The sequence below is a fragment of the Catenulispora rubra genome (assembly GCF_015356825.1).
Lineage (GTDB): Bacteria > Actinomycetota > Actinomycetes > Streptomycetales > Catenulisporaceae > Catenulispora > Catenulispora rubra.
The window spans coordinates 1-56,677 of the sequence record NZ_JAACYW010000044.1 but is presented as its reverse complement, the minus strand read 5'-3'; the positions used below and the strand labels follow the sequence as shown (position 1 = coordinate 56,677).

Here is a 56,677-nt window from a genome sequence, read left to right as displayed (position 1 = left end):
GCCTCCACCGCCGCATCTGGTGGCGCTGAAGATCCGGAACGCCACCGATCTCAAGAATCCACTGCGGGTGCTGGGCATAGGCGGTGCTCAGATCGGCGTGGTGCCTTGGGGAACTACTGCGATCATCACGGTGGATTCGCGATACGTCTTCGTTCGCGCGGTAGTCGAGGAGCGCGGCCGGGAATGGGGGAGCGACACCCGCCAAATATTCGACTCAACGCACACCGCGCCCACAGACTACGTGGTATACCGCCGCGGTGGCGCCCACTATCCCAACCTTTTGCTCCTGCCGGAGGGGACGCCGGAACCAGCCGAAGCGCGGGCAGAGAAGCATGCCGAGGACCAGGAAGCAATAAGGAAACAGCAGGCCAAGATACCTGCTGTGGTCTTCGTTGTGCTAGCAGTTCTCGGAATCGCCATCGCTGTTACCGCGGGAATCGGCGGCTATCAGGATGTCAGGGATGCGAATACGGGCGACTGTGTCAGCGTGTCCAAAGCCGATTCGAGTAGCTGGCATAAGGTGGAGTGCTGGTGGCAGGCCAACTGGAACGGCCAGGCAGCCGTTTACAAGGTCGTCAGGGTCTACACTGCTGTTGACTACAGCACGTACGTTTGCGGCAGTCTCGCCCACGCTTTCATCACCGCGAAGAACTCATCGGCGGTTTACCTGCTGTGCCTGAACGAGATCAATGCGGGCTGACCTTAGCGGGGGCTTCCGTTTTCCGGCAACGACAAGCAACCCCACCTGAGCCGCGACGACGCCCACCAGCTGTTGCTCGGCGCCCTGGACACCTACCGCCGCGAACACCGCACCGTGCCGGCGCGCGTCGTGCTGCACAAGAGCTCGGCCTTCACCCCCGAGGAGATCGAAGGGTTCGAAGGCGGCGCCGAGGACCGGCTGATCGACTCCCTCGAGACGGCGTGGATCACCACCAGCGACCGGGCCCGGCTCTTCCGGGGCGGGAAACTGGCGCCGCCGCTGCGCGGCACGATGCTCGCGCTGTCCGATCGCGAGCTGATCTTGTACACCACCGGAAGCGTCGAGTTCTACTCCACCTACCCCGGCCACTACGTGCCCCAGCCGATAGGGATCCGCCCGACTCACCCGGTGCGCAGCCCCCCCGCAAGGCCTGCGCCGAGACCCTGGCGTTGACGAAGATCAACTGGAACCAGGCCCGGCCCGACGGCCAACTCCCGGTCACCCAACGCACCGCGCGCAAGGTCAAGTCCATCCTGCGCTTCTGCCCGCCAGAACAGGCCGTCGCCACCCGCTACGCCCACTACATGTAGCAGTTGGATGCGCCGGCGGTGGCAGACCCACGTTGGCCACAACTAGGGATTCCCGGTGTGCAGGAACGTCATCCCCGGTTGGCCACGCTGGCTACAGTGGCGCTGTAGCCATTCAAGGTGATTCCTGACATCGGGGATTTAAGAGAGAGCGGATCTCGTAGCACCGTGCCGAAGATGACCCCCGAGCAGAAGATCGACCGGGCCGCCATGAATGCGGTGGAGAAGGTCTTCATCGACAACGGACACTGCCCTGAACAGGTCCGCTGGGACTTCGGTGAGGACCTGTTGATCCAGACGGACCGCGCCACACAGGCGGACTCCCTGTGGATCAGATTGCAGGTCAAAGGTACTGCCAACGATCGACGCCGTTCTGCCCGTGTCACGGCGTGGCACATCAACAAGTGGGCACACAGTGCGGACCCAGTGCTGATCGTCTTGTGGAACGTGAACCAGGACAGAGGCTGGTACAGCCTCGTCGAGCCCTACAGCGCCAACTGGTCGGGCAGCAATATTATCCGCTTCCGCCGGGAGGATGTGTTTGACGCGGAGTCTGCTGAGCGTCTGGTCTGGGAGTTTCGATTTCACCACGAGATCAGGAATCTGCTGTTCAACGCCACCGTCCTGGAGACGTCTCGCCAGCAATGCATCCACCTGTTGCTCATGGGATTCCAATGTCTGTGGACCGCGATCTACGAGGAACATCACGTGTGCCGGCCAGTGATGGGTGAGCCCGACGAGGCGCTGGATGCCGCAGCGGGAGTAGCGGTCCAAGCAGTCAGGGACGGTGTGGACGCGGTAGAAATGCCTGACGACCGGCTCGTCAAACTCACCCGCGAAGCTCTCGGGGCGCTGGCCAGAGCTGCCAAACAGCATCGCGTCGCGGTATCCCACAACATCCTGGACGCTGTGGAAGCGGTGGAGACCTTGATCCGCAGAGCTGAGACCACACCTGGACAGCCGATCAAGGGTTAGGCCAACTCCGATGCCCGAACCGACGGCGGTCGCTCGGGTAGAGAGGGAAGGCCCAGGATCTGCATCAACGGATCGCCCCAGGTCGCCCAGCGCCTCAACGAGTCCCGGTCAACGACGTGGAGGCCCTGATCGACAGCGAAGGTCGCAGCCTCCTTGGTGAGACCCTGATTGGTCACCAGGACGGCGATGTCTCCACCGTGGACAAGCTTGCCGTTTCCGTTGAGCAGCTGAAGGTCGGGGCTTCCGACCTTGTTGTCGGGGTTGGACGAGTGTTTGCATTGAGCCACAAGGCGCCGGCCATCCAATGACATGCCGATCACGTCTATGCCGCGGTCACCCGAGCCGCCGCTGCGGCGTTCGATCACGAATCCTTCGTCTTCGAGCAGCGTCGCGATGAACGGCTCGAACCGCCGCCCGCCGAACGCGTCGATCGTTCGCAGCGAGACTGTGAGGGCCGATGTGAGGAAGGCTGCGCGGCGTCTGCCCATGGCGAGCAGGTCGTCGAAGCGCTGCTGGTTCGACTTCTCCTCCATGAATTCCTTGCCGGCGCGTTCGATCTCCCAGTACGCCGAACCGAGACTTGAGATATCCGGCAAAGGGTCGTCGGCCGTCGAGGGGTCCACGTATCGCGACGCAAGATAGATCCCGGCAAAAGGCGCCATCTTCTCGCGGAGCGTCCATGCCGCAGTCCCGGCCGCCTGCATACGGTCGTAGATGTCGTCTAGGGTGCGCAGGCGTTGTCCGGCGAGGGCTTCGACCTCGCCCCGGATGGTTGCCAGCTCCGGCTCCGGCTCCGCGGACTTCAGCTGGTTTCGGATCGCCCGCTGTCGAACCCGGCACTTCTTCGCCAGCGCTTCGGCCCCGAAGTAGGCGTCGTTGATGATCTCGACCTCGTCGAGATAGTTCAGGCGAGCCTGATTCTCGGCGGTAGTGAGGTGCCTGGCGCCCTGCATTTCGCCTTGCAGCCGGTTCAGCGTGCGGTGTCCGAGGTCGCGTGGGCGTATGACGGTGCCGGGATCGGAGTCAGTGCTCATGATCGCCGATGCTAGGTGATCATGCTGACGCCCCAGCTGCCGCGGTGCGGAGCCCCGTCCGCACCGCGGTCTGAGTGGCGTTGTCGGCTTCGCTGATATCGGCCGCGGGTGCTCCCGCGACCGCTGCACCACTAGATGTAGTGGTGCAGCGGGCTAGGGCTTTGCGGTTGTGGCGGGCTTTGTGTAGTACGTGAAGATCTCGCCGCCCGTGAGGTGCCCGGCTGCAAGCTGCTCGGCGACAGCCGACTCGTCACCCCAGCGGCCATCGTCTTGAGCGAGGGCGACGGCCATCGCTGTGACAGCCTCCTTCAGTCGGGTCAGTTTGTCCTCCGTCAGCACCCGCATGTCCGACACCGGGGTTCCGGTGCGCTCGCACACTTCGCGAGTCTGGACGAGCACAGGGACCGGGTCCTTGGTGTCCGCGTAGTTGTCCCGGTACCACCGCAGGCTCTGGTCCAGTTGCCCGAGGTCCTTCTTGGCGATCATCGCGGTCGTCTTCACGCCGGTCTTGAGTTCGATCACCGCGTGCCGGTCGCCGGACAACACCCATAGGTTGTCCGGGCCGATGCCGTAGAGATGATCGGGCCGCTGTCCGCCGAAGCCGAGATGGACTCCGAGCTGCTCGAACGCCGCCTCAGCCTCCCCGGTGCGATCGGGGTCCCACTCGATGTTGGCCAGCATCGCCTTGACGCCCAAAACCAGCTGCGCGCCTCCGTCGTATGCGCCATCGAGGAACTCCGCGGCGCGACGGGCCTGGACCTGGGTGGCGCGTACCAACTTGACGGGCACGCCGGCGCTGGGGCGTAGGACACCGGGATTGCTGTGGTTGGCAGTAGCGAGCACCCGCTGGGCTTCAGCGCGGTCGACGAAGTCGAGATACACCGCCTGCTGCTCCTTCAGCCAGCCACGCTCGGCCGACTCCGAGATTGGAACCGCGTTGGCCGCGGTCCCAATGATGTCGGCGGCCCTGGCGTACTGGCCACGAGCGGCCTCGTCGAAGGCCGTGCGGGCGGCAATCGCCGACGGGCGTACCGTCCCGGCCTTGTCGTACTGCACGTCGGCCAACGCGCGCCGGCTGTGCGTGACCCACTCCGGATCATGCCCGATGCACAACGACAGCGCCTTGCGCAATGCCTCAATGCCCTCGCCCGTGATCTGTTGCGCCACTTCAGCGGACAAGGCCAGCTGGGCGCGGGTAGCCGGCGAGAACAGCTCGCGTTGCCGCGGCTGGTTGATGGCCTGGGTCAGGTCCGCTCCCAATAGCAGGACCGCGCAGTAGTCATTGAGGTCCCGGACGCCACGCCCCATGCCCTGCTCGACGCGCTGAATGCTGCGCGCTAACAGAGAAGGGGTGGGCAGGCCGGCCGCACGTTCGCGGCGCTCGGAGGCGTCGAACACTCGCGGCAAGCCGTCGATGATCAACAACCTGCACGCGTCGCCGGGTAGGTCGACGCCGTCGTACTTGTTCACCAATACGACAAGGCCGACGTGGTCGCGCTTGAGTTTGGCGACGCCGTCCGTCAGGTCGCCGACGTGCCAAATCTCGTCTGCGAACGGCCTCCAGACCTCAGCCTGCCGATCGCCCGGTACCAGGACCACCACGTTGTGCTTCTCCGGCGTCTCGCCGGACCCGCCGAACAGGCGCCCGTCGGCGACCTCGCGGGCCAGTTGACGGATCGCACGCTCGTCGAGGTTCGGGTTGATCTCCAGCGGTGCAAGGATTATCCGATCGCCAAGGTCGGAGGCGAGCTCTGGCGTCACAGGGCGTCTTACTGAGTCCGCGTCCGCGTCCAGGTCGGTGACCAGCACACTGTCGTCGGCCAGCGTGGCCGTGAGATAGATTCGGCGGCGGGCTCTGGCGAACGACGGGATCCGGGCGATCGGAGGGCACGGCGGCCTGATCTCAACGGCCGTACTGGTCACCGTGGCGGCGCAGATCGGTAGCACGTCCTTGACCAGCGGCCAGGTGAACATCAGCTCGCCGTCGCGGAGCGGATGCAGGATTTCCATCACGCGGTCCTGCCGATCGGCCCAAGCCCAGAACGGGATCCGTTGGACGGCCTGCCGTACGCCGGTCTGAATGTCCTGCCAGTCCGACCGCGACTGCGCGATCAGCTCCTCCTCGAACAAGTCGAGCAGCGCCGCATACGCTTGGTGCCGCTGGGACGGGTCCTTAGGGTCCTTCGAGATGGTGAGTCGGAACTGGTCCTCGGTGATGGCCAGGGCTGCGTGCGCGTCGTCGACGATGATTGTCCCGATCTCCAGGACGTCACGGCCGTCGCCGGTCACACCGAAGACGCTCCTGCCGTTGACGATCTTCTGGAAAGTCGTCACGAGGACAGCCCGGCCGGAAGCGAACTCTGCGGTGCGGGGATCGCTGGTTACAGAGATGCCGAGCTTCGCCGCCTCAGCTTGAACCTGGGCCACCAGGTAGGTGTCGGGCACCACGTACGCGGCCGGTCCGTACCCCTCGTTGAGGCTGCTTTGCGCGATCAGTAATCCGGCCGCGGTCTTGCCGCCCCCAGTGTTCTGCTTGATCACAATGTCACGCTGATCCCGGCGCACGTACCAGCGTTCGAGCACCTCGCCTTGCTCCAGGCGCAGGTATGGCCAGGGGCGGGAGGGCAGAGCCGAGTAGATCTCGCGAGGCACGATCAGCCGCTCGGTCCGCCCGGCCCCGATCCGAGACAGATCGAGTGGCATGAAGAACCTCCTATCCCGAGGTTAGCGACAGCTGCGCAGGAGGTTGCAGCATTTCCGAACGTCAACGACGGCTGTCGCAGTCGCTCCCCGGCCCATGTGGCTGGCGCCGAGGTCTTGCTCTTGGTGGCTGGCCATCACCGCAGCCATCCCACCTGCGGTCGACCCGCCATCAGCGCCAGCAGCACAAGCTGGTCATAAAGCGCTCGCCGGCGAAGGAGTGGCTGTATGTCAAGATCGGTCTGCGCAGCATGTCAGGGGCGGTTTTCGAGGTCGTTCCCTGGTCCATCCCTGGTCCACGCGACAATTCAGACATGGAAATCAGGACTTTGACTTGGACGTGGCGAACCGGGGTTTTCAAGATCCCCGGTCCAATCCTGGACCACGCTCCTGACGATCCGCCAGTGAAAGCAAGATCAAAAAAGAAGCCCCCAGCTCAGGATGCCTGAGCGGGGCGCTTCAACGGGTGCGCCGCCAGGGACTTGAACCCCGAACCCGCGGATTAAGAGGAGGTCCTCCGAAGTCCGCTGGTAGGGGTATCGGCAGTCTGGTGGTGGGCGGATCGGGGTGGTCCAGGGTGGTCCAGGGTGGATGGAACCCTTGGGCAGCGGATTTGTGAGCCACTGCCCAGGGGGCGGTTCGGACCTGTGGACGCCCTGGCTGCGCTGGTCAAGTCGCGGCTGCGACTCATGCAGTTCCGGTGCGATGGCGTCCTCGACGGTTTCATCGCCGAGACCGGCCTCGTCGTGGACAAGCCGTCGTAGTCGCGTTCGTGTTCGGTACTGTGCGCTCATGAGCCCCGAACAGATGGTTCGAGCTGCGATCGAAGTCGCCGGGGAGGGGCTGGCCGTCGGCGAGCTGCCGATCGGCGCGGTGGTGGTGATGGGCGACCAGATCGTCGGCCGTGCCCATACTCAGGAGCGCGGGCTGCGGCGCCGGCTGGTGCATGCCGACTTGCTGGCGATGATCCAGGCCGATGAGCAGCTCGGGCCGGCACGCAGGCCACACCCGCTGCAGTTGGCTGTGAACCTGGAGCCGTGCGTCATGTGCTTCGGCGCGGCGATGACGTTGGGAGTCACCGAGGTCTACTACGCGCTGGAATCCGAGGCTGACGGCGCCTCGGCGATCGCGAGGCACTGGCAGCCGGCCAGCTTCGACCTGTCCGGCTACGCCGCGCCGTCGATGACCGGCGGGATCCTGCGGCACGACAGCCGCGACCTGTTCCGCAAGTACTGCCAGACGGCACCGGAGGGCGGCTTCCGGAACTGGGCGCAAACCATCGCCGACCTGCAAGACTGGCCAAGACCTTCTCCGCGCGCGGCATGACCCGACTCGCAAAGAACGTCAGCCCTTCATCCTCATTAGTGGCTTCTCGCTCGGGTTGTATTCAAGCCTGGAGGGCTTTACTTTTCGATGAACTACGTCGGATGTTTAGTTGCGGGACCCTGTGCTTTTCCGGCTCCCCGCGCAGTTTCGTCCAATGCGGATCTTGACTGAATGCTCCCCGCGGGATTGACGTTCGCCATCAGCCCACGATGATACCTGCACCGCGCCTTTGACCTGCCCGCTTGCCAATGCCCGTCTATCTGATTCACGCCCCTTTCAGAGGGTGGGAGAGGGTTGTGGTCGGCGCGAGTCGAGGAGCCGCCAGGATCGGCCGCAACATCGCGCTGAGGGCGCTGGCCGACGAGATGCCGGCCGCCGTCATCAGCGGGCTGCTCGGCCTCAACCTCCAGCTGGCGACTACCTGAACCCAGACGCCGGCAACAGCTGCCCTGGCTACGCTGCAGGACTGGGACGCCGGAACCGCGCATGCCGCAGGCTCAGCGATGCCTCAGGAGCGGCCAATTGAACGGCTGGACTGAAAACCAGGGGCTCAGCGTCTGTGGCAAGAGCATATTGCGCGGTTGCCGGCCAGGGCGTTCAGGGTCGCTCGTACTCGCCGGTGACCAGGAACACCAGGCGGTGGGCGACCGAGACGGCATGGTCGGCGAACCGCTCGTAGTAGCGGCTGAGCAGCGTCAAGTCGATCGCCGCCTCGACGGGGTACGGGTTGTCCTTCGACAGCAGTGCGGAGAACACCGCGCGGTGCAGCTGGTCGACCGTGTCATCCTGCTCATCGAGCGTGCGAGCGGCCTCGACGTCCCTGTCCTCGATGATGCGTGCGACCCGTCCAGCGAGCTCGGCCCCGATCTCACCCATCTGCTCGAAGGTCGCCCGCAGCTCCTCAGGAACCGCGCACTCTGGGTAGCGCATCCGGGCGACCTTGGCGATGTGCCGGGCCAGATCCCCCATCCGCTCCAGATCCGCGCTCATCCGCAGCGAGGTGACCAGGGTGCGCAGGTCGCCGGCCACCGGCTGCTGGCGCGCCATCAGGTCCAGGGTGCGCACGTCCAGCTCGCGGTTCAACGCGTCGACTTCGTCATCAGCGGAGATCACCGCCTCGGCCGTCGAAAGATCCGATTCCAGCAGCGCACGAGTGGCACGCGAAAGCGCCTGGCCGACCAACCCGGCCATCTCCACCAACGTGTGACCGACCGAATCGAGCTGCTCATGATAGACGTCACGCATCTCAGCCCTCTTCTACGCACCGCACTGAATTCGTTTACGCTACCAGCATCAACGCTGGAACCCGTCCAAACCGAGCGTGAACCCACGCGGAAACACCGGCGCACCGTGACCGTGCCCTACCTGGTCGCCCTGGTGCGTGCCGGAGCCTGTTTTGAGTGCGTGGTCGCCAACGAGCGCGATGGACGGCCGGCATGAACGCCCCCGCCCGGATCTGGTGCCTGCGCCACGCCGAGTCGCAGAACGTCACCGCAGGAGTCTCCGGGGCGGTCCCGGCCGCATCGCTGACGGATCGGGGTCACGCCCAGGCCGAGGCCATGGCCGGCACCTTGGCCGCCGAGCCGATCGTCGCGATCTGCACCAGTACCGCGCTGCGTACCCGGCAGACGGCCGGACCGCTGGCTGCCGCACGCGGCTTGCCGATCCAAGCGCTGCCGGACTTGGCCGAGGTAGGCATCGGCAGCTCCGAGGGCAGCGCCGATCCCGCCATCGGCCGCCGTACCGCCGACGTGCTCCGCGCCTGGATCGTTGACGGCGAGCTGTCCCAGCAGGTCAGCGACGGCGAAACCGGGCACCAGGTCCTGGCCCGTATGACAACGGCCTTCTGCCGCATCGCTGCTGTGCACCCTGGCGAGAGCATCGCCGTGATCGGGCACGTCGCCAGTCTGACGCTCGCCCTCGACCGGCTCTGCGCGCTCGACGGGCTGACCTGGGGAACACCTCTGCCACACGCAGAGCCCTTCCTCATCGAACATGACCGCCACCGCTGGCGCTGCCTCGCGTGGCCCGGGAGGGAGCCAATGATCTACAGGACTTGACCGTGGCTCGCCGCTAAGTCCTGTGTCAGAAGTAGATCAAGGAGCCGTGCTTCGAGGCTGCTGAGGGCTCTCGACCGTTTCCGGACGCCAGCCCCCGTAGGAGTCGACCAGGGCTTTGGCCACGCCCGCGGCGTCTGCTTCGGCGACGTCGGCCGGGTACTCGGGCAACAGGTCGTCCCAGATCACCATCCAGGAGCCGTACAGCTGCGCCTGTCCCTCGGGACGGGCGAAGAACCACACGTGCAGGTGCGCGCCGCCGTCCCCGATCCGGTAGACGTGGGCACGCGCCACGTGGGGCAGCGCTTGGACGTGCCGGGCGATGTGCGCGGTCAGCACGCCGAGTTCGGCTGCCAGGTCGTCGGGCAGGTCGGCCAGGTCGTGATGGTCCCGCGGATGCAGCATGAGGACCAGCGGGACCCCGACGCCCGCGATCCGGGTCAGCCTCCAGCGGTCGTCGAGCCAGATTCCTTCGTCTCGGCGCTTGCATGAACCGCAGTCCGCCGGGTCCTCGCCGTGCCGGGGCGGTTCGGGCAGAACCGGCGGGCGCAGCGGCGCGACGCGCAACCCCTCCTGCTCGAAAGGGCTGATATCCCACCCCGTCATCCGCGCCAAAGGGAGCCTGCCATCGTCATCCGCGGCGGCGAGGGCATGGTCGTAAAACTCGTCCGGTCGCAAAGCCATGCCCGAAGAGTAACCACACCGCAGCGTCCCTCAGCCCCGCCCCCATGGGCTGAGGCTTTCGGCGTGTAAGCCCGGTTGGGCCATGCCCTGAGGCGCGAGGCAGCCATCGCAGTGGTTTCTTCCGCTGTCTTGGTCCTCGGCCTCGCCGCGATGCTGTGCGGCGGGCGCGACCGCACTGCGGTGCCCCACGAGCGAGACAATGCGTGGTTACCGTTTGTGGCCCTGACCGCCCGCGCTGATGCCCGGTGCGCTTGAACTCCTAAAAGGCGGGTGCGGAGCCGTCACCGGCAGGTGGCGGAGCAGCCGAGGGTGCCGAAGGCGTGGTGGATGTCGTCGCGGATTTCCCAGCGGATGCGCAGCAAGAGCGTGGAATGCTAGCTACCATGACTGAACAACGCGAGATCGCCGTCGCACGCTGGACAGGGTCACAGCGCATCCGCTGAGAGTGGGCTCGCCGAGCTGCTGGCCGCCTACCATCTTCAGACCGAGGCGGAGAAGGGCACGGCCGTCGCCGACGTGGCCGACCTGCCGCAGCGGTATCGGGCAGAGGTCCTGGACCCGCGGGCCGCGTTCGCGTCCGATGGGGTGTTGGTGGCGATGAGCGGGGAAGGCACTGCACGCGGTCGACACCGCCCCACCCGGACCGACGCTACTTCGCCATGTGGGCGGACCTGGTCCGCGCACTGGGACGCCCCCTGCCGTGGTGGCCGCCGGCGCTGCGCCGCCCGGCGGACATGGCCGGGTGGGCCCCGGGCCAAGCCGCGGCGACTTACGAAGCGGTGACCCACTCCGACGTACCCGCCCTCATCAGGCTGGCCGATGCCGAGCCAGCCGGATCCGCGGCGCGCATCGCAGCGATCAGCCTCGCCGTCGAGCTCCGGGACACTTTGATCAGCCTCGCTCTGAGCGACATCGAGGACATGGAGACCGACGACACCCACTGGGCCAACACCGTCACGCCTGCCAGGCCCGCGACCCTGGGACACAGTCAGTATCCGTCTGCGCCTGCCGAGGTGGTGCGGGAAGGGTGGCTGAACATCGCCGGGCGGGCCGATCAGCTGGCCTGGGACTGTATGAAGACGGCGATGGACTTCTACGGCGATGAGTACTTCCTGTTCGGGCGAGAGTTCTTCATCGCCAGCCCTCCGGCCGGGGCCAGTGCCGAATGGGTCGGCCGCCTGGTTCCATGCCAGCGGACGGCGGCGCATGCGTTCGTCAGCACCGACAAGGCCGGGGCGTTCTTTGAAGACCCCGTTACCGGCATGCCGGTGGCGCGGCTCGACTCGGAAGTCGTGACGTACTCCAGCGCTGCGCCCCACCGGCTGCCGACCTCAAGCCCGCTCGCCGAGGTGATACTCGACGAGGTGATCTGGATCCGCACCGAGGACGGGGTCCTCTATCCGGCGCCGTGCTCCGACTACCACCCACGCTTCGGGTATGACGGGAGCGCCCCGACGACGCTCGCCATCGTTCTGGAAACGCTGCTGGACGACATCGGACGCGCATCGAAGTACCGCGGCGTCCCGGATGTCTCCTTCTGGCTCTTCCAGATCGCCCAGAAGGATTGGCCAAGCGGCACAGTGCTCACACGCGCCCAACTGTTGAAACACCTCGAGCGCGGTGGCCGTGTGAGCGGCCGGTAGGACGGCCCGCCCCCGGCGCGCATCCACGGCTCATGACAGTTCATCAGCACACTGTGGGTTCGTCCCCCTTCCTTCTCGGCGATCATCCGGGGTCAGCCGCCCGCGTCAAGGGCGCTCCCTAGCGGTCGCGTCACACGTGACCGGCTACGCCGGCCCTTGACTCGGCCGGCCTCTAGGCCCCGGACCCGGGCGCCTATCGGGGGGACGGGGGAGGAGCGGACACCTGGCTGAGGCGTCCGCAAGTCCCGGTTTCCCGCGACCAGCTGCCTCAAGGACTTCTTGAACGATCTGTCATGCGGAGAGAATCGGCAGCTCAAGAGCAGTTTCTAACTTGACCGGTCTCCCATGATCCTATAATATTGTTCTTGTTGGGAGGGGATGGCACCCCCGCCCAACAGGCAAGAGACCACGGCAACCCCCACAGGAGGAACAGTGTCGGTTTCGACCATCACAAAGCAGCTCATCGAGGACGTCGACCCCAAGACGCTCATCCTGACCAAGAACGTCCGGCCCAATGGGCTCGACGAGGGCTTCGTGCTCGACGAGGAGTTCGTCTCCTCCATCCGCGAGCACGGCGTCCTTCAGCCGGTCATCGCTGCCCCGTACGAGGGCGGCATGGCGGTCCTGTTCGGCAACCGCCGCACCGCCGGGGCCATCGCGGCGGGCCGCACGATCGACGTCGTCCTGCGCGACGACCTGACCGGCGAGGCCGCGCGGATCATCACGCAGCTCGTAGAGAACATGCACCGCCAGGACATGAGGCCCACCGAGATCGCCGCCGCCTACGTGCAGCTCGCGCTCGACCTTGGCATGTCCGAGGAGGACATCGCCAAGAAGGTCTCCCGCGACCGGGGCGAAGTGCGCGCAGCCATCGCGCTGCACAGCATGCCCAAGGCGGCCCGGGACGCGGTCGACAACCAGACCCTGGAGCTGGACATCGTCGTGGAGCTTCAGGAGTTCGAGACCGACTCCAAGGTCTACCAGCGGCTCCTGGACTCGATCGAGCAGGGCCGGAACATCCAGTACGCGATCCTTGACGAGCGCCGCAAGAAGAAGGCCAGGGCGGAGAAGGCCCAGATCGCCGCCGGGCTCAAGGAGGCCGGAATCGTTGTCATACCCCACCCCAAGGCGCTGGGCTACGGCTCCAAGGAGATTCGGATCGACCGGATCACCGACGCTGACGGCAAGCCTGTCACCGTCGAGGAGCACGAATCCTGCCCCGGCCATGTCGCGTGCATCGACGGCGCGTATGAACCCAAGGCGATCTACCTGTGCTGCGACCCGAAGGCCTACGGCCACGCCTTCACCGGCTACTACACGCACAAGACCGCCCAGGAGGAGGCCGAGGAACAGCAGGAGCGGCAGCGCAAGGCCGAGGAGCGGGAGGCGCTGTCGGTCGCGGCCGAGGTGCGGGCCGAGTTCATCGTAGGACTCTGCCAGTCCAAGGCTGTTCCGAAGGGGGCGATGCGCTTCGCGCTCCAGACGCTGTTCGCCAACGGTGTCCCGGAGGCCCAGACGCGTCAGGCGTTGGTTCTGGGCTACCTGGGGGCGCGGGAGGCCGGTGGTGACCCGGAGTCGACGTTCGGCAAGAAGCTGACGCGCATTGCTGAGGCCCGTCAGCCGCTGGTGCTGCTGGCGCACGTGGCCGCCACGATGGAGACCAACCTTCGCACCATCCTTGGCTCAAGGCTGATGCCTTACGGGGTGCAGATGGGGATCTCCTGGCTGGAGTTCCTGGCCAAGCAGGGCTACAAGCTCACTGAGCCCGAGACCGCGCTGCTGGAAAGGCTCCGCCAGCACGTCGCGGAGTGGGAGGCCGAGGAAGAGGAGGGCGATGACGACGACTTCGAGGACGTAGCGGAAGACGCGCAGGACGCGGACGAACCCGACGACGGCGAACAGCCCCCGGCCGATCCGCAGGAATCGCCCGTCGACCAGCCTGCGGAAGCCGACGCTGAGGACGATGAGACGGACCGCGACGCCCACGACAGCCAAGCGCACGAGGAAGACGAGGACGAGGAAGCAGACGAACTCGAGGACCGGCAGGGGCAGGACGATCAGGCTGACGCCGACCAGTGGGAGGCGGTCTACCCCGAACTTGCCGACCCGGTGACGGCCGGGGTGTAGCACTCCACCGGCCGGAAGCCCGACCAGGCTCCCGGCCGGACCGCTTCCGACACCGTCACCCAGCCTGCAAGGAGAACCGTGCTCACCCTGAAGACAGCCCGCGAGACCGCCGATGGCTGGAGCGGCGATGCGCTGTCGCACTTCGCAGCGACCGGCGACATCACCTGCCGCACCCGGATGCTCGCCGACATCCGCGCCGCGCGCCTGCTGTGCGCGCAGACGGTGGCGGACTACGGCCCAGCCATGATCGACAGCCCGGAGGGGATGGACGAGGCCGCGTTGGCCGAATGCGAACAGGCGGTCCGTGACCTGTCGGCGCTGGCTGAGTGGACCGCGAGGCAAGGCCGATGCCAGGACTCCGGCAGCTGCACCTGCACCCCCGACGACTCGTCCGCCCGCCGAGGCTGACGACAGCCGCTGGGGACGCCCGATGGCACCGGGCGTCCCCAGCGTCCAGACCACGACCACCCATACCAGGAGATCCTGTGCGCGCACCCGTCCCCACCACCGTCGACCGACCGCCGCGCGTCCGCGCCGACCTGGCGGTCCACCTGAGCGGGCACCACGACACCCAGGCCGTCACGCTGGCGGGCAGCATCCTGCTCGTCATGCCCGCAGCCCGGATCCGCCTGGCCCACCCGCAGCCCGCGCTCGCCGCCCACACCGCCTGGCTCGACGCGATGACGCTGGCCGACGACCTGTTCGGCGAAGGCGGACCGCAAACGCCAATGTCCTGGCCGGATGCCGCCGCCGTCTCCGGCCACGTTGCCTTCGCCGGGCCCGTCGCCGGGGCCGCTGTGGACGCCCTGGCTGCGGCGGCAAGCCCGACCGGCGCGGCGCAGATCAGGGTCCGTCTCGGCGGTCTGCTGGTCATCGCCGTCGACCGCGACGCAGTCCGATGCCAACACGCGCTGTGGACCACGGCCTACCGCCACGCTGCCGAGCTGTGGCCGACCGCGCCCGCCGACACTGCCGACCAGCTGGTCGCAGCGGGCCCGGCGCTCGCCCCGCTTCCCGGAGGTGGCTTCAATCCCGCTGCCCTGACCAGCCCGGTCGGACGGTAGGTGAGCGGCTGAACCAGGCCGCTCGTGCCACCGAAGCAGGACGGAGCACGGAGACAAGGTTCGACAGCGCGGTTACGCCGAACCAGGCCGTACGCCCCCGTCACCGGCCCGAGCGGCCGACTCGCCTCCGCAGGCGCGCGGACGCGGTGGCCGGCGCATCGAGCGCCGGCCACCGCGGCGCACCGGTTGGCGTTTCATAGCGACCATGCTGGCGACTTGCCGATTGGTGCGCCGATCAGCAAGGCTCGAACCTTCCCCGCCGGAAGGAGCGCGAAGCCGTGGCCGAGACCGTCCAGTTCGAGATCATCGACATGGTCACCGGCCAGGTCCTGGCCACGCAGGCTGGCGAGGTGCCCAGCATCCTGGACGCCGTATGCGCCCGGATCGACGCCCAGCTCGCGGTGAACGGCGAGGGCGCCGCCGCGATGCGCTTCCATCTGGCCGTCCACGCCGTCGGCTCCGGCGGAGAACGCGCATGGGCCGGGGAGCGCGTCCACCGCCCCGGAGCCCAGGACTGGGCGCCCGGATCCCACGTAACATGATCACGTTCCCGTCCCGCGGCGGGCCGAGCAGAAAGGAGCACCGAGCATGACCAGCCAGAACGACGAGCCCACGGCGGACGGCCGGCGCGCGGCGCTGGAGTCGGCCCGCGCCTCGGTCCGCGCCGAGGGCCTAGTCCCAGGCCCGGAGTTCGACGCCGACGCCGAGGCCTACGTGGCTGGCACGCTCAGCGTCGACGAACTGGTCGAACGCGCCGAGCAGCGGCACCGAAAGCCCGGTGCCGCGTCGTGAGCCTGGACCCGTACACCGACTCGGCGACCGGGCTGCTGCGTAACTCCCTGGGCATCACCGACCGCGACGAGCTGGCCGCCGCCGAAGCCGACATCACCACCGCCCGGATCATGCGGCTGGCCCAGCGTCCGATCCCCGGCCGCTACGATCTGCCCCACCTCCAGGCGATCCACAAGGAGATCTTCGGCAGCATCTACCCGTGGGCCGGACAGATCCGCACCGTGGAGATCGCCAAGGACGCTACCCAGTTCTGCCGCACCGGCATGATCCGCGCCTTTGCCGAGGACGTGTTTGGCACCCTCGCCCGCAAAGACCACCACCTGCGAGGACTGGGCCGTGAGGAGTTCCTGACCAAGCTCGCCGACCTCTACGGCGACGTCAACGCCCTGCACCCGTTCCGTGAGGGCAACGGCCGGACCCAGCGCGCGTTCCTTGCCCAGCTCGCCGCCGACGCCGGCCATCGGCTGGACTGGACCGGCATGGACCCTGAGCGCAACCGCCTGGCCTCCATCGCGAGCGTCATCGGCCCGAATGCGCCGCTGAGGATGATGCTGGCCGAGCTCACCGCGCCGTTCGCCGCCCCCGTCGCGCCCGGTCAGTCGGCGGCTTCCGGGCCCCTCGCCGCGCCGCTGCCCGTTGCCGTCCCCAGCCCGCCGGTCCAGCACGACGCGACGCCGCCGATCCAGCCGCGTCCGTAGACCGGCCGGGACGCGCAAAGGGCCGGCGGACACACCCGCACGCGGGTACCCCTAAGGGCATTGGCACGTATCCGCCGGCCACAGACCACGGCGCCCTCGCGAACGAAGGAGCTGTGACCCCCAGGATATGGCACCTAGACGACAGCCCACTGGCGAATCCTGCGTCAGCCAGACCCGGGGGCTGGTGCAGTAGAGGGCCGGTCTAGGCGAGCGTGGTGGTCGCGCCTTCAGGCAGCAGCGGCACGATCGCCGCCCGGGCACGCTCCAGCCGCCGGACGGCATCGGCGCAGCGCAAGCTGAACGCCAGACGGTGATCGTCGCGAATGTGGCGCCGGTCGGCGAAGCCGAGTCCCTCCGGGGTGACGCGGCCGACTTGCCGGGCGATGACCGGGTACGGGTCCTGGCCGTGCGGGAAGTGCGGAAGCGGGTGTACGACCAGGTGCCACCATCCGTCGCGGCGATCGTCGCCCGCATCGTGCCAGATCTGGACGACCGGTCCGCCCAGCGCGTGGCCCAGAGTCGGGATCCCCGGCCAGTCCTTCCCACCCAGCGTCCTTGCCGCTGCCGCCCGATCCGCGCCCATCCGGGGATCGCTTCCAGCTGCGCGCCGGCATTGACCAGGAGCCGCAGCTGCGCGACGGCCCCGGGCCAGGCCGCGCGCCGCGCGCCGCGGGCGCCGAGCAGCAGGCCCGCCCACTGCGCGAGAAGGTCGGCGCGGTCCCCGACGCGCGTGCGCAGCGATGCGACCGCCCCCGCGTGCGGCCAGCGCCGGGCGACCACGAGCGAGACGTGCCCGGACAGCTTGGCGATCGTGATCCCGTCCTGGTAGCTGCTGATCTCGGACACACTTAATCGCACTGGTGTTCCATACGACGCTGGGCGGCAGCCGGACGACCGGGACGCCGGACCGCGGCTGCCTCGGCGGGCGGTCTTGCCATAGCCGACCTCTAGCCTCGTAGTCCCCATCCGCCGCAGAGAACGAGGACCGAGCCGTGAATGTCACGCAGACCGTGTCCATGCCGCAGCGCAACCGTCCATCTATTCCCCGTCAGGTGTTCTCGACGACTTGCGAGGTGCCCGTCGGCGGCGAGGGCGACACCGGAACCCTCACGGTCTCCACGGTTCCCGGCGTGGGCGTCGTCGCGGTCGACCTGCGGGTCGCCAAGCACGGCTCCACGCTGGCGGCGCTGGCCGAAGCCACGGCGGCCGCCGTCACTCTGGGACTGCGATCCGGGGCCTCGACCAGCGCATTCCGCGGCCTGGGCTTTGCGGGACTGAGCCTTGCGGCTCTTGGCGAGGCGATCAAGGACTGAAATGGTCGACGGTGAGCAGCGGCTCCTTACCGGACGACGTGTGCTGCTGCCCACGGCGATCGACGCGCGGCTGTCAGCCGTGCTGGTTGATTCGGGGTACGTAGGCACGTAGATCGGCGATAATAGGCCGATGTCGTCTGCTTCGTCGACCGGAGGGGCCGGGGGTGCCTCAGGGGTCGGAATCGAGGGCCGTATCACGGCCTGGGTGGCCTGCCATGTTCTGGCTCGGCGCACTGTGGTGGAGTTCGACGTGGCCGGGGTGCCGGTCTCTGTGGGTGGCCAGACCAGCCACGGGGTCGACGACGTCGGTGTGGTGCTGGACGACGGTGGCTACGTACTGATTCAGTCCAAGAAGAAGCTGACACGATCTGAGCTCGACGACAGCGACCTAGCTGACGCGCTGCGGCAGGTCGTGGCAGTGTTCCGCGACGGGCTGCGAGTCGGCCACGAGTCCAGTCTTATCCGCCCGGTCGATCCGGTTCGCGACCGTCTGGTGATCCTCACCGACCAGGACGCGCCGCCCACGGTGCGGGAGGACATGGCACAGGTGGTCAGCCGACTCGCTCATCTGCCCGCCACCGAGCCATTCGACGGCGTGGCCCGCAATAAAGGCCAGGCCACGGCCCTGAGAGTGCTACTTGAGCACCTGCGCAGAGAATGGAGCGCCCACCCCGCCCCAGCCAAACCGAAGGGCAAGACGAAGGGTGTCGCAGCACCGGTAACAGGCTCCCAGACGGCGGCGGGATGCGGCCACGTTCCCGGGGACACACCCACCGACGATGAACTTCGAGCGCTGTTTCGCGTGCTGCGGGTGTGTGCGGTAGGTCTCTCCGCCGGCCAACCGGAGCGGCGCGCTGCCGAAACTCTGGCCGGACCTCTGCTGTCGGTCCCGGCGGTGGCACCGCAGCTATTCGAGCGGCTGGCGGGTCTGGGCCAGATGCTCGCCGAGGCCCAGCAGTGGCGTGGCCGAGATGCGCTCAAGCAGCAGCTGCGCAGCTGGGGCCTTGAGCTGGCCGTGGAGCCAGACGTCCTGGTTGACGTGCAGCGTTTGAAGGACCTGACCGGTGCGGCGCTGGAGCTCGACTCTGGCCACATCACTATTCCCGGAGGCAGCCGGTTCCACCTGCAGCGCGATGTCGTCGCCGTTCTGGCTGCGGCTGCCGCGGCGCCGGAAGCACTCGCCGTGGTCGGCGAGGCCGGCGCGGGCAAGACCGCAGCGGTGGCACAGCTGGCGCAACAGTTCCGGACAACCGGCGGGGACGTGGTGTATTTGACGGCCGAGACACTGGCCGGAACCGGCGCGGACGCCCGCGTCACGCTCGGATTGAACCACGACCTGCAGCAGGTGCTGTCCGGCTGGGAGGGACCAGGGCACGGGTTGCTGATCATTGACGGGCTGGATGGCGCACGTCTCGCGGAGCCGTCGGTCTGGCTGCGCGAACTTGTCGCTCACCTGCAGCAGAGCCGCTGGCATGTGGTGGCCAGCATGCGCATGTTCGACCTGCAACGCGGCCGGGCCTGGCAGAGGCTGTTCCCGGGTGCGGCACCAGATCTGAACCGCGCGGTCGCCGGGCTGCCCGACGTGCGGCACGTGCTGGTCGCCCCGCTGAACGACGCCGAGATCACCCTGGCTACCGGCGCGCACGCTGGCCTGGCCAAGCTGGTCGACGTCACCTCGGCCGCGCCGGGTTTCACCGGTCTGATCCGAAACATGTTCAACCTGGCGATCGCCGCTGACCTGCTGGCCGACCCGGATGTCGACATCGCCCGCGTGGGGGGCGCGGCTTCCCAGCGCGACCTACTGCGGGCCTACTGGCAGCGGCGCGTCACCGACTACGCACGCGCCGGGGTGCTGCACCAGTTGGCTGCGCGGATGCTCCAGATCCGCAGGCTTAGGGTGCCGAACCCCCAAGCCGTAGTGGACAGCGCTGGACAGAAGGTGCTGGAAGATCTGCTGCGTGACGGGGTGCTGCGCACCGAGCCTGCGGCGGTGGGTCCGGACCCAGTCGCGTTCGCGCACACAGTGCTGTTCGACCACGCCGTCAACGAGCTGATCCTTTCTGACGGAGACGATCCCGAGAACCTAGCAGCGGTGCTCGAGCAGGATCCAGATCTGGCCATTGTGGCCCGGCCCAGCATCGACATGCACCTGCGCGACTGGTGGTCAGCGGACCGGTCGGCCTTCTTCCGTCTCGCGCTGCAGTTGGCGACCGATCATCCTTCCGCCGCCGCGGCAGCAGCGGCCGTGATGGTTGAGGGCGGACTGTCTGAACAGGACCTTGAACCGCTAGCGCAAGCATGCTTGACCGGACCCGCGCAGACGACCGCCCGCACCTTCGCCGCCCGGCAGCTTGGCGCGGCACTGATGGCCCCCGGCCTGCTGGCGGCGGTCGGCGCCGCAGCCGCCGGACCCGTCTCGTCCCTGGCAGCCCAGCTCGCGCGCACCGCGCGGGACCGGGACGACGTCGGGTTGGCCGTCGTGGCCAGGGTGCTGGTGAATCGTGCTCGGACGGCTGCTGGCGACGGCGGCCCGGGGGCCGCCGATCGCGCCGAGGCGGCGCTGGCGGTGATGGCGACGGCTTTGGCCTCCCCGGAACCCGGCGAGCGCCAAAGTCTTGCCGCGAGCATCGCCGATGCTTTGGCCGATGCTGCCGCCCTGGATCCGGCCGGGGTAGAGGCGGCGGTCACAGAAATCTGCAGTAAGCAGGCAATGGCCGCGTGGGGTCCGGCCGTGGTGCATGGGCTGGCCCGCCGGGTGACGGACCTGGCGGCTCTGGCCCCGCGGGCGGTGTTGGTACTGGCTGAGACGCTATGGGGATTCCGCGACCCTAACCCCGAGGAGTCCGTACCTCTGGGCCGGTCATCCATCCTGTCCTACAGCAGCACGCGCGGCGGCGAGATGGCCATGGCCCAGTTCGAGATCGGCGTCCACTTCCCGGAGCTGTTGGCCGCCGATCCCGTATTTGCCGCACGGATCTACCTGGCGGCGATGCAGGCCATCACCCCGACGGCCGACCCGTGGACGGTGCCGACTGAGCCCGATTCCCCGGACGGCGATCCGACAGCCGCGCCAGCGGCCCCTCAACTGCCGCAGGTAGTTGAGGGCGACGCCTTGGAATGGCTCGGAGATCACGAGACGCTGGCACGGATGACCGGACAGCTGGCCGACCGCCTGCTCCTCCTGGCCGACCCGGCTGCCCCCGGGCACGACTCGGATGCCGCGACCGAGATCATTAACGTGCTGACCGGGCTGCGCGACGCCGCAGCGTGGAATGTGCTGCTGGACCGCGGCTCCGACGCCCCGGCGACCGCCGGGGTGGCTCTGGCCGCCCTGCTGCCCGGCGGACGTCTCCTGGCCCATCCGCACACCGCCGAGGCGGCAGCCCGCCTCCTGGCCACAGTGCGCGACCTAGTCGACGATGATCTCCACGCCGCCATCGAGGTACAGATCTTGGCCGACCGCTCCGGCTTCCACGGACCTGCCAGCACTCAGGCCGTCGCCTGGCGGACCGGCATGCTGCTAGGCGTGCTGCGACGAGACAAGCTCACCGACATCGAGGCACGGCAGATCCTCGATGACTATGACGCCTCCGGACATGCAGCCCCGGCCCCGACGCCACGCGGCGGCCCCGGGCTCGGCGCCCGGGCACTTGACCCCTCACTCCTTCCGGGCCTGCTCGGGCGGCCGACCGCCGAACCCGGGCCAGCCGATGCCATCGACCAGGCCCTGTCGAAGGTCTTCGATCCCGACCCGGCCGGCGCCTCTGAAGCCCGGTGGCAACTGGCGGACGCCTTCACCGCCGCCGCCGACAAGCTCGGGAACAACATCGCCGCCACCGTGACCGAAGACGAACGGCTGCTGCAAGCGGCAGTCCGGGCCGCCGCAGTCCTGGCGGACGACGCAGCGATGGCGATCGATACTGCGCTTGCCGAGCGTCTTGCGACGGTGCTGCTGGCTTGCGCCGGGCAGGCCGCATCCCAGTCGCCACCACCGGGATGGATGCTGGCAAAGACAGTCGAGGGCATGGCCGCACTGCTCGCGATCGAGAGCACCCCACACCGGGCGCAGCTGAGCTCAGCGCTGGAGGTGCTGAGCCAGATGCCGGATGGTGCGGTGCAGGAAGCCGCCGCCGGAGCCACTCCCATCCGGTGGCCGGACCTGCAAACGCGGCGTACGAAGGTCATCGAGTACCTGCGCGCCACCGAGGGGGATGCCCAGGCGGCCTGGCTCAACCAGCTCGCCGCCATCGCGATCAACGATCCTGCCGCCGGCGATGCCGCCCTAGCCGACCTCGCCGGCGGCGAACCCTGGACGCTGCTGAGCCGGGAGCCGGAGTCTGGCAGCCCTTCGGGATCCATCAGCGCGAACCGGCCGCTGCGCCAAGCCGTCGAGCTCGCAGTCTGGCTGACCGTGGCTGCGCAGCAACCGCAGGCCAGCGCGACTGCAAAGGCCTGGCTGTCGCATCCGGCTGACCATCCGGTCCGGGCCGAGCGTGCCTGCGTTGACCTGATGGACTACTTCAAACTCTCCGGAGCCACTGCACCGGGGCGCCGAGCCCTGGCCGACGCGTTCGCTCTCGCAGCGCTGCCGCTGCCAGCGGCGCGCCAGGCCTGGGCCGACTACCAGGCCCAGCCTGCGGAACCCGGCGCCAGCGAGCGCCTTCGCCCTGTCTTGGACGTCGCCGTCGCTGTCGCGCGGGCGATCCACCTAACCAGCGGGGAGTCCACGGCGTTCACCCGTGGCGGGCTTCAGGACCGCGACGGCCAAGAACCGACAGCTCAAGACCTCGATCGGCTCGCCCAGGACCGGCAGGTGTTCGCCGACCTGGCCTTCCCCGTGCTGGAGCAGCTCGGCGGCGTCGGTCACCCGCGTGTGGCCGAGGACACGGTGCGGACTTTGATGCACCTGGCCAGCGCCGATCCGCTGCGGGCATTGCTGGCCGCGCGCGACGCGATCGTCGCCTCACCCGGGTATCACCAGGAGCCCCGCGCCGAGGAGACTGTTGTGGAATTGGTTGAGCGTTACCTCAGCGATTTCCGCGCGGTGACGGTCGGACAACCGGACGCCGGCAACGCCCTGCGACAGATCATCGACCGGCTCGTTGACGCAGGATGGGATCGCGTCATCTCGTTGTCACAGACCATGTCCGAGGTATTCCGGTAGCGGCCTAGCGGGCTTTGCTTCGCGATCGGGCCGCCGACGCCGTCGATCCGTGTCCCCTGGCGAAGGAGGAGGTCGACCAGGAGCACCGGCCGGTAGTGACTCGGGCCGCCCGATCAGCGCTGCGGACCCACAAGTTGTGATTGTTGAAGTGGGCCAGCGCCACGGGCTGTGGGATGACGACTTGTTCTGTCTACGCTACCGATTGCGACGCGGATAGAAGCTCAGTTGTGCGCTTCTGCAGTCCAGAGAGATACCGAGCAGGAAGCGCGGTCTGTTAAGGCTCTCTGATTTTGTAGGTGCCTGCTCTCTTCGATGGCGTGTCTGGGCGGCTCAGGGAGGCGGCGGTGTGGTCCGGCCTTGGGGACGGCACCGGCAACCTGACCGGAAGGGCCGATACGCTGCCTGCCAGCGGCCGTGCCGTGTTCTCCCAGCAGCGTCGGTTGCGGGTGATGCTGCCGAACGTCACCGGTGCCCCGGCCGCCTGCGTTGAGCAGTTCGGCAGCAGGGGGATAAGCAGGAGCCTTCCGGGCGACGGCGAACAATAGTGCGAGCAAGGTGACGTGAAGGGTGCCCGAACCGGATGGGCCGCGACCCCCCCCAAGAAATGCGCGGACATCCCGCCGGGAACGGCCTACCGTCAAGGCATGACAGCCAAGTACTCCATCCCCGGCGCGCCGATCCCGCTGATCCGCGCGGCCCGCGATGAGCTGGAGGCGCAGCTCGCCATGTTCAAGCGCGCTCCGGAAGAGTACTTCAAACACCGACCGTCGAACTGTCCCAACTCGACCGAGTTGGCGTTCTTCGACCTCGTTCCCGACAAGGTCCGCCCCAGCCAGCACCGGCTGTGGATGCAGACACTCAACCTGACACGCCTGCTCGCGACCAACGTGTACGACCACGTCAATAGCCTGCGGAACGTCCTGTCCGAGCAGGAGATCCCCCTGTTCGCTCATCTGACGATCGGCCGGCCAGCGTGTGAGAGCACCGCGACGATCATGTATCTGCTCGACACGGGCATCGGGGCCCAGACGCGCCTGACCCGCGGCTCCGCCCTGCTGTATGCGGATGCAAAGCACCAGACGGCGCTTGCGGCGGAGTATCCCCCGGCTGTCCGGCCGCAGATGGAGGCTACTGCGCAGAAGGAGTTCGATCAGCTCAAGGGAGAGATCGACGCGGCGGCCATCACGGTTGAGAAGGACAAGTCCAAGAAGGATTTCAAGCTGGTCCTCGGCCACCACTCCGCGCTGATGAAGCCGAATTTGACCAAGCTCGTCACCGATGCCTTTCCTGACCGCCCAGGTGCCTACCGGATTACGTCAGGCGCAATCCACGGGTCGCACCAGACACTGAACGCGCTTACCACCAACACCACGGCAGATCAGGTCATGTTCCAGGCGGATCTCGCCGAAGTCGGGGCCTTAGTGTCTCTCGCGATCGAGGCCACGGGAAAGACCCTGGCGGCATTTGCGGCGTACTACGGCGTCGGCGGCGAGGCCGAGGCACGTGCGACTCTTCAGCGGGTCGACATCATGAACGGGCATATTCGGGATTTGAGAAGCCTCTCCGCGCCGTAGCGGTTTACGGCGCCGCTACGGTGCAGCGCTTCGCACGCGCGAGTTGGCCCGCGAAGCTGTACGGCTAGGGCTTGCAGAGGTTTAACTGTGGGGTTGGCTCTCGTTGATGGCATGCCATCAACGAAAGCACCAACCTTCAAATTCAGGGAGCCTTAACACGGTCCTGACCGGAGGCGCTGAATCTAGCGGAGTTGCGGTCGGTGCCGCCGAGTGTGACGGTCGGGTTCGTCGTCAAAGGGCTACAAGTAGCCGGGAATATTGGGGTGTTCGTCCCCCCTGCCGCAGGCAGTATCCGGGGTCGGCCGGGCGCCTCAAGGGCGCGCCCTGCGGTCGCGTCACGCGAGACCGGCCACGCCGGCCCCTGACCCGCCCGGCCTCTGGGCCCCGGACCCGGGCAGCTATCAGGGGGACGGGGGCAGAGCGGGAACCTGGCGCAAGTCGTGGTTCGGGTCATGCTGGCCGGTGGATGGTTGGCATGAAAAGCGCAGGTCAAAACCTGTCCACAGCTTGACTTAAATACAATAACCCTATAGTATTGTCCCTGTTGGGAGGGGATGGCACCCCCGACCGGCAGGCAAGACAGATCACGGCTTTCCCCCAGAACGGCGACCCCGATGCGTGTGGCATGCGCGAGGCGGAGTGCCGTTCGCCCCCGACTACGGGATCGGCTTCGGTCCGTGTGGCGGGACTCGTATCGAGCGGAACTGACGAAAGGCACTGACATGGCAGGCGAGACCACCCTGACGATCATCGGCAATCTGACCGAGGACATCGGCTTGAAGTTCGTCCCCAGCGGGGCGGCGGTCGCCAACTTCACCGTGGCCAGCACCCCCCGGACCTTCGACAAGAACACGAACGAGTGGAAGGACGGAGAGGCGCTGTTCATGCGCTGCACCCTGTGGCGCAAGGCGGCCGAGAATCTGGCGGAGAGCAACCTGACCAAGGGCACGCGCGTGATGGTGACCGGCGCTCTGAAGCAGCACAGCTGGGTGCAGGACGGCGTCAAGCGGACCGGCTTCGAGATGGACGTCGAGGAGATCGGCGTGAGTCTGAAGTTCACCCCTGCGACCGTCAACAAGACCGCAGCACGGTCCGGTGCGAACCAGGCCGAGGGCGGGTGGGGCCAGACGACCCAGGGCGCAGCGGCCGCCGACCCCTGGCAGGTTCCTGCGACAGCCGGAGCCGGGCGCCCCTTCTAGCCTCCGCCCGGAGTGCGCCGCCGCGACGGTACGCGGCGGCGCACCCGCTCATCACCGCCTTGGACGGACCTGCGATGACCTTCACCACGAAGTCCCCAAGCGGCCTGCTGGTCCGCGCCGACGTCGAGTACGACGAGCTCGGCCTCACCTACTACCGCCTCTACGCCCCGCATGTACGCGGAACCCTTACCGTCCACCCCGAAGCCCCCGCCGGCGAGGCGGACGACCCGGACGCCTACACCTGGCTCCAGCTGACGTTCGGCCGCTACGACGCGGCAGAGTCGCCAAGCTCCTACGCCGACCGCGTGAGCGTCTACACCTGCCAGCTCTACGGCAACATCACGATCGTCCCCGATGCGGAGAAGGACACTCGAGATCACCTGCGCGACCCATGGAGCCGGATACACACCGGTCCCTATGGGATCGTCCGGGCCGCGAGCTGGCAGAGGATGCGGGAGGTCGGCGAGGCCGTGATCGCCCAGCATCGCGCCGACCCCCGGACGCGCCGACAGCACACGGCGTACCTGCGAGCCCTGTCCGACGCGCGGATCGCGCGGATCTCCCGCGAGGCCGACTCCCTGCGCGACAGCGTGCGGTGGCTGGCCGAGTGCGAGAGCCGGTTGCGCCGCTGGACGGTGCTACGCGGCCCGCGCCCGGCCGCCGGGTACGACGCGAGGATCGGCGGGCTGCTGGCCGGTTGGCTTGACGAGCGGTTCGCAGGGCATGCGGCGCACGGCGACGGTGAGCGCTCGCTCTACCTGGCCTGGACCGCTGCGGCCCGGGAGTCCTATGAGAACCACTTCTACCCCGCCTGCCGGGTCGTCGTCCCGGACGTCGAGGGGATCGCGGAGCTGATCGCCCACCTGGCCGCAGCTGCCGTCCAGGCGCCCGGGGCCACCGTGCGCGCGGACGCCCGCGCTGTCGTCCGCCGCCTGGCCGCCCACCACCCGGACCTGGAAACCCTCGCAGGCGCCTCGGGCTCCAGGCCGACCCCTCGCGCCGAATGTCCCCGGACCGGCGATGACACCGCAGGTCCGGACCGTTTACCTGCCACCACCATCACGAACGGAACCCCAACAATGACGCCCGCTGCCAACGAGCCACCGATCCCCGCCCGAATCCATGCGGTGTCCGCCGGATTCATGGCCTTCACCACCCTGCTGCTGCACATCGTCGGGTTCGCCTGGCCGATCAGCGTCCTGGCCGGATGCGGTGTTGCCGCTCTGCACTTTGGTGCAGTGCTCGCAGGCCGCGCCTTCGTGCGCCGCCGCTGACCGCACCCCGCCTCGCCGCCGAGCTGGCGGCGATGGCCCGACGCCGCCACCGAAGCGGCGCGCCGCTCGTGAAGGACGTCAGCACGGCCGACGGTAGCCCGGACCACTGGCCGGCACGGCGTCTGCCGCGCCGGCCAGTGCCGTAGAGGTCCGCGCCTTCGGCGCGGGCTGTCTCGGCTTCCCGGGGCGCGTCTTCGCCACGCCGGGGTGTTTCGTTTCCCCTGCGCCGCGGCCAGTATCCGGGGTCGGCCGCCCGCGTCAAAGGCGCTCCCCGGCGGTCGCGTCACGGTGTGACCGGCTGCGCCGGCCCTTGACCCGGACGCCCTCCGGGCCCCGGACCCGGCGGCAGCTATCAAGGGGAACGGGGGAGAACCGCAACCCACCCCGTAACCCCCGCCGACCTGCGCTCGTGCGAGGCCACCCCGCCTGACGTTGGGTTGACCACACGTTATTTATACTATAAACTAGATTCAATGGGTCAAGGGAGGGCAACCCGAGACCAGCCCGCGAAGCACGTACGAAGGGACGTCTCTATGTCGTCGATCCAGCCGCAGACCTTCATCTGTCCTGACTGCCAAGGTACGACCGAGCTGGTCAGCCAGTTCTACCCGACCGCTCCGTGTCGGCTGTGCGTTGGTGGGAAGGTCACCGTCGACCAGTCGGCGATCAAGGCGGCGCTGCTGTCCACGCGCGGGGCGAACGAGGGCCGGTTCCGTCGCAGCCGTCCGGCCCTGCCGTACGACGGAGGTGTCTACGGGGCCGCGTACTGCTGGCGGATGATCCGCTTCGACACCGGCGCCGACATGACGATGCCGATGAACGCGGCCCTCTACGTCGGGATACCCGGCAAGGAGATTACTGCGGCGCTGGACGCAGCCGTCGCCGTCATCGGCGCCGAACTGTTCGGCAAGACCGCCATGCTGCGCGGCTCGGCCCGCTGGCACGCCGCGATGACCGGGGACTACCGGCTTGCCGACGTGCTCGGCGTCGGCGCGGGCACCGTCGGATCCGATATCGGCGGGCCCCGGGAATCTCCGGAGTACTGGTCCGAGCAGCCCGCTGCCGAACTCGCCGCAGCTCTGATCTCCCCGGACGTCGAGGACTGACACTGTCACGGGCCGGGTGCCGACTGGCGCCCGGCCGGCCGGAGGGGACTGCCTGTGAGCTATCCACTTGCCGAACCGTGGTGCGCCGAATGCGGTGAGGATCTTGGCGACCACGCCAGCCTTGCCTACGGTGACTGCGTGGTGTGCGGACGGTTCGTCTGCGAGGCCTGTGACGCCGGGTACGACCCCGGCACCGGCCACAGCGTGTGCCCACCCCACGCGCGACATCCGGCGGCGGCCGGATTCCAGTCCTGACCGGCGCGGCCATCAATCCCATCTGCGTGCGAATCCAGCTCGTGGGCCACGCTCGTATGCGATCCGCACCCTGCGGACCGGGATCGGCACCGAGGCTGCCCGCGTCGGGACCGCCCTTGCCGAGAAGGGCCGTCCGGTCCACAAGCGGGCCGCAGCGAGCAGTGCGACGCGGCAGATAATCAGCATCCTGTGTCCGGCGTCGGCCGACGGCCACCGGCAGCGCGCCTCGCGCCATCCATCGAACCGTCGTTGATCCGGAACGCGCCGCGGGCCGCGCGTGTGGGAAGCCGTGAAGGACACGCCTGCGGCATGACTCTGCCTTCTGTGCGGCTTCGCCGCGCCCGGGGTGTTCCGTTCCCCTGCGCCGCGGTGATTATCCGGGGTCGGCCGTCCGCCTCAAGGGCGCTCCCTGACGGTCGCGTCACGCGTGACCGGCTGCGCCGGCCCTTGACCCGGCCGGCCTGAAGGCCCCGGACCCGGCGGCAGCTATCAAGGGGACGGGGGAGGAGTGAAACCCCACCCCGCAACCCCTGCCGACCAGGCGGCAGGGGAAGCGCCACCTTCAGTAAACTTGACCGTTGGTTGTTGTGGCTATAATATGGATGTATCAGGTCGAGGGAGGGCAACCCGAGACCGGCCCGCGAAGGTGACCGAAAGGCAGATGGGACTTGGATGAGCTGGTTTACGTGGACGGGCGGGGCGTCCGGAAAGCGTGGAGTGCAGCGAACGCCTACGACAATAGGGTCTTGAAGAGCAATCTGGACGTCAACGGGATCGCCGCCACGACGTACTGTGGCGCGTGGGCGCCGTGGGCAGGGGATTCGGGCGTGGACCGGCAGGGCTTTTCGGTGAAGGTGTCCGGTCCGCGCGGCGCGTACTTCCTGACTTGGCACACGCTGCCCGGTCCGACCCGTTCGGCCGGGGGCCGCATCGAGGCCCGCTTGATTGACCCCGACACCGACGAGTATCTGATCTGCCCGGCGCGCTGCATCGAGTGGGGCGAGGGCATGTACGACGAAATCAGGGGGCTGATCGGATGAGCCGGATGGAGGCGAAAGGGACCGGCTTCCTTCTGGTCACGCTGATCAACGACGGCGAGGCTGACGACCTGATGGTCTTCCCCCTGGTGGAGGACCAGGACCTGATCCGCCGATGGGCCAGGCTGAAGGGCTACCGCGACACCGACCTCTACATACGGCCGACACCGCTGAACTGCGCCGCCGAGCTGTTCGCCGATGAGATGCGGAGGAGGACCCGGTGATGGTCTACACGGTGTTCATTGAGGACTTCGAGCGCTTCGGCGAGCCCGGCACGTCCGTCTACGTGCTGGACGCGCCGAGCGCGAGCCAGGCGCAGGCCGATGCCGTCGCACGCTATTGCGTGGACGAGCAGCGGTACGACTTCGCGGACTACACGTTCACAACGCGTCCCCAGGTCACCTTCTCCATTCTCGGAGCCCCGGTCCACCCTGCCGATCGGGACGGGGCGTCCTATACCGACACGCGATCGGACGCCAGGCGACGACAGCGGACGTGGTCCGCGATCCCGTGGCTGTTCGACGACGAGGAGGACTGAGGGCGTGAACGTCACTGCACACCCCGCGATCCCCGGCCTCTACAACGGCTGGGGCGACGGGTTCTTTTCGACGATCCGCGCGATGAACCTCCCGGAGGGTCGGTGCTGGCGGACGCACGCCTACCGCACCGAGGAGAACGACACGCACAGCTATCTTGGCGACTTCGCCAGCCGTGACGCCGCCGCCACCGCCATCGCCGAGTGGTTCCGAGGGGAGCGGTAATGGCCGCTCAGGCGATGACAGCCCGCGACAGGGCGAGCATGCGGATCACGAACGTGTATCGCGCCTACCGCGACCGGTTCGACGCGAAGGAGACGCCGGTCGACGTGATGACGGACATGATGAGCGATCTCATGCACCTAGCGGACGCATTCGGTTGCGACGGCCCGTCCGTGGCAGCGCGTGCCGAGCGCCGTTACCAGGAGGAGGCGGCGGCCGGACCGCCGCCCGCCAGGAGGTGAGCTTGCCCGTGCCGGGCGATTGTCGGCCGTTCCCGATGACCGCACTCGATCGGGGCGGCGAGTGGGTCGTCTCGGCGGACCCGAAAGCCGACAGCCGCGTTCGAGACCGGATCTGGACGGGCGCCTGTCCGGCGCTCGCCGCCACGCGGACCGATGACGAGAACCACGGATAGGAACGATCGCATGTGCCGGGAAGGCTTCCGTTGCCCGCTGCCGAAAGGACGGCAGAAGTACGTCGTGGACTTCGACCGGCCCGGCGCCATGCGCAAGGTCGACCACCCGGTCGAGGCCGCCGAGCTACCGGTGTACCTGCTGGACCTGCTGACCGAGTGCGCGTTCACCGTTCTGGGCCGTCCGATGCCCGGCGAGCGCGAAGACCTTGAGCACCTGCACGAGATGGGGTTCCTGGTCCGCACGTTCGACGACTTCGCGCCGAACGCCAGCGGCATGCGCGCCGGGAACCGGCACTGGTACCGCAAGACCTATGGCCTGGCCGCGACCCAGTTCGAGGCGGGCAGGTAGGACACGGTCGAGCCGATCGGAATCGACGGCCGACACGCCCCGCGCCGCAGGGCCCGCACCCGGCGCCGAAGAGCCGTGGCGTCCCAACCTTGACCCGGCGGAGGCGCAAAGGACATCGGCGCGGCCGACGGCTGCCCCGACCACTGGCCGGCGCGGCGTGCGCCGTGCCGGCCGCCGTAGAGGTCCGCGCCTTCGGCGCGGGTTGTTCTCGGTTCCCGGTGTGCGGCTTCGCCGCGCCCGGGGTGTTCCGTTCCCCTGCGCCGCGGCCAGTATCCGGGGTCGGCCGTCCGCCTCAAGGGCGCTCCCGATGGTCGCGTCACGGTGTGACCGGCTGCGCCGGCCCTTGACCCGGCCGGCCTGAAGGCCCCGGACCCGACGGCAGCTATCAAGGGGACGGGGGAGGAGCGAAACCCCACCCCGCAACCCCCGCCGACCTGCGTTGGCGTAGTGCCGACCGCAAAGAATGAGTTGACTATGGGTTCATGATACTATAAACTGGATTTACAGGGTCGAGGGAGGGCAACCCGAGACCACACCCACGAAGACAGTCGGAACACAAGGTGCGTCGGATGCTCGCGGCGACTCGAACAACGGGCCGCGACACCGATTCCCTTCCGGCTCCAGCGCTTGCGCGACAGCGAAAGGGAAGACGTGACCACCCTCACGACCGAAACCCGCATCCACCACATGAACAGCATCGACCGGATCATGCAGGAGGCGGAGAACCACGGCCACCATTTCTTCTCCCCGTCCAACATGGTGGCCTTCCGCTCGATCGTCGACGACGAGGTGTTCGTCGGCGAGGACGGCGCCTACTTCGTCACCAGTGAACAGATGTCCGGCGACTTCTGGGCCGGAGGCATGGGGAGTATCGCCAAGGCTTTTGGCTCGACGGACGCGGATTTGAGGCGAGAGCACCCGCGCCTCTACTCCGTGAAGCGCGCGACGCTGACCGACGACTCGTTCGAGATCGACAACGCGGGCAAGGGCCGCCAGATCTCGGAGGACCGGGCGGACGCGATCGAGTACGCCCGCCACCTGGCCTACGACAAGCATGCGTGCGCGGTGTGCGGCGGGAAGCTCGTGCCGAACGACTACATCCCGACCGGCTACCCGGACGCGGAGTTCCTGCACGTCGGCCAGAGCTGGACCGACCTGGACGACGCCGACCACATGCCCGTGCGGGCCGAGACCGGTCGAGAGGGCTGAACAATGCGAGCCACTGCTATCGACACCCTGACCGAGGTCCTGTTGATGGGTTCGGGTCCGCTGTCCTGGGCCCACGGCGAGATCAAGGCCGCCATCCAGCGGCACCCCGACAAAGCCGACGAGCTGCGGTCCTCTGTTCACCTGTTGAAGGTGACGCATGAGCGCATGGAAACCGAGTTCGTGTTCCGGGGCCATGCTCGGGAGATCCTGGAGCGGGTCGCGGCGGGCGCGGACACCCGGCCGGGAACCGCGGCGGAGGTGGTCCTGGCGGCATCCCAGGCGAGCAAGCTCGCACCGATGCACGACGTCGGTAACGGCCTGATGGGCCGCATGTGGGCCCAGGCCTTCCCCGACCATCCCGTTCTCGCGGACCGCCAGCAGCACCACGAGGGACTGGACAGGCCACAGATCGACGACCTAGAGGCGCTGATTCGAAAGAGGACCGCCAAGGACTGGCGGTACCCGCACTGATCCCGCTTTTTGACACTGATATCAAGATCTAGCCAAGGATTTGGTAATGGAGAGTGTAAGCAAGCTGTATCGGGGTCAGCACGAGCTGCCGCATATGTCACAGGTTCTCCGGCGCGACCTGCGGGAACGGACGATCCGCGACAACTTCGGAGCGAGGCAGCACGGCGTGCGGCTGAGCCCCGAGCAGGCGCAAGCCTCATTCGAGGGGCGGGGGCCCGGCCGGAGCATGGCCCGCCCCTACCAGTTCCTCATCTACTCGGTCGGCTCGTTCGGCACATCCGACATGGCATTCGAGACGTACGACGACTTCACGGCATGGATGGACGCCTACGGCATCTCATTCGTCCACGGCGAGCCGCCGACGGCCGGCGACTACTTCGAGCTTCAGCTCCCGGCCGACGACTCGGCGTTCCAAGAACTGATCGCCACAGGGGATTGACCGTGTCCGACCAGACCCCGGAGCCGGCCTCCAACGACGGGCCCGCGCCGCCGCGCTACCCGGAGTGCGGCGGCGCGGGCCGGGCGATCGACGCCCTGTACCACCGCATCCGAGGTGTCATCGAAGACGAAGACGGGTCGTGGAATGGCGGCGACGTCGTCGACGCGGTCGCCGAGATGTTCCACGACCTTGGCTACGACCTGGACGCCCCCTACGGCCCCCGACGGCATCGTCTGACCGGCGATCGCCGCATGCGCTCCCATGGGCCGGGGCGTGCCCGGCGGGCCAGGGGCGGGAATTGAGTTGACCTAAGGTTCTTTATGCTATAAACTAGATTTATCAGGTCGAGGGAGGGCAACCCGAGACCCGAACCCACGAAGAACCGACGGAAAGGCAAGTGGCCATGACGTTGCCGCTGTCCACTCACTACGTTCCCCGCGCCGAGCAGCCCGGGTTCCGCCGCATGAACCAGGCCTCGTCCACCTACGACACGGACACCGCATCCGACCCGACGCAGCCGTGCGCGTACCTGAGCGTCAACGAGGCGTACAGCGCGGCCCGATTCGGCCTGCTCAAGGGCAAGCGCGCGTGCATCGCCTACTGGCAGAGCGGCGGCGCGCACGACTTCCCCAAGGTGTGGCGCGACTGGAGGCCGTATCGGTCCAGCTTCAAGACGGTCGCCGACGTGACCGTCAGCCCGAATCGCAACGCCTACCTATTCCTCTTCACTGACGGCACGTCGGCCGACACCACGACCTGTGACACCCTCGCCGTCCTGGACTTCCGGGAGGGCCGATGATCACCGTCCTGCCTCGCCAGTACGACGGTGACGACTTCGGCCGCTTCGCCGGAGGGCTGTACCGCAACGAAGCACGCTGCGATATGGATCGGGCGCAGGATCGCCACACGATCGAGGAGGGGGTCTGACATGGCATCTGCGTCGTTCCCTGTAGTGGCGCTGAGCCTGGACGGCAGCGACATCCGCGTCCGCGTCGTGCTCAAGGACGGCGAGGACTACCACCCGATCAACTTCTATGAGAAGGGCCGCAAGTACACCGCCATGGCCCGCGTCGAGGCGCGCGGCCACGTCGGCGAGTACGGCTCCACCTGGTGGGAGGAAGCGCGGTACTTCATGCGCCAGGAGGTCGGCATCCGCTCGCTGGATCTGGAGGAGACGCGCGCGGCGGCTAGGACGCTCGGGAAGGTCCACAAGCACGCGGCCGAGCGACCGGCACCCGATCACTTCACCCGCTTCGTGGCCGACTTCGCCAAGGCCCTGGGTCTGGGCGAGAAGTACGCGCTGGCCCGGCACCCCGGCACGTACGACGAGGACGACGGCCCGATCCTGTTCGGGGACCACGGGCACCTGCGCTCCTGGCTCGTCCATGCCGAGCGGGCGCGTCAGCTTCAGGCCGTCCGCGACCGGGGCGCGTGGCAGGCGGCCGTGGACTGCGCATGGTGGGACTGGTCGGCCGACGCATGGGCGGGAATGGGCCCGACGCACAAGCCCGAGGACCGGGACGCGGCGCTGAAAGAGTTCCGCGTGCCCGGCGGCGACGACTTCGCCCGCACGTGCGCCCTGGCCTTCGATCTGTCCTACCTCGACTTCCGCGAGGCCGAACGGGCGAAGCGCGAGGCCGAGACCGAGCGAGCCAGGCGCGACGTCATGGCCGCGAGCGAGTAGAGGGAGGCGACCGGTGACCGAAGAGACGACCGTGGAGCCCGCCTACACCGCTGGCTACAGCCTCCACGACAGCAAGGGCGACTGGCTCGGGACCGCCGAGGTCCGCGCCTACCAGCCGGCCGACGCCGTGGTATACGGCCGCAAGCCGATCACGACCACTCTGGGGAACTTTGACGTGGTCCTGTCCCGCCCCGACAGCGGGTCGAACTACTCGCTGGTCACCGTGTCCGGCCTGGAGACCGCACTACGGCAGGCCCGGCAGATCTGCAAGATCTGGGCCGGGGCCGGGGCCGGGGCCGGCGCCGGCGCAGGAGGGCACCTGCGGTTCGCCATCGACGGTGAACGCGGCATGGACCCGCTGCTGGCGGACGACCTGTGACCGGCCGTAGCGGGCAGATGCTCGCCGAACTCAAGCGGGCGGCCGACGAGCGGCGCGGCCACGCCGACCGCATACTGCTCCGCAGCCTGAGCGTCCATGTCAACGGCTGGAAGATCACCCCGGTCTACGAGCCGACCCTGAAGCACTGGTGCTACGCCCGCGAGATGCGCGGCGCCCAGTTCATCGCCAAACCCGAAGTGAGCGCCGCTGCGATCATCGCGCGCTGCACCACAGAGCAAGGAGCCTGACCATGGGCTGGACCACCACCGATCGGCGCGACGACGGCATGACCGACCGCGAGTTCATCGAGTTCTACGAGCTGCGCGGCGTGGAGATCCTGGACCACGCCAAAGCCGGCTCCACGCACTTCTTCGTCTACAAGCCCCCGAGCACCGGCCAGAACAGCGTCATCGTGGCGCTCACCGAAAGGCGCGGGGACGAGTTCGGCGTGAAGATCCTGGACGAGTCGGTCGGCCCCGCCGACGACCGCTGCCCCCGGCGAATCCTGGACCTGCTCGGGACGCCCCCCAACGAATGGGCCGCCCAGTGGCGGCAGCGATGCCACGACCGCCGCGCCGGGGCCGGAAAGACCGCGCTGAAAGCCGGGGATGTCATCCGCTTCGCCGCGCCGATCAAGTTCACCCACGGCCACGAATACCAGACGTTCGAGTTCGTGGAGCGCTCAACCTTCAAGGCCGACAGCACGGGCACCCTGGTCACCATCACCCGATGGCGCGAACGCACCGACTGGACCCTCCTGGTGGAAACCGGCCCTACCGCCGAACGGTACCCCGAGCGGCCAGCGGAGCCGAGCGTCGCCGGCCCCGCCTAGAACCGCGGGACTGAGCGCGGAGCCGATACCCGGCGCGGCAGATGCCGAGCCGGGTATCGGCCGTGTTCGACGCACCTTCGGCGCGGGCTGTTCCTGTTCTTCGGTGCGCGGCTTCGCCGCGCCCGGGGTGTCCCGTTCCCTGCCCCGCGGTAATTATCCGGGGTCGGCCGTCCGCCTCAAGAGCGCTCCCGTCGGTCGCGTCACGCGTGACCGGCTGCGCCGGCCCTTGACCCGGACGCCCTCTGGCCCGGACCCGGCGGCAGCTATCAAGGGGACGGGGGAGAACCGAAACCCACCCAGAGAACCCCCGCCGACCTGCGATCGTGCGCCGCCAACCCGCTCAATTAGTTGACCATAAGTCAATATTGCTATAAGCTGGATTCATCAGGTCGCGGGAGGGCACCCGAGGCCGACCCGCGAAGCATGAGAATGAGGACCCTGCGCATGGGCTATCGCACAATCATCGACGTCCGGTTCGTCGGCACCGGGAGCACCGAGCCGCGCCCGCGACTACCGCCTCTTCGAGCACTGGCGCGACGAGGGCGTCCACATACCGATGCTCGCCAAGTGGCTGCGCGCGCAGTTCTACGGCGGCCTCCTGGAGTGCGCCGACCTGGTCGACCATGCCGCACAAGGCTGGGACATGGAGCTGCGGCATCATGTGATCTACGGCCAGCCCGGCAGCGACCTTGGCGACGCCGGTTCCCACCACCAGCTGACCGTCCACACCCACGACGGCAACACCGACCACCGCTGGATCACCCTCGACACCCGCTGGCGACGGCCCGGCGAACCGTGGCGGCTGCACAGCCGAGCCGAAGGCGTCGAACAGATCGACCTGTGCGCGGCTGGGGAGATGTGGGCCAGGGCGCGACACGTCCGCGCCCGCATCAAGTCCGACGGATGCCAGCCGCACGGATGGCCGACCCCCGAACAGTACGAGCTCAACGCCGCGTTCCACGAGGCCGCCTGGCCCAGGCACATGAACCCCGACGGCAACCCCCTGCCCACTGCGCAGGAGGCCGCCTCATGGAACTGACCCGCACGACTCAGGCCACATACACCGAGGACCAGGTGCGTGCCGCCGCGCGCGGAGCCGCCGCCATGCTCGCGCGGGAGATCTCCGACGCCAACCGCGACACCGATCTCATCAAGCTGATGTTCCACGCCACGCTCCACCTGCTGCGCGAACCGGACGCCACGTTCGCAGACGTCGCGCACGAGGGCTACCAGTTCTCGGCCCAGGAGATCAAGGGGTGGTGGACCGGATGGAGCTGACGCCCGCGACGCCGGCCCCGGGGTGGACCGCCGGTCCGGGGCCGGGGGCCGTGCTCGGCTCGGATCGGGGCGCCCGCGTGACGGAGGTCGCCCGTGACCACGGCGCGGCCCTGGCCGAGCTGAAGGCCCGGATGGCCTCCGCCAGCTCCTGCTCCCGGCTCTTGGACTTCAGCGCCGTCCCCGTAAACCCCGCGCACGCCTGGGACCAGTTCCACGCCTGGCCTGACGCCCGGTGCTACCAGGTGACACTGGTACCGCCTGTCCCGGGCGACACCGAAGCACGTCCGCCGGACGCCGAGGTCCTGCCGTACTTCAACGCCCCCAGGCACCGCGCCAACCTGGCAGTGTTCGCCCGCGAGGCCGAGCGCATCGAGAAGCCCGCGCTGGCCGCCCGGCTGCGCGAAGCCGGGCACGTCCTGGCCCCGGACCGGCACACTTGAGCTCGCGACGCCCTGCGCACTGCCGTCGGCCAGATGACCGCCCTGGCTGGGCCCCCGCCGCCTACATCGACCGACCTGATCGCGGAACTGGCCCACGTCATCGCCCGCTACGGCCCAAAGTCCGGCTAAGCGGTCCGGCGAGCCTGGTAGGCAAGCAATCTACTTTACTTATGGTACTCAACCCTATAATCTGGACTCACTGGGTCGAGGGAGGGCAACCCGAGACCTGGACCCACGAAGACCATCCGCCAGATGGCGGTACACCCGAAGGCGACCGGCCATGAGCCTGGACTACATCCCCGACTTGACGTTCGACCAGGCCGCCGCAATGGCGTGGTTGCTGGAGGACGCCGTCGACGCCTGCGGCGAACCCGCCGGAACCCGCTTCCGCTCCTACCTGGCCGACGGCGCGGTGGCGATCGACCAGGGCGAATTCCAAGATCTCGTGGCCGCCGCCGCCGATGCCGGGCTTTTTGGCGAGTCCTGGACCGAGCGCGTCTACTACCGCACATGCCAGCTGGTCGCTGTCGGGGACGAGGGAACCAACCACGCGTTCCTGCAAGTCGGCGGCCGCCTCGGCGACAACGGCTTCGGCGGCCCGGTCATGATCTCAACCCCCGAATTCGCCCCCGAACTCGCTGAGATCGACGGCGGGTCGGATGCGGCGACCATGTGCAACGCGCTGCACCTGGTGGTGCAGCTGTGCAACACCGAACTGGCCAAGCTGCGCAGAACCGCCGTCTAGCCCCCGGTTTGGGGTGCTGTCTGCTGGTCGTTGCCGCGCGGAGCGGGCCGCTTCTGAGGGGGTCGCCCGCTGTGCTCGGCCCGCCGCCATTCCCACCCGCGATCGCCAGAAGGCACCATCGCCATGCGCTGCACCATCACCTTCGACGACGGCGCGGCGGGAGAACGTGAAGTGGCTGGACCCTGCCGTTGCTGGCGCTGGCGTGACCTGGGGTCCGCGGGATGGGCCTGGACGGCCGGGTCGACGGCTGGTGGCGCGGTCGCGACGAGGAACTCGCGCTGGCCGCCCGGCTGGGCAACGCCGAGCGCGCCCTGGTCGAGGACCGGCACACCTGAGCCCGCGAAGCCCTGCGTTCCGCCGGTGGCGGGATGACCGCCCCGGCTGGACCGGCGCCGCCGCCTACATCGACAACCTGATCGCGGAACTGTCCGACGTCATCGCTCGCTACGCCCCGACCCCGACGAGCAGTCTGGTTGGCCCCGGGCGGGGCGGAACATCAGCTAGCGGCTTGACCTGATGTAACTAATACTATAAGATTGACTCATCAGGCCGAGGGAGGGCAACCCGAGGCCTGGACCCACTGACCGCGAACGCGCTGGAAGGCCGACAGGTCTTCCCCCGCCGGCGCGCCGGGGTGACCGGCGTCCGACGGGTCTGCCGCGATGCGACCCGACGCAGGAGAGATCATGAGCGACACCGTCCACGTGCAGGCATTCCACAACCTGGCACCCTCGTTCCTCGGCTACCACCCCGGGGCCCGCATGGTTCGCGTGTTCGCGGCCGACCAGCCGACCACCGGCGATGTCGCAGCGGTCTGCGACCAGGTGTTCATGCTGCTGAACATCGGCGACGACCCGCAGTTCGGCCCGGCGGATCCGCGCGCGGTGGAGTACCGGGCGCGCGGCAACCGGAGTCTGTCCATGGGTGATGTCATCGCCCTGAGCTGTGGCCCCGACGCCGAACCGGACTACTACGCGATCTGCGCCGCCGGGTTCATCCCCATCGAGGCGCCGAACATCGTCGCCGTCGCAGGACACTGCACCACTCCGTTGCCGTGATCGGCCGCGTCCGCGCCCAACCGCGACCGCACCGGAGACGCCATGCCTGACACGATGACCTCGATAGCCCGCCTGAACTGCCAGCACAGGATCGACCTGTGGGACCCGACCGACCGTGACAGCGCCTACGAGCTTGTCGCGTTGATCGACGACATGAGCGGCCTGGACATGCTGCCCTGGCGCGCCCGGTCCTTCGAGCAGGAGGACGAGCACGGCAATCGCGCGATCTGCCTTGCGGTCGACGCTCCCGGCCGGGTGGGACTGGCCTCCGAGCCCGTGGGCTGCGCGCATCTGCTGGACAACCCGCAGGCACTGCACGGCCTGGAGCTGGCCGAGCTGTTGGTCGTCCAGGTGCGCGCGATCGGCGACAACCTAATCCCCGCCGCCGAGCCGACCGCCGCCACCCAAGCAGCCGGGCCGACCGCCGCCACCCAAGCAGCCGGGCCGACCGCCGCCACCCAAGCAGCCGGGCCGACCGCCGGACTTTGAACCGGCAGCGTCGTCCCTCCCGGCCGCCGGCACCGGCTCCGCGACGGGGAGCCGCGCGTCGGCGGCATCGAACCGCCCCCGCGCGGAGCGGGCCGCCCCGGCACATCGCCTGCCGCGCCCGGCCCGCCGACACCCTCACCCACGATCATCAGAAAGCCCCACCGCTATGCGCTGCACCCTCACCCTCGACAACGGCGCCAGCATCGACACCGTCGTCGAGACCGACGCCCAGGCCGGGCGCCTGACCTACCGGGTCCTCACTGGCCGGCTGACCGGCACCTTCGTCATCACCCCGCTCGCGCTCCCGCCCGGTATCCACCTGGACCCCTCGGACTACACCGATGTGCGCATTCAGTTCGGCGACGGGCCCGCCGACGCGGACCCCGAACACCACCTGGGCCGGCCGGTGGCCGTCCCCGGCGACGTCGAGCTGTACGGCCACGTCGAGCTCCCGATGCAGGCCGGAACCGTGGTGGAGGATGAAGAGCACGCCGGCCCGTGGCGCTACCTGCGCCGGGACGCCGACCGCGACGTCCCGGCGGGAACCGCCCGCGCGGCCCGGCGCGTGTGCGTGGCCATCGCGGCGGACGCCCAGGCCCACCCCGACTTTCCGGCGGTCGTCACCGCCCATCTGCGCGCACGGGCCCCCGGGCAGCTGCGCATCATCGACCACCACTGCGCCCGGCTGCGCGAACGGTTGCGCTCGGCCCGCATGGAGCTGATGCTCTGGGGCCACTACGGCACCGCCTGGCGATCGGCCGCGGGGCTGGACGCCCCGGCCCGGACCGGACGGACCCGAACTGTCTTCCAGTCCTGCGCGGACGTGCACGCGGCCCTAGTCGGCTGCGGGCTGATCGTCAGCGAACACCGGCGCGGCTTCGCCGCGCTGCGCGTCGACCTGCCGGACGGCAGCTGCTTGCTGATCAACGGACGCAGCGGGACGCTGCCGCGGACCGTCGACGAGCGGACCGGATGGCAGGTCCACCGGTACCCCGGCGGCGATACCGACGCGACAGACCCGCGCCCGTTCTGGTCGGCCTACACCTCCGTCCCGGATTCGGACACCGACGCGATGGTCTCGGCCGTCGCTGCCTACGCCGGAGGCACCCGCGCTATCGGCGAGCCCGACGACCCCGGGCCCGAACCCGGCCGCCGTGTCCCTGGCCCCCGGCGCCCTCAGGACTAAGGACACCGACACCTATGACGACCACCGGAGACAGCCACCCGTGGCGAGCGATCTTCCGTGCCGAAAGTGGCGACCACCGCGACACCGGGGCCGGACTGGTACCGCCGCGCGGCGCAGGTTAGGGGGCGGGCTGTGCCACCACCGGCAGCACAGGCCTCGCCTGACCAGCCCGCCAGCAGGCCGCGCCGCCTGCTGAGCAACAGCAACCGCAACCTCGCCAGAGACCGGATCTGGAGCTGGAGTATCCCGGCCCTGGCCGCCCGCCTCCCGGACGGCCGCACGATTCGGACCTGCCCTTCGGCCGGAGTGTGCGCCCAGGCCTGCTACGCCCGCTCCGGCAGCTACACCTTCCCCAGTGTCAAGAACGCCCACCTACGCAATCTCGCCTTCGCGGTCCAAGACCCAGACGGCTGGGAGCAGGCGATGAAGGACGAGCTGACCGCCCGCCGCTTCGACGGCGCCGCCGTCCGGATCCACGACAGCGGCGACTTCTTCTCCGCCGACTACGCCCGTTCCTGGCTGCGGATCATCCGATCCGCGCCGAACACGCGGTTCTACGCCTACACCAAGGAAGTCCGACTTCATGACCAGCTTCTCCAGCCCGAATGCCCGCCGAACGCTGCCTGGGTGCTCTCGCTCGGTGGGACCCAGGACCGCCGCGTCGATCCGCGCCGTCATCGCATCGCCGATGTCTTTCCCGACGAAGAGTCCATCGGGGAGGCGGGCTTCCACTCCCAGGCCGAATCCGACCTGCTCGCCGTCGACGGACCCGCGCCGGTCGGGATGGCGGCCAACCGGATCCCCCGGTTCCAGCGCCGCCAGGGAGACCGGACGTTCGGGCAGTGGCAGCGCGAGGTGGACCAGCAGCGCCGAGCGCGGCGCGCAGCCACAGGCTCCCGTACTCCTGAACGAGCCGGCACCAGCAGCTGAGCGGGGGACCCGCACGGGTTCGAGGCGTCCGCGGCGTTCTGCCGATCAGCGTGACGGCCTCGCACCGGCTACAGTCCTGCGACTGCCGAGGCAACGACACGACAGCCCAGTGACCCGATTCCACGTCGACGGCCACCCGTCGTTCCGGCGGCATGGCCGCCGACGCGGCAACACTGCGCGCGAGATCGGATCGACGCCATGACGCGCCTGCGGCGCACGGCGGTCGGACGCGCGGACTTCAAGGACTGGGCTGCCTACCGAGTGCAGGTCGACACCGAGCGCGCTCCGCGCCAGGTCGCCGAGTTCTCTTACGACCCCGAAGCCCAGGGCCTGGCCGGAGTGTGGATCTACGGCACGACGCCGCGCCGGGCCAGCGACGAGTGGCCGACCGGGATCCGCATCGGCGCCGTGGCCACCTCCACCACCTGCTCCGGCCAGTTCCGTTACACCGCGATCTCGGACGTCCACTACAGCCCGGCCGGCACCAGCTCCGCCGACCCCACCGTGACCGGCTTCGGCTCCCGCCGCGAGGCCGTATGCCTGCTCTACGGCCGGTGGCTCGAGCGTCGCGCCCGCTTCCTCGCCCCGGCCGATACCGAGCCCGCAGACCTCCCGGATTCCGGCTCATCGCCGGGCAAGAGCCACGCACAGACAGGACCGACCCCATGACCCCCGACGCCGACAAGCAGCACCGGGTGCTGCTCGGACTGGCCGCCGCGTTGCGCGCCGCCGCGAAGGGGATCGGCGCCGCCGTGACGCCGCCGGCAGGCGCCAGCGCCGGCCAGCTGATCGCCCACCACATCGCTGCACTCAACGCCATCTGCGACGACCTCGTCGTCGACCCCGCCCTGTTCGAGCACAGCGCGGCGTTCACCAACCCTGCCGTCTACTCCTACAACGCCACGACCACGGCCCTGAACAACGGACGCACCCGGCAGGCGATTTGCCTGCGGCTGCTCCAATACAGTGTGGTCCTGCAACCCGACGGACTCACCGCGGTCTACGACCAGTACACCGCCGCTGCCGTGGCCGCGATGCGGCTGGCAGGCAAGCTGCTCGCCGCCCACGCCTTCACCGGCGACCAGCTCCGCGACCACCTCATCGAGATCTCCGAAGACGTCACCGTCGTCGCCGGCTACTGCCTCCAGGCCGCCAGCGAATCAGGGCTACCGGACCACGAGGACACCGACGCGGACGCCAATGCGGACCTGGGCGGCGATCCGCGATGAGCACCCCCGTCCGACACCGCTACACCGGCCACGACGGCGGACCCGGCATCGGATCGGAGCGGCCGTGAGCGCCGAGCCGGGGACTCGCGCCTGGCTGCGCGGGTTCGACGCCGTGATCGTTAGCAGCTCCGGCGGCAAGGACAGCCAGGCGGCCCTCCACCGCGCCGCCACCCTGGCCGAGGATGCCGGGGTCCTGGACCGCCTGGTCGTGCTGCACTGCGACCTCGGACACGTCGAGTGGCCCGGCGCGATCGAGATCGCCGCCGCCCAGGCGGCGCACTACCGCGCGCGCTTCGAGGTCCGGCGCCGCGAGAACGGCGGGCTGCTGGACCTGGTGCGGGCCCGTCGCCGCTGGCCCAGCGCCAAGGCCAGGTACTGCACTTCGTCTACCAAACGCGACGTCGCACGGAAGTTCTACACCCAGACCGTTCGCGAATCCGGCATCACCGGCCGCCCCGCCCGCCTGCTCAGTGTGCTCGGGGTCCGGGCGGCCGAGAGCCGGGCCCGCGCCCGTCGGCCCATCGTGGCCGTCGACGCCGCGGCCAGCAACGGCCGCCGCGGGGTCACCGTCTGGCACCCTGTCCACGAACTGTCGACCGACCAGGTCTGGGACACGATCCGCGCCAGCGGCGCGCCCTCCCACCACATTTACAAGCATCTCGACCGGCTTTCGTGCTCGCTGTGCCCGCTGGCCTCCGGCGCTGCCCTGATCGCCGCCGCCCGGCTGCGCCCGGACCTGGCGGCCGAGTACGCCGCCGTCGAGGAGGAGGTCGGCCACAAGTTCCAGGCCCACCGCTCCATGGCCCAGATCATCGAGCAGGCCGGCTGTGCTGACCAGGACGTGCCGACGCCGTGCGCCGGATGCCTCGCCGCCGCAGGTGCCCGGTGATGCCCCCGGCCACCGGAATGCCGGTGGGCTTCAGTTTCGGAAATGGGTAAAGACAGCGCTGCCCTGCTGGCCAGGTGGCTGACCGAGCCGGACACCCGAGACTTCCCGATCAGCGCCTTAACGGTGGTGACTGCGATGACCGGCGACGAGCCGGACGCCACCCGGCGGCTCACGGAGCAGCACCTGCTCCCGATCATGAGAGCCGCCCGCTGCCGGTTCGTCCAGATCGCCCGTGCCGAACAATCCGGTGGCTACGTCGTGCTCGACGACTCCCGCCGCCCGGAACGAATGATCATGCGGGGTCCGTGGCGACTGTCCGACGAACTCTCCGCCAGCGGCACAGTCCCCCAGGTCGCTGCCAAACGCAGGCTGTGTAGCTGGAGAGCCAAGGGCTCGGTGCTGGACGCCTGGTATGCCGACGAATACGGCGGCGCCCCGTTCCGCCACATCGTCGCCTTCGCCGCCGAGGAGGCCCGGCGCGCCGAGCGGGACCAGAACTACACGACCGGCGGCAGACGCCCCGAATACCCGCTGATCGACGCATGGAACTGGGACCGGGCCAGCTGCGACCGGTACCTGCTGGAACTGTTCGGCGAACCCTGGGCCCGGAGCATGTGCGTTTACTTGCCCGTTCTCCTCCAGCCGGACCGGTCTGCCGGAGCTGGTGGAGCGCTGGCGCGCCGAGCCGGACACCGGAGCCGCCGCCCTCGGTCTGGAGTACACCGCGCTCGCGCTCAACCCGCGCTCGCGGCTGTTCGGCAAGCGCTCCGCCCAGGACGTCGTGCGCGGCCACGGACTGGCCGAGGTCTGGGAGCAGCACCAGCGGCGCCTCGCGGAACAGCGCTGGTCGGTGTACGAGGTGCGCCGGATCATCCACCCCCTCCGCGCCGACCCCACGGCCAAGGGACCGGCCTGGCGCTCGGTCCGCACCCTGTACACGGGCGACCGCGACCGCGCCGAGGAGATCCTGCGCCGCCGCGCTGGCCATGCCGGTGCCGCCGTCGTTCTGGACGAGTACGGCATCATCCGCGCTGAGCTCTGCGCGCGGGGCGAGGCCTACCCGGCGATCGAGCAGGCCCTGGCCCTGGCACCGGCCGGAGTCCAAGACAAGCAGCGCCCACGCTTCGAAGACTGGTTCCATCAGCTTGCCGCCGCACCGGTCCAGGCCTGCCGATGAACCCGAGGACTCCCGCGGGCCCGGCGTGCGCGGGTGCGAGCGTGCGAAGCGAGGGCCAGCGACACGGATCCTCAGATCCGTACCGACCTCGGTGGATCGGCTTGGGCAAGCCGCCGGCCCTTAACCCACGAAGCCGCCCGGTTCCCGAGGGAACCGTGTGACCCGCACCGCCCAGTGTAGAGCTCGCCCGACACAGGAGGACCGCGCCCGGACGATATGATCGCGCCGGTGGGAACCACCCCGCCGACACCGCGCGATGAGGAGCCCGACCATGCCCGACACGCCGCCGGTACCGCTGGCCGAGCGTCTGGCCGGGCTACCGGATCAGGTCAGCGTCCAGCAAGTCGTCGACGCTACCGGCGTGTCGTTGTCCACAGCGCGCAACTGGGCCGCCTCAGACACCTGGCCGCCGTTCGCCGCGAAGCAGGGTAGGACGAAGCTCTACCCGCGCACCGCCGTCGAAGACTGGCTGCGCGAGAACCAGGCGGCACAGCCGGACGTCGGGGAACTGGCCCCTGACTCCGACGACATGCTCAGCATGCGGCAGATCTCCGAACTCACGGGCCGCCCCTACGGCAGCGTCAGCGCCTACCCCACCTTGTACGGCCCGGACCACAAAGACCCGTTCCCGCCTGCCGACGCAGTCGGCCGCCGACGTGCCGCCGACGTCCACGCCTGGTTCTCCCGGCGCAGCACACGCGGCGGCAAGCGCGCCACCACTACCGCGGTACCCGCCAAGACGACGCCCGCACCGGCAGCTGCGGACGTCGTCGACATGCACGGGATCGCCGGTGCCTTGGGCAGGACCCTGGAGGAAGCCAAGGCGATCATGCGACGGCCGGCGCTGGCCGAGATGCGCCTGCCGGAGAAGGTCGGCCGCTCGCGCGTCTGGCCGCGCCCGCAGCTGCTGGCCGAACTGCGCCGTATGGACCTGCTCCCTGGCGTGCCGCGCAAACCCACCGCCGCCGAGCGACGCTGGTTGGCCGGCGGCCCCAAGACCGTCACCGAGTTCGCCGACCACTACGACGTCACCGTCAGCGCGGTCATGCACCGCATGGAACGCGCCAGGAAAGACGGGGACCCGGCCCGCCAGCCGCCCGAGCCTGTCGACCCCGCCGTGCGATTCAAGCGCTACGACCCCGCTGCCTTTGACGCGTTCTGGCGCGGCGGCACCGCGGCGAGCTGACCGAGGCCCGTCGCGTACCCCGAGGGGGGCGGGGGTGTCGGCGGGGACGACGATAATCACCCGGTGCCCGAACTCATCCCCACCAAACGCACCCGGTTCCTGTCCGCGCCGGTACCGGCCGTCGTGATCGCTGGCGAACCCGGCGGCATCGCTCTGCCGCCGCTGGCGTTCTACGACACCGGCGCCGCGATGCGCGCCGCCGGCTGGACGGTGGTGGTGCGCGCCACGATGTGCGTCCTGGACGGTCCCGACTCCGACGGCTTGCTGCTCCCGACGATCTCCGACACCGGCCAGATGGACCGCGCCGCGGCCTGGGCCGAGGCGGTCACCGACGCCGGCGGTGTCCTGGCACTCCAGGTCGCCCCGCACCGCCTGGACGCGATCGTCTACGACCTGCTCGCCGATCCCGAAACCCGCGGCGGATTCGTACCGAACCTGGGGGTAGGTACCGCCCCGGTCCCTTCGCCCCGGACCTACCCCGGGCCGCCGGAGTAGGCGAAGGCACTACTCGGCGAGCTGAAAGCCCTCCCGCTGGCGGTGTCATAGCCGAACACGGTGTCAGACGAGCTGAAACGCATGCCGCCGACCGCAAGCACCGGGCCGGACAGGTGAACGCGCTGCCCGGCAAGCCCGAAGTCCATGTTGGCCAGCACGTTGACCTGGACACCGGCCGAGCCGGCGATGCCATCGACGGACGACTGCGTGACCCGCGTCAGCTTGTCCAGCCGGCGGCCGGCATCGCCCGCCGTGCGAATCTGATTGGCCGCGTACCCGCCGACGGCCAGCGTCATACCCGCGACCATCGCCACGGTCGCCCGCCGCATGTCCCGCTCGGTACCTCGGCTGGTCCGGGCGATCGCGACCACAACCGCTGCGCTCAGGAAGAACTCGACAGCGGCGACCTCCAGCGGCGTGAACGACGCTTGGCGGCTTGTCGCATCCCGGGCCGCGTCATAGCTCACTGCGCGGAACCCGGCGGTGCGCAGGAACGCCATCGTGCGCCACGGCGCGAACATGTCCGAGGCCGACCACAGGACGTACAGCAGTACGGCCGCACCGCCGAGCAGCCACAGGCTCCGGCGCACGAAGCGCTCCAGGAGCTCCGGCACGGCCGCAGCCCGCGTTTGGACGGTCATGGATCCTTTGATACCTGGTCATCGCGGCGCCCCAGAATACCCGGCCGCCGGAACAGCCTAAACGGCGATTCCGGCGTACCGGGCACGCCGCCGAGACGGCCACCGGTTTGGGTGGCCAACGGCGGCTCCCCGACGCCGCTCGGCGTGGCGTTTCGGTCGAGTCGGCCCGGCCACTGACTCGGCGGTGGTGCCCTGGCCCCGGTCGGGGCACCACCGCCCACGCGGCCAGCGGCAGCCAGCACCCCGAGCTGCGCGTCACGCGCCTCGCTCGGCCACCGTGGGCCGGTCCTCGTACCCGGACAGCAGCGATGCCCACTCCGGAGTCCGGGAGCGGGCATCGTCGATGATCTGGATCGGGTTCGAGAAGCGGCCTACCGGCGGGCCGCCGGATTGGTCGACTACTCACGCTGCCGATGGCTCTACCTCCGCATCCGCAAGGCTGGCGTGACCCGGCTCCCATCCGCCGCCCAGATGGATACGCACCTCGGTCACGCTCTGCCCGGTCAGCTCGGCGATCTGCTCACGCGTCTCGCCGAGCTCCTTCAGCGCCATGATCGCGGTATGAGCCGCATTCAGAGGCTCCCTGGCCGCAGCCTCCGCCTCCCGCAAGATCTTGGCGACCCTCACTCGCGCCGCCTCCCGAATCGCCTCCGCCCTCATCCTGCACTCGTAGAAGTCGGCCAAGGCCGCCTCCACCTTCCGCTCGCGCTCCAGACGCTCCGCGTCCCGCCGAGCCTTCGCCTCCAGTGCCGCCCGGACCGCCGAGGCCCGCGACACACTCACTCGCTTATTCATGCCACGAACCATAGACGAAGAAAGACAGCTCGGGAAAGTGCAGACCGCAATTCATAGAAGCATTGAGAAGTATCGAGAAGCGATGAGAAACTTCAGGCAGGAAACAGCCCTCGCGCCACCCTTAGAACCGTGAAGCTCCAGGCCATAGGCAACAGGCAAGTCATCAAGACACCTCTTGCAGATATTCTGATGATGGTCCGCTGTGCGGTGATACAGTGGCCATTCGGCACACTGGGAGAGGAGGCGGAAATGCGCTCTCGAAATGCAGAAACAACCCGTCTCCGACAGGCTGGCAATGGCGCGTGGTCACGATGATGACGATCCACAAGCTCACCGCGGGGGAGGGCTACAGCTACCTCACCCGGCAGGTCGCCGGCGGCGACCTGCAGCGCGCCCGTGGCCAGCAGGCCGCCGACTACTACACCGCCAAGGGCAACCCTCCCGGGGTGTGGATGGGCCGCGGAGCCCCGGTGCTGGAGCTCGCCGATCAGGCGGTCACCGAGGCGCAGATGAAGGCGCTGTTCGGCCTTGGACAGCACCCCGATGCTGACCGGATCATCGCCGAGTACCTGGCCGAGCACGTGCGCGCAGGGATGACCGAGCAACAGCGCGAGGTCGTCCAGGCCGCCGCTATCAAGGCCGCGTCGCTGGGCCGCCGATTTCCCTCCTACGAGCCCCTGGACGCCTTCGCGGCGCGCGTGGCCAAGCGCCTTGAGGTCATCGCCGAGCAGACCGGGCGCGAACCGACCGCTGCGGAGGCCAAGAAGGTCCAGCGCGAGGAGTCGACCCGGCAGCGCGCCGCCGTCGCGGGGTTCGACATCGTCTTTGCCCCTGTCAAGAGCGCGGCGGTGCTGTGGGCGATCGACGAGCGCGGCGACATCCGCGCCGCCGTCCGGGCCGCGCACGAGGCCGCCCGGGACGCTGCGATCGAGCTGCTGGAGGAGCACGCGGCGTTCACCCGCACTGGCGACGTTGGGCAGGCGCAGATCGCCACCCGCGGCCTGATCGCCGCCGCCTTCGATCACTACGACTCCCGTGCCGGCGACCCGAACCTGCACACGCACGTCGCGGTGTCGAACAAGGTGTTGAGTGTCGATGGCAAGTGGCGGTCGCTGGACGCCCGCGCGCTGTATGCGATGACCGTCGCTGCCTCGGAGTTCTACAACACCCGCTTCGAGGTCGAACTGAGCGCGCGTCTCGGCGTCGGCTTCGCCGCGCGTTCGGACACCCCGCGCGGCAAGGAGCCGGTGCGGGAGGTCGTCGGGGTGCCGGAGGAGTTCATCGCGCACTACTCCTCCCGCCGCTCCCAGATCGAGGCCCGGTACGACCAACTGGTGCGCGAGTACCGGCGCGACCACGGCCACGATCCGTCCCGCAGCACCGCCCACCTGCTCGCCCGGCAGGCCAATCTGGACACCCGAGAGGGTAAGAAGGCGGCCCGGTCGCTGGGGGAGATGCGCGCCGACTGGCGGCAGTCCCTGATCGAGGCGCATGGCCCGGACGCCGTCGCCCGCGTTATGGCCGCCATCCCGGCAAATGCCGCCAGCGACGACACGGAATCGGTGAAGGACGTCGACGTCGAGGCCCTCGCGGCGCTGGCGATCGAGCGGGTCCAGGAGCAGCGGGCGACCTGGACGGTGTGGAACGTGTGGGCCGAAGTCGAGCGCCTGGCCCGCACCGATCACACCGCCGCCGACCCCGAAGAGCACCGTGAAGTCGTCGCGCAGATCCTCGCCATGGCCACCGGACCTGAGCACAGCATCAGCATCGACGCCCCCGTGCTGCTGGAGGATCCCGACATCCTGCGGCGTGGTGACGGCGTCTCGGTGTTCACCCGGCACGCCGCTGGCCTGTTCACCAGCCAGGCCGTCCTGGACGCCGAAGACCGCCTGGTCACCGCCGCCCTCACCCCGACTGTGTCCGGGCTGTCCAGCAGCTTCGCCGCCGCCGCGCTGGACGGCTTCGAGGCCCGCAACCGATCCCTGGACGACAGCCAGCGAGCCCTGGTCACCGCGTTCGCCACCGATAACCGGATGCTCGTCGTCGGTCTGGGACCGGCCGGTTCGGGCAAGACCGCCGCGATGAAGGCCTACGTCCACATCGCCGGCCAGGCCGGTCAGCGCGTCATCCCGCTCGCCACCTCCGCCGCTGCCGCAGCAGTGCTGGGCAAGGACCTCGGAGCCACCGCCGAGAACCTGCACAAGTTCCTGTGGGAGCACACCGACGGCCCCTACGCCGCGGCTCTGCGCGGCGGCGCCGACGTGCCGCGTAGCCGGTCCGGGTTCGTCCTGCGCCCCGGCGATGTCGTGCTGGTCGACGAGGCCGGGATGGCCGGAACCATGAACCTGGACCGCCTGGTCACCCTCGCTGCGTCCCACGGCGCGACCGTCCGGCTGCTGGGCGACTACCGCCAGCTCGGCGCGGTGGAGGCTGGCGGAGCGCTGCGCCGGATCGCCAACGAAGCCGGCGCCGTGGAGCTCACCGAGCTACACCGGTTCAACAACAAGGCCGAAGCCGCCGCGACGTTGAAGGTCCGCGTCGGCGACGGCACGGGACTTGACTTCTACGACACCAACGGGCGCATCCGCGCCGGCTCGCGCGAGGCCATGGTCGACGCCGCCTACGACGGCTGGCGCGCCGACATGCTCGCCAAGAAGACCACCGTCATCAGCGCCGCGGCCGGCGTGGACGTCGTCGCACTGTCCGCCAAAGCCCGCGCCGACCGCGTGACCGCAGGCCAGGTCGAAGCCGACGGCGTGGTGCTGCGCGACGGCAACCTCGCGGGCAAGAACGACTGGATCCTCACTCGCGACAACAACCGCAAGCTGTCCACCGCTCGCGGCAAGGACTTCGTGAAGAACGGCGACGCTTGGGAGGTGCTGCGCCGCAACGAGGACGGCTCGCTGAAGGTCGCACGCCTCGGCGGCAAGGGCCGCATCACCCTGCCGGCCGACTACGTCCGCAACAACGTCGAGCTGCTGTATGCCTCCACCGCCATGCGCACCCAGGGCGACACCGTCGACACCGCCCACCCCCTGGTCACCCCCGAGATGACCCGGGAAACGCTGTACGTCATGCTCACCCGCGCCCGTGAACACACCACCCTCTACGTCGCTACCCACGACCTGCTGCCGTTCGACTCCGACGCCCAGCTCGATTTCGCCAAGAACGACCCGGCCAGCTACGCCGGCCGCGAAGTCCTGGAGAAGGTCCTCGCGCGCGAGGGCGCCGAGCTGTCCGCCACCGACACCATCCGAGTCCTCCAGGAGCAGGCGTCGTCGCTGTCCACGCTCGTCCCGAACCACCAGCACCGCCTCGACGTCCTGACCGCCGAGCGGTACACCGGCCTGCTCGCCGACGTCCTCGGGCAGCAGCTGTCCGCCCAGATCACCGCCGACTCCGCGTTCACCGCGGTCGTCCGCGCGCTGAATACTGCGGAGGCCGGCGGCTGGCAGCCCGAGCGTCTGATCGCCGACGCCGCGCGGCGCGGAGACCTGGCCGCCGCCGACAACCCGGCCAAGCTCCTGGCCTGGCGCGTCAACGCCACTGCCGCCGATCGCACCGCCCCGGCGCACCTGAACGCCCCCAGCCACGCCGACGCAGCCCGCTACGCCGCGCTCATGAAGGAAGCCACCGGCATCACCGCCGACCGTCTCAACCTGCACGCCGCCACCGCGGTCCCCGCGGTCCTGCGTGTCGGACACACCGATGTCACGGCCGCCGGCACGCACCCCCGCGTCCCCGCGACGACCCTGGGCCGCTACGCCGAAGCCGCCGCAACCGCTCTGGGAACCACTGCCGACCAGGTCACCGGGCACCGGTCCTGGCCCCACCTCGCGGGGGCCATCGCCGCCGCCGACCGTGCCGGCCGCGACGTTAACGTGCTGCTGAACGCTGCCGCCCGCGCCACCAGCCGGAACGATGACGGCACCGAGCACACCCCGCAGGCGATCGCCGACCTGGCTCGCGCCAGCCGCAGGATCCTGGCCGCCGACGGCATCCGGTCCGAACACCAGACGGTCCCGGCCTCGCTGCGCCACGCCCATACCGCGTACACCGCCCTCGGCCTCGACATCGCCGAGACGGCCCGCCGCGAGTCGACTTGGCCCGCGCTGACTGCTGCCCTGCGCCGCGCCGAGACCGCCGGACACAACCCCGCCGACCTGCTGCGCGCCCTTGCAGCACAGCGAAAGGTTGACGGAGCCGACAGCATCAGCCAGGTCCTGGCCTGGCGCATCAACCGCCACCTCGCCGACACCGCGGCACCCGCCGTACGCGTCGCACACGCCGAGAACCGGACCTGGAACGCCGTGGCCTGGACGCTCAAAGCCGCCGAGAACACCGGCGCCGACGTCCGGACCATCCTGGCCGGCGCCCCGGGCACAGACCTGGGCGAGGTCCACCACCGCGTCCAGCAGCTCGCGCTGGACGCTGCCAGGACGAGCGCCGAGGCCCGCGAACTGCCTGCCTGGATCACCACAGCGACCCGTGCCGCGATGGCCGAACCGCGCCACGGCGACTACCTCAAGGCCAGCGCCGACCTGATCGCCGACCGCTTCACCGCCCTCGGCGAGCAGACCACGACGACCCGGCCCGCCTGGAGCGCCGACCTGGGACAGGCACCGGAAGACCCGGCAGCCCGCGCCGCCTGGCAGCACCAGCTCGCCGTCATCGCCGCCTACCGCGACCAGTACGCCATCGCCGACGACAACCGGACCCAGCCCGCCGGCCCCTACATCGAGACTGGCCGTGCCGGACACGACGCCTACTGGCACGCAGCCGCCGCAGCGCTCACCGCGAAGCGGATCAGCGACGTACCTAACAACCTCCCGGACACCTCGACCACTCCGGACCGAACGGCCCGGAACCAGGTCGCCGCCGACCTCTACCGCGCGCTCCCGGAAGACCAGCAGAGCGCCGTCCTGCACACCATCGCGCAGCGCGTCGGCGCCGCCTGGCTCACCTCCGCCAAGACCATCGGCGACGACGCCCTCGCCAAGCCTGCCATCGCCGACCACCTCAACCAGGCCCTGGCCGACCACGGACACCTGCCCGCCGAGAGCAAGGACGCCAAGACCATGGACGTGGAGGAGATCGAACCCAGGGCCAAGCCGACCCTGTCCGAACTGCGCCGCGCCGGCCGCGAAGCCGACCGGGCCGCCCGCCGTGAGGAGATCCTCGCCCGCCGCGCCCAGCCCGGCAGCCACGTCCAGCGACCGACCCAGCAGCGCCGCGACGAGCCGGCACGCCAGCCCCAGCGGCCTGCGATCAAGCCGCGCCCCGACGCCCCGCAGACGCAGCCTGCGCCCCGGCTTATCCAGCCGCCGCCGACTCAGCAGCCGGACCAGCAGCAGCCTCGTCCGAGGTGGTGACGGTGCCCGTGATCAGCCTTTCTTGGCACCGTTGCCGGTGGCGCCCGGTGGCGCCAGAGGGCAAGCACAGGGAGCGTGGACATTGTGAGTGAGCACGTTGGCCCGCGTCTAAGGTCAGCTCGCGATGCCACCGGCTTGCTCATCGACACAGGTGGCATCGGGCTGACCCCCGAGGCCTTCACTCGGCCGCTGACCTGTCCAGACCCCGGATGCGGCGTCGGCGTCGCCCCCGTGCGCGAGCATTCCCGGACTACCGAGACCAGGGGGACTTCGACCGTCGCAGCGCACTTCCGGCTTCACCCCGGAACCCGGCACCACCCGACCTGTCAGTACGACCCGGACGGGATCATTGCTACCATCGCCGCAAACTCCGAAGGGACAGCCACCGCCGTCCCGGGCCGACTGCGTCTGCTCGTTCCGGCCGATTTCACCGGGACAACCCGGACCACGTCGCCCGACCCTGGCGGCAGGCGCACCGCGCTGCAGATCGCCGCAGGCCCGTCGTCGATGTCGCCGGTCATCGGCTCGGCCGCGGCCATCCAACGATTCCTCGACCGCTACCCGGACGATCCCCAAGCCGCCGCCATGTTCCACATTTCCTATGCTGGCCGCGACATCGCCTGGGCAGACTTCTGCTTCGGCGACGACCCGATCGCTTTGCTGCACTTGACACGCCGGATTACCAAGGGCCAGGGGCCGGACCACCCGATCGCGATCCGTGGCACCCTCACTGGCACCGGAGTCGCCCGTGCCGGAACCAGCTTCTATGCCGAGCAGGACCTGCGGACCCGTATTGTTCTGGCCGGACGTTCCCGACCCCTGTATGTCCGAATCCGCAGTCGCGACGAGCGGCTCATCGAAACGGTGGCCGCCGGCCGACGGTACCTGGCACTGGGCGCCTGGAGCGCCTTCGCCCCGGCGGCCGGGGGCTTGGCCGAGCTGGTCCTGTGGCTGCGCAAGCCTTGGCAGGTTCACGTGTGGAGTGAGGGCGGACAGGCGCTGACGATCTAATCAGCCAGCGCTGGATGGTCGTCGTGTGAGGACTTCGCACAAGCTTCGGGAGTTGGAAGATGCTGCGACGACCAAAACTCGCTCAGGGCGAAGGGTTTCGCAGAGGACCATCTAGCCGACCGCCCTTTCAACAGGTGACTCGGATCCATGGCTCGCAGGTGGCTCATCAGCCAGGCTTGCCGCGGCGGTACTTGGCAGGTCTTGAATCGCGGCCGCGAATCGATGCATCGCGTGCTGCACGAGGCGTACGAGGACTAGCGACGCCGACGTACGGCTGATGGGATTGCACGTCACGATCGGCACATCGGGGGCGACGTTCAATGCTGCTCGGACGTTGGCCGTGATTCCGTCGCTCTCCGCCTCGCCAGGTTGTTCACGACCGCGAAGATCCACTGCGACGATGCCAGTCGCCCGCTCAACCAGGATCGCACATCTCCGTGAGGCGCTGTCAGGTTCTGTCCGGCTACGGCAGCAATCGCTCATGTCAACCACTAGATGTGGCCCGCGATAGTCGAATTTATGAGCAGACCCACAGGGTCGCCGGCGGATCGTCATGGCACCGGCGCATGGAACGACGAAATGGACAACGAGTGCGCTCCGCGGGCCATCGTGATCGTCTTCCACCGTGTGGAACCGAAAGCCTCTGAGCCGCACAACGGACGTGGGTCGGTCCTTGCTGCGTCCATCAGTAGGCAGGCCCTAGTCCTGCTCAAGATATCCATCCCGGCGGCGGCCGCAGCGCTGGCCACGTTGGTGGCTACCTCGGCCTGGCATGGGCTAGATGATTGAGTCCAAGGGGTCAGTGGTCGAAGGCGGTCAGTGATCGGTGGATCGGGGCGTCAGTGTGGTCGTTGTGCCAGATCGCGGCGGTCAGGGCGAGGATCCGCTGCAGGACTCGGACCATGACGCCGGCGGGCGTTCGCCCGCCGTGGCGTTCCAGGTCGAGTTGGCCTTTGAGGGTCTGGTTGATCGACTCGATGGTCTGCCGCAGTGGCTTGAACAGCGCGGCGCCCGGTCGTGGCGGCTCGCCTTTGCGGGTCTGGCGCAGCAGGCTCACGCCGGAATCCGCCAGTTGGGCCTCGAACGCCGCCCCGAAGTAGTTCTTGTCCCCGATCAGGGTCTGGCCGGGCCGGGCAGCCAGCAGTTCCGGCTCGACGGCGAAGATGTCCAGCAGGGTCTGCTGCTCGTTGGCTTTGGCCCCGGCCAGCGCGAACGCGACCGGCAGGCCCCGCAGCGTGCAGACCAGGTGCAGCCGCAGCCCCCAGAAGTACCGGGTGTGGCTGGCGCAGTAGCCGTACTGCGCCCAGCCGGCGAGTTCGGAGCGTTTCGCGGTCTCCCGGGACCGGCCGCACTCCACCGGGGTGGAGTCCACGACCCACACGTCGTCGGTCCACAACGAAGTGTCTGTCGCCAGCACCCGCACGGCGCTGCGGATCAGACCGGCCGCGTGCCGAAGGCGCTTGTTGTAGCCGGACTGCTGGGGCAGGTACGGGAACAGGTGCCGCAGGTGGGAATTGGCGTGACGCAGCCACCGGGCCTCGGAGACGAACCCGAGCAACGCCTGCATCACTGCCAAGGTGATCAGTTCGGCATCGGTCAACCGGGGCGCGATCCCGACCTTCGGCCGCCAAGGCGCCAGATGCGGCGAGGCCTTCAACAACAGGTCGTCGGACTTCACGTACAGTGCGGTAGCGAGGGAGTCCAAGTCAGTCTTCACACACCGACCATGGACTCCCTCGCCTCATGTCCGCAGGAATCCCTAGGACTCAATCATCTAGGGCTCTTGTGCCGGGACACGATAGTTGTCACCAGGGGTAGGCCCTGAGCTGGTTGCCGTGTCCTTGCGGGACAGCGTGGTTGTCACCGATGGGCCAAGATTCTTGTCACCTGGTGCGAGTTGCCAGGCTTGTT

At 68.9% G+C, this 56,677-nt stretch carries 61 protein-coding genes; 53 read left to right on the top strand and 8 right to left on the bottom strand.

The features are described 5' to 3' along the window. The 4 genes from GWK61_RS15370 to GWK61_RS15355 all read left to right on the top strand — a co-directional run. A partial coding sequence (locus GWK61_RS15370) for a hypothetical protein (protein ID WP_228562358.1) occupies positions 1-700 on the top strand: 700 nt, incomplete at its 5' end. Between the two features lie 72 nt (positions 701-772). Then, positions 773-1,153 carry an argonaute/piwi family protein gene (locus GWK61_RS15365; RefSeq protein ID WP_194909045.1) on the top strand — a complete coding sequence of 127 codons (381 nt, stop codon included), beginning with the start codon at positions 773-775 and terminating at the stop codon, positions 1,151-1,153. Further along, entirely contained in the window at positions 1,150-1,290 is a 141-nt protein-coding gene (locus GWK61_RS15360; protein WP_194909044.1) for a hypothetical protein, read from the top strand. Before GWK61_RS15365 ends, GWK61_RS15360 begins: the two co-directional genes overlap by 4 nt. Before the next feature lie 174 nt (positions 1,291-1,464). Then, positions 1,465-2,262, top strand: a complete 798-nt coding sequence (locus tag GWK61_RS15355) for a DUF4365 domain-containing protein (RefSeq protein WP_194909043.1) — start codon at positions 1,465-1,467, stop codon at positions 2,260-2,262. Here GWK61_RS15355 and GWK61_RS15350 read toward each other — a convergent pair. Both GWK61_RS15350 and GWK61_RS15345 read right to left on the bottom strand, forming a co-directional pair. Further along, positions 2,259-3,296: a restriction endonuclease gene (locus GWK61_RS15350; protein ID WP_194909042.1), complete on the bottom strand. Its 1,038-nt coding sequence runs from the start codon at positions 3,294-3,296 to the stop codon at positions 2,259-2,261. The genes GWK61_RS15355 and GWK61_RS15350 overlap by 4 nt on opposite strands. 153 nt (positions 3,297-3,449) lie before the next feature. Next, positions 3,450-5,999, bottom strand: coding sequence for a DEAD/DEAH box helicase (locus GWK61_RS15345; protein ID WP_194909041.1), 2,550 nt, complete (start codon positions 5,997-5,999; stop codon positions 3,450-3,452). A gap of 789 nt (positions 6,000-6,788) precedes the next feature. Here GWK61_RS15345 and GWK61_RS15340 point away from each other — a divergent pair. Together GWK61_RS15340 and GWK61_RS58525 are read left to right on the top strand one after the other, a co-directional pair. Further along, positions 6,789-7,322, top strand: coding sequence for a nucleoside deaminase (locus GWK61_RS15340; protein WP_194909040.1), 534 nt, complete (start codon positions 6,789-6,791; stop codon positions 7,320-7,322). A 296-nt stretch (positions 7,323-7,618) separates the two neighbouring features. After that, positions 7,619-7,747 (top strand): hypothetical protein, encoded by a 129-nt coding sequence (locus GWK61_RS58525; RefSeq protein ID WP_267254271.1) that lies wholly within the window; start codon positions 7,619-7,621, stop codon positions 7,745-7,747. A 172-nt stretch (positions 7,748-7,919) separates the two neighbouring features. Here GWK61_RS58525 and phoU read toward each other — a convergent pair whose 3' ends face one another. After that, entirely contained in the window at positions 7,920-8,567 is a 648-nt protein-coding gene (phoU, locus tag GWK61_RS15335) for a phosphate signaling complex protein PhoU (protein ID WP_194909039.1), read from the bottom strand. 191 nt (positions 8,568-8,758) lie between these two features. On the opposite strand from phoU, the gene GWK61_RS15330 reads away from it, so the two are divergent. Further along, positions 8,759-9,382 carry a histidine phosphatase family protein gene (locus GWK61_RS15330; protein ID WP_228562357.1) on the top strand — a complete coding sequence of 208 codons (624 nt, stop codon included), beginning with the start codon at positions 8,759-8,761 and terminating at the stop codon, positions 9,380-9,382. Between the two features lie 36 nt (positions 9,383-9,418). Here GWK61_RS15330 and GWK61_RS15325 read toward each other — a convergent pair whose 3' ends face one another. Continuing rightward, entirely contained in the window at positions 9,419-10,063 is a 645-nt protein-coding gene (locus GWK61_RS15325; RefSeq protein ID WP_194909038.1) for an HIT family protein, read from the bottom strand. A 779-nt stretch (positions 10,064-10,842) separates the two neighbouring features. Here GWK61_RS15325 and GWK61_RS15320 point away from each other — a divergent pair. From GWK61_RS15320 to GWK61_RS15290, 7 genes are all read left to right on the top strand, one after another. Beyond that, positions 10,843-11,706, top strand: coding sequence for a hypothetical protein (locus tag GWK61_RS15320; protein WP_194909037.1), 864 nt, complete (start codon positions 10,843-10,845; stop codon positions 11,704-11,706). A 432-nt stretch (positions 11,707-12,138) separates the two neighbouring features. Beyond that, entirely contained in the window at positions 12,139-13,833 is a 1,695-nt protein-coding gene (locus tag GWK61_RS15315; protein ID WP_194909036.1) for a ParB/RepB/Spo0J family partition protein, read from the top strand. Between the two features lie 78 nt (positions 13,834-13,911). Next, positions 13,912-14,241 (top strand): hypothetical protein, encoded by a 330-nt coding sequence (locus tag GWK61_RS15310; RefSeq protein WP_194909035.1) that lies wholly within the window; start codon positions 13,912-13,914, stop codon positions 14,239-14,241. A gap of 77 nt (positions 14,242-14,318) precedes the next feature. Further along, positions 14,319-14,897 carry a hypothetical protein gene (locus tag GWK61_RS15305; protein ID WP_194909034.1) on the top strand — a complete coding sequence of 193 codons (579 nt, stop codon included), beginning with the start codon at positions 14,319-14,321 and terminating at the stop codon, positions 14,895-14,897. Between the two features lie 278 nt (positions 14,898-15,175). Next, entirely contained in the window at positions 15,176-15,439 is a 264-nt protein-coding gene (locus tag GWK61_RS15300; protein WP_194909033.1) for a hypothetical protein, read from the top strand. 46 nt (positions 15,440-15,485) lie between these two features. Beyond that, positions 15,486-15,689, top strand: coding sequence for an antitoxin VbhA family protein (locus tag GWK61_RS15295; protein WP_194909032.1), 204 nt, complete (start codon positions 15,486-15,488; stop codon positions 15,687-15,689). Next, positions 15,686-16,387 carry a Fic/DOC family protein gene (locus tag GWK61_RS15290; protein WP_323747575.1) on the top strand — a complete coding sequence of 234 codons (702 nt, stop codon included), beginning with the start codon at positions 15,686-15,688 and terminating at the stop codon, positions 16,385-16,387. The genes GWK61_RS15295 and GWK61_RS15290 overlap by 4 nt, the downstream gene beginning before the upstream one ends. Before the next feature lie 202 nt (positions 16,388-16,589). Here the strand turns inward: GWK61_RS15290 and GWK61_RS15285 are convergent, their stop codons facing one another. Continuing rightward, the gene (locus tag GWK61_RS15285; RefSeq protein ID WP_194909031.1) at positions 16,590-16,970 is read right to left on the bottom strand and encodes a hypothetical protein; all 381 of its coding nucleotides are present in this window, start codon (positions 16,968-16,970) and stop codon (positions 16,590-16,592) included. 469 nt (positions 16,971-17,439) lie between these two features. Between GWK61_RS15285 and GWK61_RS15280 the strand changes: the two genes are divergently transcribed. From GWK61_RS15280 to GWK61_RS15105, 37 genes are all read left to right on the top strand, one after another. Continuing rightward, the gene (locus GWK61_RS15280; RefSeq protein WP_194909030.1) at positions 17,440-17,700 is read left to right on the top strand and encodes a hypothetical protein; all 261 of its coding nucleotides are present in this window, start codon (positions 17,440-17,442) and stop codon (positions 17,698-17,700) included. Between the two features lie 130 nt (positions 17,701-17,830). Continuing rightward, positions 17,831-22,864 (top strand): ATP-binding protein, encoded by a 5,034-nt coding sequence (locus tag GWK61_RS15275; protein WP_194909029.1) that lies wholly within the window; start codon positions 17,831-17,833, stop codon positions 22,862-22,864. A gap of 296 nt (positions 22,865-23,160) precedes the next feature. Beyond that, the gene (locus GWK61_RS15270) at positions 23,161-23,409 is read left to right on the top strand and encodes a hypothetical protein (protein WP_194909028.1); all 249 of its coding nucleotides are present in this window, start codon (positions 23,161-23,163) and stop codon (positions 23,407-23,409) included. A 99-nt stretch (positions 23,410-23,508) separates the two neighbouring features. Then, positions 23,509-24,438 (top strand): hypothetical protein, encoded by a 930-nt coding sequence (locus GWK61_RS15265; protein ID WP_194909027.1) that lies wholly within the window; start codon positions 23,509-23,511, stop codon positions 24,436-24,438. 722 nt (positions 24,439-25,160) lie between these two features. Beyond that, positions 25,161-25,637, top strand: coding sequence for a single-stranded DNA-binding protein (gene ssb, locus GWK61_RS15260; RefSeq protein WP_194909026.1), 477 nt, complete (start codon positions 25,161-25,163; stop codon positions 25,635-25,637). Between the two features lie 74 nt (positions 25,638-25,711). Then, the gene (locus GWK61_RS15255; RefSeq protein WP_194909025.1) at positions 25,712-26,911 is read left to right on the top strand and encodes a hypothetical protein; all 1,200 of its coding nucleotides are present in this window, start codon (positions 25,712-25,714) and stop codon (positions 26,909-26,911) included. 533 nt (positions 26,912-27,444) lie between these two features. Then, positions 27,445-28,017 carry a hypothetical protein gene (locus tag GWK61_RS15250; RefSeq protein WP_194909024.1) on the top strand — a complete coding sequence of 191 codons (573 nt, stop codon included), beginning with the start codon at positions 27,445-27,447 and terminating at the stop codon, positions 28,015-28,017. 1,001 nt (positions 28,018-29,018) lie between these two features. Continuing rightward, positions 29,019-29,312 (top strand): hypothetical protein, encoded by a 294-nt coding sequence (locus tag GWK61_RS15245; RefSeq protein WP_194909023.1) that lies wholly within the window; start codon positions 29,019-29,021, stop codon positions 29,310-29,312. Positions 29,313-29,317: 5 nt separating this feature from the next. After that, entirely contained in the window at positions 29,318-29,533 is a 216-nt protein-coding gene (locus GWK61_RS15240; RefSeq protein WP_194909022.1) for a hypothetical protein, read from the top strand. Then, entirely contained in the window at positions 29,530-29,847 is a 318-nt protein-coding gene (locus GWK61_RS15235) for a hypothetical protein (RefSeq protein WP_194909021.1), read from the top strand. The genes GWK61_RS15240 and GWK61_RS15235 overlap by 4 nt, the downstream gene beginning before the upstream one ends. 4 nt (positions 29,848-29,851) lie before the next feature. Next, positions 29,852-30,070, top strand: coding sequence for a hypothetical protein (locus GWK61_RS15230; protein WP_194909020.1), 219 nt, complete (start codon positions 29,852-29,854; stop codon positions 30,068-30,070). Continuing rightward, positions 30,070-30,309 carry a hypothetical protein gene (locus tag GWK61_RS15225; protein ID WP_194909019.1) on the top strand — a complete coding sequence of 80 codons (240 nt, stop codon included), beginning with the start codon at positions 30,070-30,072 and terminating at the stop codon, positions 30,307-30,309. Before GWK61_RS15230 ends, GWK61_RS15225 begins: the two co-directional genes overlap by 1 nt. A 183-nt stretch (positions 30,310-30,492) precedes the next feature. Continuing rightward, positions 30,493-30,831 carry a hypothetical protein gene (locus tag GWK61_RS15220; protein WP_194909018.1) on the top strand — a complete coding sequence of 113 codons (339 nt, stop codon included), beginning with the start codon at positions 30,493-30,495 and terminating at the stop codon, positions 30,829-30,831. Between the two features lie 651 nt (positions 30,832-31,482). Next, positions 31,483-32,040 (top strand): DUF7447 family protein, encoded by a 558-nt coding sequence (locus tag GWK61_RS15215; RefSeq protein WP_194909017.1) that lies wholly within the window; start codon positions 31,483-31,485, stop codon positions 32,038-32,040. A 3-nt stretch (positions 32,041-32,043) separates the two neighbouring features. Further along, positions 32,044-32,511, top strand: a complete 468-nt coding sequence (locus GWK61_RS15210) for a hypothetical protein (protein WP_194909016.1) — start codon at positions 32,044-32,046, stop codon at positions 32,509-32,511. A 46-nt stretch (positions 32,512-32,557) separates the two neighbouring features. Further along, complete coding sequence (locus GWK61_RS15205; RefSeq protein ID WP_194909015.1) at positions 32,558-32,950, top strand: hypothetical protein; 393 nt, start codon at positions 32,558-32,560, stop codon at positions 32,948-32,950. A 2-nt stretch (positions 32,951-32,952) separates the two neighbouring features. After that, the gene (locus GWK61_RS15200; protein WP_194909014.1) at positions 32,953-33,252 is read left to right on the top strand and encodes a hypothetical protein; all 300 of its coding nucleotides are present in this window, start codon (positions 32,953-32,955) and stop codon (positions 33,250-33,252) included. 101 nt (positions 33,253-33,353) lie between these two features. Continuing rightward, on the top strand, positions 33,354-33,749 hold the full coding sequence (locus tag GWK61_RS15195; RefSeq protein ID WP_194909013.1) for a hypothetical protein: 396 nt from the start codon (positions 33,354-33,356) through the stop codon (positions 33,747-33,749). After that, the gene (locus GWK61_RS58520; RefSeq protein ID WP_267254270.1) at positions 33,746-33,877 is read left to right on the top strand and encodes a hypothetical protein; all 132 of its coding nucleotides are present in this window, start codon (positions 33,746-33,748) and stop codon (positions 33,875-33,877) included. Before GWK61_RS15195 ends, GWK61_RS58520 begins: the two co-directional genes overlap by 4 nt. Position 33,878: 1 nt before the next feature. Next, a complete protein-coding gene (locus GWK61_RS15190) occupies positions 33,879-34,634 on the top strand; it encodes a hypothetical protein (RefSeq protein WP_194909012.1) in 756 nt (251 codons plus the stop codon). 13 nt (positions 34,635-34,647) lie between these two features. Next, positions 34,648-35,013 (top strand): hypothetical protein, encoded by a 366-nt coding sequence (locus GWK61_RS15185; protein WP_194909011.1) that lies wholly within the window; start codon positions 34,648-34,650, stop codon positions 35,011-35,013. Further along, the gene (locus GWK61_RS15180; protein WP_194909010.1) at positions 35,010-35,261 is read left to right on the top strand and encodes a hypothetical protein; all 252 of its coding nucleotides are present in this window, start codon (positions 35,010-35,012) and stop codon (positions 35,259-35,261) included. Before GWK61_RS15185 ends, GWK61_RS15180 begins: the two co-directional genes overlap by 4 nt. Positions 35,262-35,263: 2 nt before the next feature. Further along, positions 35,264-35,845, top strand: coding sequence for a DUF6927 domain-containing protein (locus tag GWK61_RS15175; protein WP_194909009.1), 582 nt, complete (start codon positions 35,264-35,266; stop codon positions 35,843-35,845). A 556-nt stretch (positions 35,846-36,401) separates the two neighbouring features. Continuing rightward, positions 36,402-36,884: a hypothetical protein gene (locus GWK61_RS15170; RefSeq protein WP_194909008.1), complete on the top strand. Its 483-nt coding sequence runs from the start codon at positions 36,402-36,404 to the stop codon at positions 36,882-36,884. Beyond that, on the top strand, positions 36,875-37,123 hold the full coding sequence (locus tag GWK61_RS15165) for a hypothetical protein (protein ID WP_194909007.1): 249 nt from the start codon (positions 36,875-36,877) through the stop codon (positions 37,121-37,123). The genes GWK61_RS15170 and GWK61_RS15165 overlap by 10 nt, the downstream gene beginning before the upstream one ends. Continuing rightward, entirely contained in the window at positions 37,114-37,563 is a 450-nt protein-coding gene (locus GWK61_RS15160; RefSeq protein WP_194909006.1) for a hypothetical protein, read from the top strand. The genes GWK61_RS15165 and GWK61_RS15160 overlap by 10 nt, the downstream gene beginning before the upstream one ends. A gap of 280 nt (positions 37,564-37,843) precedes the next feature. Then, positions 37,844-38,308, top strand: coding sequence for a hypothetical protein (locus GWK61_RS15155; RefSeq protein WP_194909005.1), 465 nt, complete (start codon positions 37,844-37,846; stop codon positions 38,306-38,308). A gap of 686 nt (positions 38,309-38,994) precedes the next feature. Then, a complete protein-coding gene (locus tag GWK61_RS15150) occupies positions 38,995-39,366 on the top strand; it encodes a hypothetical protein (RefSeq protein ID WP_194909004.1) in 372 nt (123 codons plus the stop codon). Between the two features lie 42 nt (positions 39,367-39,408). Next, positions 39,409-39,855, top strand: a complete 447-nt coding sequence (locus tag GWK61_RS15145) for a hypothetical protein (RefSeq protein WP_194909003.1) — start codon at positions 39,409-39,411, stop codon at positions 39,853-39,855. A 166-nt stretch (positions 39,856-40,021) separates the two neighbouring features. Further along, positions 40,022-41,041, top strand: a complete 1,020-nt coding sequence (locus tag GWK61_RS15140) for a hypothetical protein (protein ID WP_194909002.1) — start codon at positions 40,022-40,024, stop codon at positions 41,039-41,041. A 132-nt stretch (positions 41,042-41,173) separates the two neighbouring features. Continuing rightward, positions 41,174-41,971 carry a GP88 family protein gene (locus GWK61_RS15135; RefSeq protein WP_194909047.1) on the top strand — a complete coding sequence of 266 codons (798 nt, stop codon included), beginning with the start codon at positions 41,174-41,176 and terminating at the stop codon, positions 41,969-41,971. Positions 41,972-42,169: 198 nt separating this feature from the next. Beyond that, a complete protein-coding gene (locus tag GWK61_RS15130) occupies positions 42,170-42,640 on the top strand; it encodes a hypothetical protein (protein WP_194909001.1) in 471 nt (156 codons plus the stop codon). Beyond that, positions 42,637-43,200 carry a hypothetical protein gene (locus GWK61_RS15125; RefSeq protein WP_194909000.1) on the top strand — a complete coding sequence of 188 codons (564 nt, stop codon included), beginning with the start codon at positions 42,637-42,639 and terminating at the stop codon, positions 43,198-43,200. Before GWK61_RS15130 ends, GWK61_RS15125 begins: the two co-directional genes overlap by 4 nt. A gap of 64 nt (positions 43,201-43,264) precedes the next feature. Then, the gene (locus GWK61_RS15120) at positions 43,265-44,089 is read left to right on the top strand and encodes a phosphoadenosine phosphosulfate reductase domain-containing protein (protein WP_323747573.1); all 825 of its coding nucleotides are present in this window, start codon (positions 43,265-43,267) and stop codon (positions 44,087-44,089) included. A 664-nt stretch (positions 44,090-44,753) separates the two neighbouring features. Further along, entirely contained in the window at positions 44,754-45,266 is a 513-nt protein-coding gene (locus GWK61_RS15115; protein ID WP_194908998.1) for a hypothetical protein, read from the top strand. A gap of 271 nt (positions 45,267-45,537) precedes the next feature. Further along, complete coding sequence (locus GWK61_RS15110; RefSeq protein ID WP_194908997.1) at positions 45,538-46,452, top strand: helix-turn-helix domain-containing protein; 915 nt, start codon at positions 45,538-45,540, stop codon at positions 46,450-46,452. A gap of 63 nt (positions 46,453-46,515) precedes the next feature. Beyond that, positions 46,516-46,947: a hypothetical protein gene (locus tag GWK61_RS15105; protein ID WP_194908996.1), complete on the top strand. Its 432-nt coding sequence runs from the start codon at positions 46,516-46,518 to the stop codon at positions 46,945-46,947. Here the strand turns inward: GWK61_RS15105 and GWK61_RS15100 are convergent. Both GWK61_RS15100 and GWK61_RS15095 read right to left on the bottom strand, forming a co-directional pair. Beyond that, positions 46,926-47,588, bottom strand: a complete 663-nt coding sequence (locus GWK61_RS15100; protein WP_194908995.1) for a hypothetical protein — start codon at positions 47,586-47,588, stop codon at positions 46,926-46,928. The genes GWK61_RS15105 and GWK61_RS15100 overlap by 22 nt on opposite strands. 402 nt (positions 47,589-47,990) lie before the next feature. Continuing rightward, positions 47,991-48,383 (bottom strand): hypothetical protein, encoded by a 393-nt coding sequence (locus GWK61_RS15095; protein ID WP_194908994.1) that lies wholly within the window; start codon positions 48,381-48,383, stop codon positions 47,991-47,993. A gap of 314 nt (positions 48,384-48,697) precedes the next feature. Here GWK61_RS15095 and mobF point away from each other — a divergent pair, with 314 nt between their 5' ends. Together mobF and GWK61_RS15085 are read left to right on the top strand one after the other, a co-directional pair. Next, complete coding sequence (gene mobF / locus GWK61_RS15090; protein ID WP_194908993.1) at positions 48,698-53,755, top strand: MobF family relaxase; 5,058 nt, start codon at positions 48,698-48,700, stop codon at positions 53,753-53,755. A gap of 135 nt (positions 53,756-53,890) precedes the next feature. Next, positions 53,891-54,766 carry a hypothetical protein gene (locus GWK61_RS15085; protein WP_194908992.1) on the top strand — a complete coding sequence of 292 codons (876 nt, stop codon included), beginning with the start codon at positions 53,891-53,893 and terminating at the stop codon, positions 54,764-54,766. 799 nt (positions 54,767-55,565) lie between these two features. Here GWK61_RS15085 and GWK61_RS15080 read toward each other — a convergent pair. After that, on the bottom strand, positions 55,566-56,483 hold the full coding sequence (locus GWK61_RS15080; protein ID WP_194908991.1) for an IS982 family transposase: 918 nt from the start codon (positions 56,481-56,483) through the stop codon (positions 55,566-55,568). Positions 56,484-56,677 lie beyond the last annotated feature (194 nt).

Bases quoted from the DNA above. Each gene is read 5' to 3' on its own strand.
- GWK61_RS15240 (WP_194909022.1), top strand. From the start codon at position 29,318: ATGGAGGCGAAAGGGACCGGCTTCCTTCTGGTCACGCTGATCAACGAC.
- GWK61_RS15285 (WP_194909031.1), bottom strand. From the start codon at position 16,970: ATGGGCGCGGATCGGGCGGCAGCGGCAAGGACGCTGGGTGGGAAGGAC.
- GWK61_RS15140 (WP_194909002.1), top strand. From the start codon at position 40,022: ATGCGCTGCACCCTCACCCTCGACAACGGCGCCAGCATCGACACCGTC.
- GWK61_RS15195 (WP_194909013.1), top strand. From the start codon at position 33,354: ATGACGTTGCCGCTGTCCACTCACTACGTTCCCCGCGCCGAGCAGCCC.
- GWK61_RS15355 (WP_194909043.1), top strand. From the start codon at position 1,465: ATGACCCCCGAGCAGAAGATCGACCGGGCCGCCATGAATGCGGTGGAG.
- GWK61_RS15100 (WP_194908995.1), bottom strand. From the start codon at position 47,588: ATGACCGTCCAAACGCGGGCTGCGGCCGTGCCGGAGCTCCTGGAGCGC.
- GWK61_RS15345 (WP_194909041.1), bottom strand. From the start codon at position 5,999: ATGCCACTCGATCTGTCTCGGATCGGGGCCGGGCGGACCGAGCGGCTG.
- GWK61_RS15170 (WP_194909008.1), top strand. From the start codon at position 36,402: ATGCTCGCCAAGTGGCTGCGCGCGCAGTTCTACGGCGGCCTCCTGGAG.
- GWK61_RS15110 (WP_194908997.1), top strand. From the start codon at position 45,538: ATGCCCGACACGCCGCCGGTACCGCTGGCCGAGCGTCTGGCCGGGCTA.
- GWK61_RS15325 (WP_194909038.1), bottom strand. From the start codon at position 10,063: ATGGCTTTGCGACCGGACGAGTTTTACGACCATGCCCTCGCCGCCGCG.
- GWK61_RS15210 (WP_194909016.1), top strand. From the start codon at position 32,044: ATGCGAGCCACTGCTATCGACACCCTGACCGAGGTCCTGTTGATGGGT.
- GWK61_RS15145 (WP_194909003.1), top strand. From the start codon at position 39,409: ATGCCTGACACGATGACCTCGATAGCCCGCCTGAACTGCCAGCACAGG.
- mobF (WP_194908993.1), top strand. From the start codon at position 48,698: ATGACGATCCACAAGCTCACCGCGGGGGAGGGCTACAGCTACCTCACC.
- GWK61_RS15250 (WP_194909024.1), top strand. From the start codon at position 27,445: ATGTCGTCGATCCAGCCGCAGACCTTCATCTGTCCTGACTGCCAAGGT.
- ssb (WP_194909026.1), top strand. From the start codon at position 25,161: ATGGCAGGCGAGACCACCCTGACGATCATCGGCAATCTGACCGAGGAC.
- GWK61_RS15125 (WP_194909000.1), top strand. From the start codon at position 42,637: ATGACCCCCGACGCCGACAAGCAGCACCGGGTGCTGCTCGGACTGGCC.
- GWK61_RS15205 (WP_194909015.1), top strand. From the start codon at position 32,558: ATGGAGAGTGTAAGCAAGCTGTATCGGGGTCAGCACGAGCTGCCGCAT.
- GWK61_RS15165 (WP_194909007.1), top strand. From the start codon at position 36,875: ATGGAACTGACCCGCACGACTCAGGCCACATACACCGAGGACCAGGTG.
- GWK61_RS15340 (WP_194909040.1), top strand. From the start codon at position 6,789: ATGAGCCCCGAACAGATGGTTCGAGCTGCGATCGAAGTCGCCGGGGAG.
- GWK61_RS15190 (WP_194909012.1), top strand. From the start codon at position 33,879: ATGGCATCTGCGTCGTTCCCTGTAGTGGCGCTGAGCCTGGACGGCAGC.
- GWK61_RS15220 (WP_194909018.1), top strand. From the start codon at position 30,493: ATGTGCCGGGAAGGCTTCCGTTGCCCGCTGCCGAAAGGACGGCAGAAG.
- GWK61_RS15155 (WP_194909005.1), top strand. From the start codon at position 37,844: ATGAGCCTGGACTACATCCCCGACTTGACGTTCGACCAGGCCGCCGCA.
- phoU (WP_194909039.1), bottom strand. From the start codon at position 8,567: ATGCGTGACGTCTATCATGAGCAGCTCGATTCGGTCGGTCACACGTTG.
- GWK61_RS15160 (WP_194909006.1), top strand. From the start codon at position 37,114: ATGGAGCTGACGCCCGCGACGCCGGCCCCGGGGTGGACCGCCGGTCCG.
- GWK61_RS15130 (WP_194909001.1), top strand. From the start codon at position 42,170: ATGACGCGCCTGCGGCGCACGGCGGTCGGACGCGCGGACTTCAAGGAC.
- GWK61_RS15295 (WP_194909032.1), top strand. From the start codon at position 15,486: ATGACCAGCCAGAACGACGAGCCCACGGCGGACGGCCGGCGCGCGGCG.
- GWK61_RS15225 (WP_194909019.1), top strand. From the start codon at position 30,070: ATGGCCGCTCAGGCGATGACAGCCCGCGACAGGGCGAGCATGCGGATC.
- GWK61_RS15265 (WP_194909027.1), top strand. From the start codon at position 23,509: ATGACAGCCAAGTACTCCATCCCCGGCGCGCCGATCCCGCTGATCCGC.
- GWK61_RS15095 (WP_194908994.1), bottom strand. From the start codon at position 48,383: ATGAATAAGCGAGTGAGTGTGTCGCGGGCCTCGGCGGTCCGGGCGGCA.
- GWK61_RS15255 (WP_194909025.1), top strand. From the start codon at position 25,712: ATGACCTTCACCACGAAGTCCCCAAGCGGCCTGCTGGTCCGCGCCGAC.
- GWK61_RS58520 (WP_267254270.1), top strand. From the start codon at position 33,746: ATGATCACCGTCCTGCCTCGCCAGTACGACGGTGACGACTTCGGCCGC.
- GWK61_RS15150 (WP_194909004.1), top strand. From the start codon at position 38,995: ATGAGCGACACCGTCCACGTGCAGGCATTCCACAACCTGGCACCCTCG.
- GWK61_RS15330 (WP_228562357.1), top strand. From the start codon at position 8,759: ATGAACGCCCCCGCCCGGATCTGGTGCCTGCGCCACGCCGAGTCGCAG.
- GWK61_RS15275 (WP_194909029.1), top strand. From the start codon at position 17,831: ATGTCGTCTGCTTCGTCGACCGGAGGGGCCGGGGGTGCCTCAGGGGTC.
- GWK61_RS15175 (WP_194909009.1), top strand. From the start codon at position 35,264: ATGGGCTGGACCACCACCGATCGGCGCGACGACGGCATGACCGACCGC.
- GWK61_RS15350 (WP_194909042.1), bottom strand. From the start codon at position 3,296: ATGAGCACTGACTCCGATCCCGGCACCGTCATACGCCCACGCGACCTC.